At 71.2% G+C, this 55,459-nt stretch carries 51 protein-coding genes and 3 pseudogenes (2 of these 54 cut by a window edge); 26 read left to right on the top strand and 28 right to left on the bottom strand.

The window, feature by feature from the left end:
- Positions 1-39: pseudogene (locus M6G65_RS24805) on the top strand (amidohydrolase/deacetylase family metallohydrolase) (it extends 1,102 nt beyond the left edge of the window).
- A 24-nt stretch (positions 40-63) separates the two neighbouring features.
- Here M6G65_RS24805 and M6G65_RS24800 read toward each other — a convergent pair.
- A pseudogene (locus tag M6G65_RS24800) lies at positions 64-1,756 on the bottom strand (methyl-accepting chemotaxis protein).
- A gap of 443 nt (positions 1,757-2,199) precedes the next feature.
- Here M6G65_RS24800 and M6G65_RS24795 point away from each other — a divergent pair.
- The 4 genes from M6G65_RS24795 (at position 2,200) to M6G65_RS24780 (ending at position 6,137) form a co-directional block, all read left to right on the top strand.
- Positions 2,200-2,970, top strand: a complete 771-nt coding sequence (locus M6G65_RS24795) for an ABC transporter ATP-binding protein (protein ID WP_238195900.1) — start codon at positions 2,200-2,202, stop codon at positions 2,968-2,970.
- Complete coding sequence (locus tag M6G65_RS24790) at positions 2,963-3,883, top strand: ABC transporter permease (protein WP_250103016.1); 921 nt, start codon at positions 2,963-2,965, stop codon at positions 3,881-3,883. Before M6G65_RS24795 ends, M6G65_RS24790 begins: the two co-directional genes overlap by 8 nt.
- 447 nt (positions 3,884-4,330) lie before the next feature.
- Positions 4,331-5,419 (top strand): YeiH family protein, encoded by a 1,089-nt coding sequence (locus M6G65_RS24785; protein ID WP_238195898.1) that lies wholly within the window; start codon positions 4,331-4,333, stop codon positions 5,417-5,419.
- A gap of 268 nt (positions 5,420-5,687) precedes the next feature.
- Positions 5,688-6,137: a Ros/MucR family transcriptional regulator gene (locus tag M6G65_RS24780; protein WP_238195897.1), complete on the top strand. Its 450-nt coding sequence runs from the start codon at positions 5,688-5,690 to the stop codon at positions 6,135-6,137.
- Here the strand turns inward: M6G65_RS24780 and M6G65_RS24775 are convergent.
- From M6G65_RS24775 to M6G65_RS24750, 6 genes are all read right to left on the bottom strand, one after another.
- Positions 6,110-6,451: a hypothetical protein gene (locus tag M6G65_RS24775; protein ID WP_238195896.1), complete on the bottom strand. Its 342-nt coding sequence runs from the start codon at positions 6,449-6,451 to the stop codon at positions 6,110-6,112. The two genes, M6G65_RS24780 and M6G65_RS24775, sit on opposite strands and share 28 nt — an antisense overlap.
- Before the next feature lie 193 nt (positions 6,452-6,644).
- Entirely contained in the window at positions 6,645-8,249 is a 1,605-nt protein-coding gene (locus M6G65_RS24770; RefSeq protein WP_238195895.1) for an ABC transporter ATP-binding protein, read from the bottom strand.
- A 4-nt stretch (positions 8,250-8,253) separates the two neighbouring features.
- Entirely contained in the window at positions 8,254-9,675 is a 1,422-nt protein-coding gene (locus M6G65_RS24765) for a M20 family metallopeptidase (RefSeq protein ID WP_238195894.1), read from the bottom strand.
- Between the two features lie 216 nt (positions 9,676-9,891).
- Positions 9,892-10,785, bottom strand: coding sequence for an ABC transporter permease (locus M6G65_RS24760; protein ID WP_250104283.1), 894 nt, complete (start codon positions 10,783-10,785; stop codon positions 9,892-9,894).
- Between the two features lie 54 nt (positions 10,786-10,839).
- Entirely contained in the window at positions 10,840-11,757 is a 918-nt protein-coding gene (locus M6G65_RS24755) for an ABC transporter permease (protein WP_238195892.1), read from the bottom strand.
- A gap of 185 nt (positions 11,758-11,942) precedes the next feature.
- Entirely contained in the window at positions 11,943-13,475 is a 1,533-nt protein-coding gene (locus M6G65_RS24750; protein ID WP_250103015.1) for an ABC transporter substrate-binding protein, read from the bottom strand.
- Positions 13,476-13,645: 170 nt separating this feature from the next.
- Between M6G65_RS24750 and M6G65_RS24745 the strand changes: the two genes are divergently transcribed.
- A complete protein-coding gene (locus M6G65_RS24745; RefSeq protein WP_238195890.1) occupies positions 13,646-14,548 on the top strand; it encodes a LysR family transcriptional regulator in 903 nt (300 codons plus the stop codon).
- A 129-nt stretch (positions 14,549-14,677) separates the two neighbouring features.
- Positions 14,678-15,220, top strand: a complete 543-nt coding sequence (locus M6G65_RS24740; protein ID WP_238195889.1) for a P-loop NTPase family protein — start codon at positions 14,678-14,680, stop codon at positions 15,218-15,220.
- A gap of 4 nt (positions 15,221-15,224) precedes the next feature.
- On the opposite strand, the gene M6G65_RS24735 is transcribed toward M6G65_RS24740, so the two are convergent.
- Entirely contained in the window at positions 15,225-15,974 is a 750-nt protein-coding gene (locus M6G65_RS24735; protein WP_238195888.1) for a CDP-diacylglycerol diphosphatase, read from the bottom strand.
- 148 nt (positions 15,975-16,122) lie between these two features.
- Between M6G65_RS24735 and M6G65_RS24730 the strand changes: the two genes are divergently transcribed.
- The gene (locus tag M6G65_RS24730) at positions 16,123-17,127 is read left to right on the top strand and encodes a DUF2891 domain-containing protein (protein ID WP_238195887.1); all 1,005 of its coding nucleotides are present in this window, start codon (positions 16,123-16,125) and stop codon (positions 17,125-17,127) included.
- 233 nt (positions 17,128-17,360) lie between these two features.
- On the opposite strand, the gene M6G65_RS24725 is transcribed toward M6G65_RS24730, so the two are convergent.
- Positions 17,361-17,633, bottom strand: coding sequence for a hypothetical protein (locus tag M6G65_RS24725; RefSeq protein WP_238195886.1), 273 nt, complete (start codon positions 17,631-17,633; stop codon positions 17,361-17,363).
- A 100-nt stretch (positions 17,634-17,733) separates the two neighbouring features.
- Positions 17,734-20,568 carry a PAS domain-containing protein gene (locus M6G65_RS24720; protein ID WP_238196014.1) on the bottom strand — a complete coding sequence of 945 codons (2,835 nt, stop codon included), beginning with the start codon at positions 20,566-20,568 and terminating at the stop codon, positions 17,734-17,736.
- 419 nt (positions 20,569-20,987) lie between these two features.
- Between M6G65_RS24720 and M6G65_RS24715 the strand changes: the two genes are divergently transcribed.
- Positions 20,988-24,281, top strand: coding sequence for a DEAD/DEAH box helicase (locus M6G65_RS24715; protein WP_250103014.1), 3,294 nt, complete (start codon positions 20,988-20,990; stop codon positions 24,279-24,281).
- 64 nt (positions 24,282-24,345) lie between these two features.
- Complete coding sequence (locus M6G65_RS24710; protein ID WP_192710660.1) at positions 24,346-24,780, top strand: GlcG/HbpS family heme-binding protein; 435 nt, start codon at positions 24,346-24,348, stop codon at positions 24,778-24,780.
- 12 nt (positions 24,781-24,792) lie between these two features.
- Here the strand turns inward: M6G65_RS24710 and M6G65_RS24705 are convergent, their stop codons facing one another.
- Complete coding sequence (locus M6G65_RS24705; RefSeq protein WP_238195884.1) at positions 24,793-25,356, bottom strand: PAS domain-containing protein; 564 nt, start codon at positions 25,354-25,356, stop codon at positions 24,793-24,795.
- A gap of 447 nt (positions 25,357-25,803) precedes the next feature.
- Between M6G65_RS24705 and M6G65_RS24700 the strand changes: the two genes are divergently transcribed.
- The 3 genes from M6G65_RS24700 (at position 25,804) to M6G65_RS24690 (ending at position 27,996) form a co-directional block, all read left to right on the top strand.
- On the top strand, positions 25,804-27,075 hold the full coding sequence (locus tag M6G65_RS24700) for a Zn-dependent hydrolase (RefSeq protein WP_238195883.1): 1,272 nt from the start codon (positions 25,804-25,806) through the stop codon (positions 27,073-27,075).
- A gap of 20 nt (positions 27,076-27,095) precedes the next feature.
- A complete protein-coding gene (locus tag M6G65_RS24695) occupies positions 27,096-27,437 on the top strand; it encodes a hypothetical protein (protein WP_238195882.1) in 342 nt (113 codons plus the stop codon).
- Positions 27,438-27,537: 100 nt separating this feature from the next.
- Positions 27,538-27,996, top strand: a complete 459-nt coding sequence (locus M6G65_RS24690; protein ID WP_238195881.1) for an SRPBCC domain-containing protein — start codon at positions 27,538-27,540, stop codon at positions 27,994-27,996.
- A gap of 21 nt (positions 27,997-28,017) precedes the next feature.
- Here the strand turns inward: M6G65_RS24690 and M6G65_RS24685 are convergent, their stop codons facing one another.
- Entirely contained in the window at positions 28,018-28,269 is a 252-nt protein-coding gene (locus tag M6G65_RS24685; RefSeq protein ID WP_192710665.1) for a hypothetical protein, read from the bottom strand.
- Between the two features lie 172 nt (positions 28,270-28,441).
- Between M6G65_RS24685 and M6G65_RS24680 the strand changes: the two genes are divergently transcribed.
- The 3 genes from M6G65_RS24680 (at position 28,442) to M6G65_RS24670 (ending at position 30,253) form a co-directional block, all read left to right on the top strand.
- Entirely contained in the window at positions 28,442-29,176 is a 735-nt protein-coding gene (locus M6G65_RS24680) for a spermidine synthase (protein WP_238195880.1), read from the top strand.
- Between the two features lie 63 nt (positions 29,177-29,239).
- Complete coding sequence (locus tag M6G65_RS24675; RefSeq protein ID WP_238195879.1) at positions 29,240-29,446, top strand: hypothetical protein; 207 nt, start codon at positions 29,240-29,242, stop codon at positions 29,444-29,446.
- Positions 29,447-29,713: 267 nt separating this feature from the next.
- Positions 29,714-30,253, top strand: coding sequence for a hypothetical protein (locus M6G65_RS24670; protein ID WP_238195878.1), 540 nt, complete (start codon positions 29,714-29,716; stop codon positions 30,251-30,253).
- 34 nt (positions 30,254-30,287) lie between these two features.
- On the opposite strand, the gene M6G65_RS24665 is transcribed toward M6G65_RS24670, so the two are convergent.
- Together M6G65_RS24665 and M6G65_RS24660 are read right to left on the bottom strand one after the other, a co-directional pair.
- Positions 30,288-30,650 carry a cupredoxin domain-containing protein gene (locus M6G65_RS24665; RefSeq protein ID WP_192710669.1) on the bottom strand — a complete coding sequence of 121 codons (363 nt, stop codon included), beginning with the start codon at positions 30,648-30,650 and terminating at the stop codon, positions 30,288-30,290.
- A 176-nt stretch (positions 30,651-30,826) separates the two neighbouring features.
- Positions 30,827-31,783 (bottom strand): LysR family transcriptional regulator, encoded by a 957-nt coding sequence (locus M6G65_RS24660; RefSeq protein ID WP_238195877.1) that lies wholly within the window; start codon positions 31,781-31,783, stop codon positions 30,827-30,829.
- A 101-nt stretch (positions 31,784-31,884) separates the two neighbouring features.
- On the opposite strand from M6G65_RS24660, the gene M6G65_RS24655 reads away from it, so the two are divergent.
- From M6G65_RS24655 to M6G65_RS24645, 3 genes are read left to right on the top strand one after another with little or no spacing between them, the layout of a single operon-like run.
- The gene (locus M6G65_RS24655) at positions 31,885-32,499 is read left to right on the top strand and encodes a YceI family protein (RefSeq protein WP_250103013.1); all 615 of its coding nucleotides are present in this window, start codon (positions 31,885-31,887) and stop codon (positions 32,497-32,499) included.
- An 11-nt stretch (positions 32,500-32,510) separates the two neighbouring features.
- Positions 32,511-33,119: a cytochrome b gene (locus M6G65_RS24650; protein WP_238195875.1), complete on the top strand. Its 609-nt coding sequence runs from the start codon at positions 32,511-32,513 to the stop codon at positions 33,117-33,119.
- Entirely contained in the window at positions 33,116-33,688 is a 573-nt protein-coding gene (locus tag M6G65_RS24645) for a YceI family protein (RefSeq protein WP_238195874.1), read from the top strand. Before M6G65_RS24650 ends, M6G65_RS24645 begins: the two co-directional genes overlap by 4 nt.
- 145 nt (positions 33,689-33,833) lie before the next feature.
- Here M6G65_RS24645 and M6G65_RS24640 read toward each other — a convergent pair whose 3' ends face one another.
- From M6G65_RS24640 to M6G65_RS24615, 6 genes are all read right to left on the bottom strand, one after another.
- Complete coding sequence (locus M6G65_RS24640; protein WP_238195873.1) at positions 33,834-34,412, bottom strand: GNAT family N-acetyltransferase; 579 nt, start codon at positions 34,410-34,412, stop codon at positions 33,834-33,836.
- Positions 34,412-36,757, bottom strand: coding sequence for an Orn/Lys/Arg family decarboxylase (locus tag M6G65_RS24635; RefSeq protein ID WP_250103012.1), 2,346 nt, complete (start codon positions 36,755-36,757; stop codon positions 34,412-34,414). Before M6G65_RS24635 ends, M6G65_RS24640 begins: the two co-directional genes overlap by 1 nt.
- A gap of 425 nt (positions 36,758-37,182) precedes the next feature.
- The gene (locus M6G65_RS24630) at positions 37,183-37,956 is read right to left on the bottom strand and encodes a LamB/YcsF family protein (protein ID WP_238195871.1); all 774 of its coding nucleotides are present in this window, start codon (positions 37,954-37,956) and stop codon (positions 37,183-37,185) included.
- Between the two features lie 19 nt (positions 37,957-37,975).
- Positions 37,976-38,956: a hydroxyacid dehydrogenase gene (locus M6G65_RS24625; RefSeq protein WP_250103011.1), complete on the bottom strand. Its 981-nt coding sequence runs from the start codon at positions 38,954-38,956 to the stop codon at positions 37,976-37,978.
- 135 nt (positions 38,957-39,091) lie between these two features.
- Positions 39,092-39,349, bottom strand: coding sequence for a DUF6894 family protein (locus tag M6G65_RS24620; protein WP_238195869.1), 258 nt, complete (start codon positions 39,347-39,349; stop codon positions 39,092-39,094).
- Positions 39,349-40,062: a Crp/Fnr family transcriptional regulator gene (locus M6G65_RS24615; protein WP_308445194.1), complete on the bottom strand. Its 714-nt coding sequence runs from the start codon at positions 40,060-40,062 to the stop codon at positions 39,349-39,351. The genes M6G65_RS24620 and M6G65_RS24615 overlap by 1 nt, the downstream gene beginning before the upstream one ends.
- A 255-nt stretch (positions 40,063-40,317) precedes the next feature.
- Between M6G65_RS24615 and M6G65_RS24610 the strand changes: the two genes are divergently transcribed.
- The gene (locus M6G65_RS24610; RefSeq protein WP_238195868.1) at positions 40,318-40,698 is read left to right on the top strand and encodes a response regulator; all 381 of its coding nucleotides are present in this window, start codon (positions 40,318-40,320) and stop codon (positions 40,696-40,698) included.
- Positions 40,698-41,435 carry a Crp/Fnr family transcriptional regulator gene (locus M6G65_RS24605; RefSeq protein ID WP_238195867.1) on the top strand — a complete coding sequence of 246 codons (738 nt, stop codon included), beginning with the start codon at positions 40,698-40,700 and terminating at the stop codon, positions 41,433-41,435. The genes M6G65_RS24610 and M6G65_RS24605 overlap by 1 nt, the downstream gene beginning before the upstream one ends.
- Before the next feature lie 23 nt (positions 41,436-41,458).
- Here the strand turns inward: M6G65_RS24605 and M6G65_RS24600 are convergent, their stop codons facing one another.
- Positions 41,459-42,499 (bottom strand): phytanoyl-CoA dioxygenase family protein, encoded by a 1,041-nt coding sequence (locus tag M6G65_RS24600; protein ID WP_250103010.1) that lies wholly within the window; start codon positions 42,497-42,499, stop codon positions 41,459-41,461.
- A gap of 611 nt (positions 42,500-43,110) precedes the next feature.
- On the opposite strand from M6G65_RS24600, the gene M6G65_RS24595 reads away from it, so the two are divergent.
- The 4 genes from M6G65_RS24595 to M6G65_RS24580 all read left to right on the top strand — a co-directional run bounded on the left by M6G65_RS24595 (position 43,111) and on the right by M6G65_RS24580 (position 47,851).
- The gene (locus tag M6G65_RS24595) at positions 43,111-43,782 is read left to right on the top strand and encodes a TadE/TadG family type IV pilus assembly protein (protein WP_238195865.1); all 672 of its coding nucleotides are present in this window, start codon (positions 43,111-43,113) and stop codon (positions 43,780-43,782) included.
- A 76-nt stretch (positions 43,783-43,858) separates the two neighbouring features.
- Positions 43,859-44,416, top strand: coding sequence for a TadE/TadG family type IV pilus assembly protein (locus M6G65_RS24590; protein WP_238195864.1), 558 nt, complete (start codon positions 43,859-43,861; stop codon positions 44,414-44,416).
- Positions 44,417-44,495: 79 nt separating this feature from the next.
- Positions 44,496-45,716, top strand: a complete 1,221-nt coding sequence (locus M6G65_RS24585; RefSeq protein ID WP_250103009.1) for a TadE/TadG family type IV pilus assembly protein — start codon at positions 44,496-44,498, stop codon at positions 45,714-45,716.
- 437 nt (positions 45,717-46,153) lie between these two features.
- Positions 46,154-47,851, top strand: coding sequence for a methyl-accepting chemotaxis protein (locus tag M6G65_RS24580; protein ID WP_250103008.1), 1,698 nt, complete (start codon positions 46,154-46,156; stop codon positions 47,849-47,851).
- Between the two features lie 301 nt (positions 47,852-48,152).
- On the opposite strand, the gene M6G65_RS24575 is transcribed toward M6G65_RS24580, so the two are convergent.
- Positions 48,153-48,953 (bottom strand): nucleotidyltransferase family protein, encoded by an 801-nt coding sequence (locus M6G65_RS24575; protein WP_238195861.1) that lies wholly within the window; start codon positions 48,951-48,953, stop codon positions 48,153-48,155.
- A 1-nt stretch (position 48,954) separates the two neighbouring features.
- A complete protein-coding gene (locus M6G65_RS24570) occupies positions 48,955-50,043 on the bottom strand; it encodes a CgeB family protein (protein WP_250103007.1) in 1,089 nt (362 codons plus the stop codon).
- Between the two features lie 154 nt (positions 50,044-50,197).
- On the opposite strand from M6G65_RS24570, the gene M6G65_RS24565 reads away from it, so the two are divergent.
- Positions 50,198-50,953, top strand: a complete 756-nt coding sequence (locus M6G65_RS24565) for a hypothetical protein (RefSeq protein WP_238195859.1) — start codon at positions 50,198-50,200, stop codon at positions 50,951-50,953.
- A gap of 10 nt (positions 50,954-50,963) precedes the next feature.
- Here the strand turns inward: M6G65_RS24565 and metB are convergent, their stop codons facing one another.
- From metB to M6G65_RS24540, 5 genes and pseudogenes are all read right to left on the bottom strand, one after another.
- Positions 50,964-52,124: a cystathionine gamma-synthase gene (gene metB / locus M6G65_RS24560; RefSeq protein ID WP_250103006.1), complete on the bottom strand. Its 1,161-nt coding sequence runs from the start codon at positions 52,122-52,124 to the stop codon at positions 50,964-50,966.
- Positions 52,125-52,201: 77 nt separating this feature from the next.
- A pseudogene (locus tag M6G65_RS24555) lies at positions 52,202-52,764 on the bottom strand (cytochrome b).
- Complete coding sequence (locus tag M6G65_RS24550) at positions 52,761-53,873, bottom strand: catalase family peroxidase (RefSeq protein WP_238195856.1); 1,113 nt, start codon at positions 53,871-53,873, stop codon at positions 52,761-52,763. Before M6G65_RS24550 ends, M6G65_RS24555 begins: the two are co-directional and overlap by 4 nt.
- Positions 53,874-54,007: 134 nt before the next feature.
- The gene (locus M6G65_RS24545; protein WP_238195855.1) at positions 54,008-54,913 is read right to left on the bottom strand and encodes a BLUF domain-containing protein; all 906 of its coding nucleotides are present in this window, start codon (positions 54,911-54,913) and stop codon (positions 54,008-54,010) included.
- A 25-nt stretch (positions 54,914-54,938) separates the two neighbouring features.
- Positions 54,939-55,459, bottom strand: partial view of a putative bifunctional diguanylate cyclase/phosphodiesterase gene (locus M6G65_RS24540; protein WP_238195854.1) — the 3' end only. The gene runs 1,207 nt beyond the window's last position; only the last 521 of its 1,728 coding nucleotides appear in the window; its start codon lies beyond the right edge, outside the window; its stop codon occupies positions 54,939-54,941.

The raw sequence follows: 55,459 nt of genomic DNA, 5'->3' as shown, positions 1-55,459 counted from the left end.
GGCGTGGTGCTGAAGGGCCGGTGGTGGCACCCGGCCTGAGCCGGGGGCCAGAAGGCCGGAGCCTCACGCGGCCCGGACCGTCGCCAGGAAGCGGCCGACCTCGGCGGACAGGTGCTCGGACTGGCGCGACAGCTCGGAGGCCGCGCCCAGAACCACGGCTCGCCGCAGCCCCGGTCTCCTCGGCCGCGCCCGCCACCCCAGTGATGGTGCTGGTCACCGCGCCGGTGCCCTGCGCCGCCTGGGTGACGTTGCGGACGATCTCCTGGGTCGCCGCGCCCTGCTCCTCCACGGCCGCGGCGATCGTGGTCGCCACGCCGCTGATCTCCTGGATCCGCCCGGTGATCGCGCCGATCGCCGTGACCGTCTGACCGGTCGAATCCTGAACCCGCGCGATCTGCCCGGAGATCTCCTCGGTCGCCTTGGCGGTCTGCTCGGCCAGGGCCTTCACCTCGGACGCCACCACGGCGAAACCCCGCCCCGCAGCACCCGCGCGGGCCGCCTCGATCGTGGCGTTGAGCGCCAGAAGGTTCGTCTGCCCGGCAATGGACGAGATCAGGCCGACCACGTCGCCGATGCGGGTGACGGCCGTGCTCAGCTCCTGCACCAGCGCGCCGGTCCGGTCGACCTCGCCCACGGCCCGCCGGGCGAGCTCCGCCGAGCCGTCCACCTGCCGGCCGATCTCCTGCACGGAACTTCCCAATTCCTCGGCGGCGGCCGCGACCGTGTTGACGTTCGAGGCCGCCTCCTCGGCCGCGGCCGCCACGGTCGTGGACTGGGCCGAGGTCTGGGCCGCCATGGCCGACATCGACCCGGCGGTGGCCTGCAGCTCGGTGGCCGAGGACGAGACCAGGCCGATGATGCCGCCGACCGCCCGCTCGAAGCTGTCGGCCATCTGGCGCATGCCGCTCCTGCGCTGCTCCTCCGCGGCGAGGCGCGCCTCGGCGGTCTCGGCCTCGAGCTGCCGGGTGCGGATCAGGTTGTCCTTGAACACCTGAACGGCGGCGGCCATCGCGCCGATCTCGTCCCGGCGGTCCCGGTACGGCACCGCGGCGGCCGCGTCGCCGCGAGCCAGGACCGCCATGGCCTGGGTGATGACCGTGATCGGGCGGGACACCCGCAACATCCCGAACAGGGAAGCCGCGAGCGCCGCCGCCACCGCGAACGCCACCGCCACGTAGGCGGCGATCATGGCGGCATCGGCCTGCGCCAGGGCGGAGCTGGATTCCTGGTGCGCGCTGCGGTTGTTCAGTTCCGCGTCCGCCGCCAGGGCCTCGCGCATGCGGTTGTACATATCGAGCTGATCGCGGCCGCCGATGAGCGCCAGCGCCTCCGCCGGCTGGCCCTGCTCAAGGAGCTGGGTCATCGTGCGGTTGGAGGCCTCGTACTGCGTCCACAGCGCGCCGAACGTCGCCCACAGGGCCCGCTCCTCGGGCGAGGCGATCATCGGCTCGTAGAGGGCCCGGTCCGCCGCGAGCTTGGCCATGGCCGTTGCCTGAAGCTTCTGGTTGTCGGCCCGCTGCTCCGGCGTGGCGTTGTATGTGAGCATGCGAAATTGTTTGACGCGAATATCGGCAACGTCGTTCTGTATCGTCCCCAATATCAATACTGATGGTAGCCAATTCTTTGTGACCTCGTTCACAGAGAAACGGATACCGGAAAGCTTGATCAGGGAGAGTGTGCCCTGTCCTGCCGCGATGAGGGCAAGGCACCCGAAAGCTCCGATCAGGGCCGCCTTGATGGACAACTGAAATCGCATTGAGAGACCCCGAAAATTGCTCTCGGTCTAGACCGGTAAGGCCGCGTTTAGACCTAGCGGGGTCAGAAGTGCGAGATATTAATTAAGGAACCCCTGCGTGTCGACGTTGCCGGACAGGCCACGTTGCGGCCGAACACTGCGCGGATCTGTTCTGCTGGGCCTCCGGATCTTGCGCGCGGGCTGGTTCGGGCAAGTCGTCTCAGCCAAGTCGTCTCGGCCAAGACATCATGGTGCGCGGCTCGGCCGACCGGCCCGGCGTTCCCGGCCGTACAGGAGCATCGGATTCCCGCCGCGCGGCCTGACACACGGGCCGTCCGCTCCGGATTCCGGAGCGGGTCCGCCTTTACAGGCTCGGATGACGACCGATACACGTTTTTGTGAGGGCCGGACCATCTCCGGCCGTCAGCGACACGCGGCCCAAGCCGCGGCGCCAGGGAGGATGGATGGACACGGGTCAGCCCCTGCTGGAAGTCGACGGCGTCACGCTCCGCTACAAGACGCCCGATCACCTCGTCACGGCCACCTACCGGGTGAGCTTCCGGGTCTGGCCCGGAGACCGGTTCGTGCTGCTCGGGCCTTCGGGCTGCGGGAAGTCGACCCTGCTCAAGGCGGTGGGCGGCTACATGGCCCCCACCGAGGGCGAGATCCGGCTCAAGGGCCGGCCCGTGACCGAGCCCGGCCCCGACCGGATGATGGTGTTTCAGGAATTCGACCAGCTCCTGCCCTGGAAGACGGTCCGGCAGAACGTGGTCTTCGCCCTCGAAGCCTCCGGCCGGCTGAAAGGCCGCGAGGCCCTGGAGCGGGCGAACCTCTACATCGACAAGGTCAATCTCACGAAGTTCGCCGACAGCTACCCGCACACCCTCTCGGGCGGCATGAAGCAGCGCGTCGCCATCGCCCGCGGCATGGCGATGGAGCCCGACATCCTGCTGATGGACGAGCCCTTCGCGGCGCTCGACGCCCTGACCCGGCGGCGCATGCAGGACGAGCTGCTGATGCTGTGGGAGGGCACGCGCTTCACCGTGCTGTTCGTCACCCACTCCATCCCGGAGGCGATCAAGGTCGGCTCGCGCATCCTGCTGCTCTCGCCCCATCCCGGCGAGGTGAAGGCGGAGCTCAACAGCGCGGACTCGCCGGAGGCCGCGATGGGGCTGGAGAACCGGATCCAGCAGATGCTGTTCTCGGAAGAGATCGAGGAGGCGGAGAATGTCTAGCGCGCCCGTCCTGACCGGCCTGCCGCGCGCCGCACCCGCGCGCCCGTCCGCCGCGGAGTCGAGCCGTCCCGAGATCGTGCGCGAGACCGGCCACGCCCACGGCGCCACGGTGGTGGAGAAGCCCCTGTCGGTCGCCGAGCGGCTCTACAACCAGGCGTGGCTGCGCAAGATCGTGATCCTGCTCGTCCTGGCCGGGATCTGGGAGGCCTACGGGCGCTACCTCGACAACGATCTCCTGTTCCCGACCTTCTCGGCCACCGTGGAGGCGTTTGTCCGCGGCATCGCGGACGGCACGCTGCCGGCCCGCGCCTGGACCTCGCTCAAGGTCCTGCTGATGGGCTACGCCGCGGGCGTCGCGCTCGCGACCGCGCTCACCGGCATCGCCATCGCGTCGCGGATCGGGACCGACTTCCTCGAGACGCTGACCTCGATGTTCAATCCGCTGCCGGCGATCGCGCTGCTGCCGCTGGCGCTGATCTGGTTCGGCCTGGGCAACGGCAGCCTGATCTTCGTTCTCGTCCACTCGGTGACCTGGGCGATCGCGCTGAACACCCATTCGGGCTTCCTGTCGGTGAGCCGGACGCTGAAGATGGTCGGCCGCAATTACGGGCTGTCCGGTCCGCGGCTGATCGGCAAGATCCTGATCCCGGCGGCCTTCCCGTCGATCCTCACCGGCCTGAAGGTCGGCTGGGCGTTCGCGTGGCGCACCTTGATCGCGGCCGAGCTGGTCTTCGGTGTCTCTTCGGGAGCGGGCGGGCTCGGCTGGTTCATCTTCGAGAACAAGAACATGCTCGACATCCCGAACGTGTTCGCCGGGCTGCTCACCGTCATCCTGATCGGCCTCGTCGCCGAGAACCTGATCTTCCAGACGATCGAGCGGCGCACGGTTCAGCGCTGGGGCATGCAGGCGTGAGGGAAAGCGGTCCGGGGCGCGACACGCGCCCTCCCTCTTCCGCAGAGGCTCAGGACTGCACGGTCTGGAACATTCCCCTGCGTCTTGACGGTCGACGCCGTCATTCCGGGGCGCCGCAGGCGAGCCCGGAAACCAGACCCCCTGGCCGTGCCGGACCTTGGCGCGTCGGCGGGTCTGGATTCCGGGCTCCGCTGGGCGGCCCCGGAATGACAGGATTGAAGCGGCTCCGTTGTGTCTCCACAGAGGGGATCGAGCGATCTGCCCGAACGAGAGACGAAAGCGGTTCGCCAACGGAGACACCCGGGCATCAAGTCTCGCCGACGTTCAGGGGGTTTAGAGTGACATTGCCTATAAAATACCTGCATTAGAGATAAAATATCTCCCATTGTCGCGTGCGGCAGACGTTTTCTTCCTATACCCTCTGGGACGACCCCGGAGCTCTGTCCTGTGAGTCCTGACGCCCCCTCCCGCAACGCCCCGCCTGTCGCCCTCTCCGGCGGGGGCAGCCAGTCGAGTCCTGCCGCCTCGGTCCTGCCGGGAATCGGCCTGTGCGCGGCGATCACCGCCGTGGCGATGGCCGCGCAGGCCTTGGAGGAGCGCGTCGCGGGCCATCCCTATGTCGAGGCCCTGGTCCTGGCGATCCTGATCGGCATCGCAGTGCGGACCGCCTGGACGCCCCATGCCCGGTTCCGGACCGGCATCGCCTTCTCGGCCAAGCAGCTCCTCGAGGCCGCCGTCGTCCTGCTCGGCGCCTCCCTGAGCCTCGGGGCGATCCTCGCCTCCGGCCCGGCCCTGCTCGCCGGCATCGTCGCCACCGTGGTGCTCGGCATCGCCGCCAGCGTGGCGATCTGCCGGGCGCTCGGCCTGCCGGCCCGGATGGCGATCTTGGTGGCCTGCGGCAACGCCATCTGCGGCAACTCGGCCATCGCCGCGGTGGCGCCCGTCATCGGCGCGGAGCCGAAGGACATCGCCGCCGCTATCGCGTTCACGGCGGTGCTCGGCGTCCTGATGGTGCTCGGGCTTCCGCTGTTCGTCCCGCTCGCCGGCATGAACGACAGCCAGTACGGGGTGCTGGCAGGGCTGACCGTCTACGCCGTGCCGCAGGTGCTGGCCGCCACCGTACCGGTGAGCCTGCTGTCGACGCAGATCGGCACCCTGGTGAAGCTCGTGCGCGTCCTGATGCTCGGCCCGGTGGTGGTGGCATTCTCGCTGATCGCGCCCCGCCTGCCGCGGGTGGCAGGCGCCCCACCGGCCCCGAGCCGGCCCGGGCTCACCAAGCTGGTCCCGTGGTTCATCCTCGGCTTCCTGGCCCTGGCGACCCTGCGCTCGTCGGGCCTCATCCCGGATGCGGCGGTGAAGCCCCTGACGCAGCTCGCCGGAGTGCTCACGGTCCTGTCGATGGCCGCGCTCGGCCTCGGCGTCGACGTGCGCATCCTCGCCCGGGTCGGCGGCCGGGTCACCCTGGCGGTGACCGCCTCGCTGGCGGTGCTCGTCGTCCTCAGCCTTGCGCTGATCCGCGGCCTCGGCATCGGATGACCCCGCTGGGTCTCCGGACCGACCGGGGCCCGCCGCTCATGCCGCGATGCCGTATTCCCGTCCGGCCGCGCAGATCCCGGCTGTAAACGCCCGGGGATCGCCGCTCCTGTGCAGGTGACCGGCTCCGTCCGGGGGCAGGCGTTGGTCGTCCTGCACCAAAATGCGCCTCCCGCCGCTGGCAAACTGCCGCGACCATCTTGACACTTCAGGGGTTTCTGCTTTTGGAACCCGCGGCGTCATCGTCGAAACCTTCAAGTGGACTCGCGCAGTGCCCGAAAAAAATCCCGAGCGCTCCATCAAGCTCGTCACGCTGGTCGGTGAGATCGTTGCGGCTTACGTCTCGAACAATTCCGTTCCGCCGGCCGCGCTGCCCGAGCTGATGGCGAGCGTGCACGGGACCCTGGCGGCCCTCACCGGAACGCCGCACGCCGAAGCGCTTCCCGCCGTCGAGCAGCCGACGCCCGCGCAGATCCGCAAGTCGGTCCAGGAGGACGGGATCGTCAGCTTCATCGACGGCCGATCCTACAAGACGCTGAAGCGTCACCTCAACGCCCACGGCCTGACCCCGGAGCGCTACCGCGAGCGCTACGGTCTGCCGGAGGATTACCCGATGACCGCGCCGGGCTACGCCGCCCAGCGTTCAGCGCTCGCGAAGGCCATCGGTCTCGGTGTGCCCGGCGGCCGGGCCAGTCAGCGCGGGACCGGCACGAACGGCTGATCGGCGGCACCGCGCCGCGTCCGGTCGCTCCGGTCCGCGGGGCTCTGGAACGGCAGCACCTGTGCGGAGACCGGAGCGGGCCGGCCCCACTTGGCGGGATCGGGACGCGCCGGCCGGCCGAACGTATCGGCCCAGCGCAATTTGATGACGCGGCCGCTCAGGGCTTCAGCGGCGCTGTCGTCGGCCCTGTTCGCGGCGGGCGACTTGCGCTGACCGGAACCGATCCAGCGCTCGGCCCGCTTCCCGCGCCGGAGCAGCGGCTCCAGGCGCTGGCAGGCCGGCTGGACGTCATCGGGCTTGTCTGAGGTCGACACGCTGAAAAACCCCCGTCCGCGTTCGAGGCGCGAGCGGGGGACGGGCAGCGGGTTTGGCCGTGGATCCGCCGGGGTGCTCAACCCTCGACAATGCCCCCTCATCCTACCCGGTTGTGCGCAACCGGGTAGGGCGACTCCGTCCAAAAAACTTGTCTCTGCGTCCCAGATCGGCCCCGATCCGGGCCGCGGCGGCTCAGGATGCGCGCGCGCCCGGCACGGCGGCCAGCAGGCTGCGCGTGTAGGCGTGCTCCGGTGCCGCGAACAGGTCGGCGGTCCCGCGCATCTCCACGACGGCACCCCGGTGCATCACGGCGATCCGGTCGCAGATCGTGGCGGCCACCCGCAGGTCATGGGTGATGAACAGCATCGCCAGCGACAGGCGCTGCTTCAGGTCCTCCAGCAGGTCCAGCACCTGCCGCTGGACCGAGACGTCCAGCGCCGAGACCGCTTCGTCCGCCACCAGCACGTCCGGCTCCATGGCGAGCGCCCGGGCGATGCCGATGCGCTGGCGCTGCCCGCCCGAGAAGGCGTTCGGGTAGCGGGCGGCGGCCTTCGGATCGAGGCCGACGAGGTCGAGGAGGCTGCGCGCCCGAGCCCGCGCCTCGGCGGCCGGGACCCCGTGGGCGATCGGCCCCGCCGTGATGATCTGCTCCACGGTGCGCCGCGGGTTGAGCGACGCGAACGGGTCCTGGAAGATCATCTGGATGCGGCTGCGTTTGTCGCGCAGCTCGGCCTTCCCGAGAGCCGTGTAGTCGAGATCCCCCAGCCGGACCGTTCCGCCGTCGGGCTCGATCAGGCGGATCGCCAGCCGCGCGGTGGTCGATTTGCCGGAGCCGGATTCGCCCACGATCCCCAATGTCTCGCCGCGGCGGACGTCGAAGGAGACTTGCCTGACCGCCGCCACGACCCGAGGCTTGCCGAACAGGCCGGAGCGCCCGGAATAGGTCTTGGACAGCCCGGTCACCGAGAGGGCGACCGGGGCCGCTTCCACGGGCGCGCGCGGTGGCGGCGTCAGGCTCGGGACGGCGGCGAGCAAGGCTTTGGTGTAGGGCGCCTGCGGGTTGCGCAGGACGGCCTCGGCGGTACCGGATTCCACGAGCCGCCCGCGCTGGAGCACCGCCACGTGGTCGGCGATCTCCGCCACCACGCCGAAATCGTGGGTGATGAACAGGACGCTCATCCCGCGCTTCTGCTGCAGGTCGCGGATCAGCCGGAGGATCTGGGCCTGGGTGGTGACGTCGAGGGCCGTGGTCGGCTCGTCGGCGACCAGCACCGAGGGCTCCAGCGCCAGCGCCATGGCGATCATCGCCCGCTGCCGCTGGCCGCCGGAGAGCTGGTGCGGGTAGGCCCGCACCGCCTCCTCGGGGTTCGGCAGGCCGACCTCTGTGGCGAGCGCCACCGCCCGGGCCCAGCGCTCGCTGCGGGTGAGCAGGTTGTGCGCCTCGAACATCTCGGCGATCTGGTCGCCGATCCGCATCACCGGGTTCAGGGCCGTCATCGGCTCTTGGAACACCATGGCGATCCGCCGGCCCCGCAGGCCGCGCCACGCGGGCTCGTCGAGGGTCAGGAGGTCCCGGCCCTCGAACAGGATCGTGCCGGACGTCGGCTTCAGCGCCCGGGGCAGGAGGCCCGTGAGCGCGTAGGCGCTCATCGACTTGCCCGAGCCCGATTCCCCGACCACGCACAGGATCTTCCCGGCCTCGAGGTCGAGGTTCAGGCCCTCGACCGCGTGCGGGCGGTCGGCGCCCTTGGGGAGCGCGATCGTCAGATCGCGGATGCGGACGACCGGCTCGCTCATCGTGTCAGGCCCTCGCTTTGCGGCGGCGGAGGATGTCGGGTCCGGCCTCACCGAGATCCCAGAACAGGCCGGCCATGATCGCCAGGCCCTCGCGGGTGCCGGAGGCGAGCATGTGCTCGTCGGGCCCGTGCTGGCGGCAGGCCGGGTAGGAATGCGGCACCCAGAGGGTCGGCAGGCCTAAGATCTCCGAGAAGGCGTCGTTCGGCAGCGAGCCGCCGAGATTGGGCAGCAGCGCCGGCTTCTTGCCGGAGCTCGCCTCGATCGACTCGAGGGCCCACTCGACCCACGGATCCTCCACGGGCAGCCGTGTCGCCTGAAACACCTCCGCGGCGCGGGCCGGCCGGACCTCGATCATCGGGAAGCCGTGCGCGTCGAGATGGGCGCGGACGTTCCGGATGAGGTTCTGCCAGTCGGTGCCGACCACGAAGCGCAGCTGCAGGGTTGCCTTGGCGTGGGGTGGCACGGCGTTGAGCGGCCCGTCCGGGTCGCCGGTCTTGAAGGCCAGGACCTCGAGCGTGTTCCAGGCGAAGACCCGCTCGGCCGGCGTCAGGCCCGGCTCGCCCCAGTCGGAATCGATCGTCGGCGCGGTCGGGTCCTCGCCGACGCGGATGTCGGCGAGCGCCGCGCGCACGCCGTCGGGGATCGGCGGTGGCCGCAGGGCGTCCACCAGGATGCTGCCGCGCGCGTCAACCATCGAGGCAATCGCCGAGGCCAGCACCGTGCCGGGGTTGCGCAGCAGCCCGCCCCAGTTGCCGGAATGGTGCGGACCCTCCCGCAGGTTCAGGCTGAGCTCGAAATTGTAGGCGCCGCGGGAGCCCAGGAAGAGGGTCGGGCGCTCGCCGTTGAGGCGGGGGCCGTCCGAGGCGATCAGCACGTCGGAGCGCAGGGCCTCGGCCTGCTCCCGGCAGAACGGCCGCAGGCCCGGGGAGCCCGATTCCTCACCCATCTCGATCAGCAGCTTCACGTTGAAGCCGAGACGGCCCCCGCGGGCCGCGATCACCTGCTCCAGGGCGGCGAGGTTGAGGACGTGCTGGCCCTTGTTGTCGGCGGTGCCGCGCCCGTACCAACGGTCGCCCTCGACCACGATCTCCCAGGGCCCGAGTCCTTCCCGCCACTGCTCGGGATAGCCCCGCACCGTGTCGCCGTGGCCGTAGATCAGCACGGTCGGCAGGTCCGCGCCCTCGTGACGCTCGGCGATCAGGAACGGGCCGTGCACCCCATCGGGGTTCGGGAAGATCTTCGGCGCGTCGAAGCCGAGGCGGGCGACCAGCGGCGCGATGAAGGCGTCGAGATAGGCGCGGAGCGCCGCCTCCTGGCCGGGGGCTTGGCTCTCGGTGGGCATCGCCACGGCCTCCCGCAGGAGCGCGAGGAACGCGCCCGAGTCGAAGGCCTCTGTGGCGCGCGCGATGGCGGCGTCTCGCGTCATGGTGTGATCTCGGTGGACGGGTGTTTCGTGAGGACGGGCATCAGGGGCGGCAGCTCCAATCCCGTCATCCCGGGGCCGCGCAGCGGAGCCCGGGATCCAGAGCCGCGGAGGCAACAGGATGACGCGGAGCCGGATCGCCTGTCCGATCGGCCGGGGCGGCTCTGGATTCCGGGCTCTCGCCTCCGGCGAGCCCCGGAATGACGGAGTGGAGCGACATCAGTGGCGCGCCTCGGGCGCCGTGATATCGCGCAGGCCGTCGCCTAAGAGGTTGATCGCCAGCACGAGCAGGAGGAGCGCCACGCCCGGGATGGTGATCACCCAGGGCTGGAAGAACATGTACTGCTTGCCCTCGGCGATCATCAGGCCCCAGGAGGGCAGGGGCGGCTGCACGCCGAGGCCAAGGAACGACAGGGCGGCTTCCAGCAGGATCGCGTGGGCCATCTCCAGGGTCGCCACGACGATCAGCGCATTCATGATGTTGGGCAGGATCTCCTGGCGGATGATCCGCAGGTCGGTCAGCCCGGCGGCGCGGGCGGCCGAGACGAAATCCTGGTTGCGGATCTGCTGGGTCGCGGCCCGGGTCACCACGGCGAAGCGGTCCCAGAGCAGGAAGCCCAGCACCAGCACCACCACTTTGAGCGAACCGCCGACCAGCGCCGCCATGGCGAGCGCCACCAGCACCACCGGCATGGCGAGCCGTGTGGTCACGATGTAGCTCACCACCGAGTCGACCCAGCCGCCGAAATAGCCGGCGCAGAGGCCCAGCGTCGTGCCGATCAGCCCGGAGATCAGCGCCGCCGAGATCCCGATCAGCAGCGAGATCTGGCCGCCATAGAGCAGGCGGCTCAGGTAGTCGCGGCCGAGCTTGTCGGTGCCGAGCACGTGGTCCCAGGTGCCCTTGGTCTGCCAGACCGGCGGGATCAGGCGGCGGGACACGTCCTGCGCGTAGGGGTCGTGCGGGGCGATGAGCGGGGCGGCGAGCGCTGCCAGCACGATCAGCCCGAGGATCCCGGCGCCGATCAGGAAGCCGGTATGGCGCAGGCCCCGCCGCAGGATCGAGCGGGTGGGGGAGGGAACCGGCGCCAGCGCGATCGGCGCGTCCGGGGGCAGGGCGGGGGCGGCGAGCGCCGCCGTGTCGGGGGAGGCTCATGGCAGGCTCCATCCTCACGATTGGCGCAGGCGCGGATCGAGGAGGGCGTTCAGCAGGTCGGCCGCCAGCGTCAGGCCGATGTAGATCATGGCGAGCACCAGCACGATCGCCTGGACGACCGGGAAGTCGTTGCGGGCGATGGATTCCCAGGCGAGCTGCCCGAGGCCCTGGAGCGAGAACACCGCCTCGATCACGATCGAGCCGCCGAGCATGAAGCCGAACTGCACCGCCGAGAGGGCGATCACCGGGATCACGGCGTTGCGCAGGGCGTGCCGCACCAGGATCTTCCGGGGCGGCAGGCCCTTGGCGCGGGCGGTGCGGACGTAGTCGGAGGCCAGCACCTCCAGCATGCCGTTGCGGGTGAGCCGCATTACGGCGGGCATCGCGTAGTAGCCGAGCGCGACCGCGGGCAGGACGAAGTTCTTCCACGTGGCGTTGCCGGAGACCGGCAGCCAGCGGAGGTTGACGGAGAAGATCAGGATCAGCGTCAGGCCGAACCAGAAGCTCGGCATCGCCTGGCCGAGAACCGAGACGGCGAGCGCCGTCCGGTCGATCCACGTGTCCCGCTTCACGGCGGCGACGACGCCGAGCGGGATGGCCACGAACAGGGCCACGGCCAGCGCGATGATGCCGAGATAGAGGGTGATCGGCAGGCGGGCGGCGAGCAGGTCGATCACGCTCTCGCGGAAGTAGAAGGAGTTGCCGAAATCGAGGTGCAGAGCCCGCCAGCCCCAGGTGAGGAACTGGGTCAGCAGCGGCTGGTCCAGGCCGTAATCCTGGCGGATCTGCGCGATCTGCGGCCCGGTGGCCTCCGGGCCGGCGATGGCGGTCGCGAGGTCGCCCGAGAGGTGGAGGAGCAGGAAGCTCGCCACCGAGACCGTAAAGGCCACCGCCAGGGCGACCAGCACGCGCCGGACCGTGAAGGCCAGCATGGCTCAGGCTCCTTTCTGGCGATGACGATCGCGCCCGATCAGGACGAAGCGTCCTCTCCTCCCCCCTGTGGGGAGGAGCCGGAGGTGGGGGTGGTGCCGGATGGATCGGTGCGGTGCCGTCTGCACCACCCCCACCCCTGACCCCTCCCCACAAGGGGGAGGGGAAGAGCGTTGAGCCACCGCCGTCACTTCCACGACGCCGCGTAGAAGCGCGCCACCTCGTCGGGCTGGGCGGTGAAGTTCAGGTCCGACGTGAAGGCGTAATTGGTCGAGTAGGAGAACATCGGCAGGGCGTAAGCCTCCGCGGCGATCCGCTGGAGCGCCTTCGCGTAGGCGGCCTTGCGCGTCTCCGGATCGGTCGAGCTGTCGCCCTTCTGAAGATCGGCGATCACCTGCGGATCCCGGGTCAGATCCTCCTCGCCGCCGCGGAAATACACCCCGTCGAAGGCCGAGACGTCCAGGACCGAGAACGACCCCCAGGTCTGGTAGCCGATCGAGACCTTGCCGGCGCGCAGCGAATCCCGGAACGCCGCGTAGCGCAGGTAGTTCAGCCGGACCTTGATGCCGACGGCGCCCAGATAGCCGATCACCGCCTCGGCGTAGTCCCGCTCGCGATAGGCGCCGAGATCGATCTCGAAGCCCTTCTCGTAGCCAGCTTCCTTGAGCAGCGCCTTGGCCTTGGCGGGGTCGTAGGCATAACGCGGCACGCCCTGGTCGGTGCAGCCGAACTGGTCGGCGAAGCACAGCGCGTTCATCACCCGCGAGGCGCCGCGCACGAGGTTGTCGACCATCGCCTTGCGGTCGATGGCGTAGGAGATCGCCTGCCGGACGCGCACGTCCTTGAGCGGCGAGTTCTCCTTCGCCCGGCCCAGCGTGTCGAATTGCAGGAAGCCGACCCGCATCGTCTCGGAATTGAGCACCGTGATGTTCGGCGCGGCGCGCAGCTGCTCGGCCTGGTCGCTCGGCACCCGCCAGATCCAGTCGACGCCGCCGGTCATCAGCTCGGCCATCCGGCTCTCGCCGTCCGGGATGACCCGGAACTGCAGCTTGCCGATCTTCGGTTTCCCGAGCGGGCTCTCCGCCCAGTACTTGTCGAAGCGTTCCATGCTGACGCCGCGGCCGCTGTCGACCTTGGTGATCCGGTAGGGTCCGCTGCCGACCGGCGCCTTGGCGAAGCCGTCGAGGCCGACCTTCTTGAAGTAGTTGGCCGGGAAGATCGGGGTCGGGCCGGCGAGGTATTCGAGCGCCGCCGGGAACGGCGCCTTGAGGTGGATCCGGACCGTATGCGGGCCGGTCACCTCCACCGACTTCATCCAGTCGACGTTCTGGCGGGTGACGGTGCGCGCCTCCGGCGTCAGCACGTAGTTGAACGTGAAGGCCACGTCCTCCGGCCCGAGCGGGTCGCCGTTGTGGAAGACCACGCCCTCGCGGATCGTGAGATCGAGGGTCGTGTCGTCCGCCCAGGTCCAGGCGGTCGCCAGAAACGGCTTGTAGGTCCCGTCCTTGGGATCCCGGTACAGCAGCGTGTCCCAGCAGTTCCGGGCCAGGATGACGCCCTCGCGGGCGCTGTTGTGATACGGGCTGACGTTCTCGGGCTCGCTGTCCGACGCGTAGACCAGCGTGTCGTTGGCCTTGCCGGCGAGCGCCGGGTGCGCGGCGATCAGAGCGGCGAATGAGGCGGCGAAGGTCGCGGCCCGGGTGAGAGTCCGTAGCGGCATGCAGGCTCCGACGGCGCGGCGAACAGGTCCGGCGGATGGTTCCGCGGCTGCCGCGTTTTTCACCCTGCCATGGTGTTGTGCATCTGGGATCGCAACAAGTAGAATTTGGCGAGTGCTGCGTTGCCGTTTCGGCAACGAACCTGACGAAATAGCTCCTTTGGGGCAGGATAATGCAGACGACCGGGCTGCGCTACTTCCTGGCCGTGGCCCGGACGGGCTCGATCGCCGCCGCCTCGGACCAGCTCAACGTGGCGGCCTCGGCGATCAGCCGGCAGATCGCCAACCTGGAGGCCGAGCTCGACTGCGTGCTGTTCGAGCGGCGCCCGCGCGGCATGGTACCGAGCCCGGCCGGGGAGCTGCTGGCGCAGCACGCCCATCAGGTGCTGATCCGCTCCGAGCAGGTGGTCACCGAGATCCGTGAGCTCGAAGGGCTCGCCCGCGGCCTGATCCGGGTGGCGAGTTCCGAGGGCTTCGCCCTCGACATCGTGCCGAACGCCATCGCAGCCTTCCACACGGCCCATCCCGGCATCCGCTTCGAGGTGACGGTGCTGCCGCCCGCGCAGGTGACCCAGACAGTGGCGGTGGGCGATGCCGATCTCGGCATCACCTTCGCGCTCACGCCCAGCCCGCAGGTGGAGGTGCTCTATGACGGGCAGGTGGACATGCTGGCGCTCGCCGCACCCGATCATCCCCTGGCGCGGGCGCCGGCCCTGCGCCTCGCCGACCTGTCGAACTACCCGCTGGCCCTGCCGACCCGGGACACGACCCTGCGCCAGGTCTTCGATGCCGCCTGCGCCCTCGAAGGCCTCGCGGTCGAGCCGGTTCTGACCGCCAACAAGCTCTCGGCGCTGCTGCCCTTCGTCCGGCGCTCCCGCGGGCTGGCGCTGATGTCGGCGCTCTCGGTGACGACGCCGCTGCGCCTGAACGAGCTGGTCAGCCTGCCGATCCACGCCCGGGCGAGCCTCGCCCGCGGGATCCAGGTCCAGGCCATGCGCGACCGGCGGCTCCCGAAGGCGGTGCGGGCCTTCCTGCGCCAGCTCACCGATGCGCTGCCGCCGCCAGTCGCGTCCTGATCGAGTCCTGTCGAGACGCAGTGGCGCCGCGCGAAGCTCTGACGAAGAACAGATTGGCCCGGCGGCCCGGATGTGCTTGACCGGATCGATCGGATTCGTACCCTCGACCTACGACATCGCGCCATCGACATGAGACTCGACGCGCTCGGCCCGCGCATCTGCATCATCGGGCCGTCGAACAGCGGAAAATCCACCCTGGCGACGGCGATCGGCCGGGCGCGCGACCTGCCGCCGATCCATCTCGATCAGCTCTACCATCGGCCGAACACCGATTGGGAGCCCTGCCCGGCCGCGGAGTTCCAGGCGCTGCACGACGCCGCCATCCTGGGCCCGCACTGGGTCATGGACGGCAACTACTCCCGCTGCCTGCCGCAGCGTCTGGAGCGGGCGACGGGCGTCATCGTGCTCGATGTCCCGACCGCCCTCAGCCTCGTCCGCTACCTGCGCCGGACGTGGTTCGAGCGCGACCGCCACGGCACCCTCGAGGGCGGCCGAGACAGCATGAAATGGTCCATGATCCGCCACATCGTCGTCACCACGCCGGCGAACCGGAAACGCTACGCGCGGATGTTCGAGGAGACCGGCCTCCCGACGCTGCAGCTCGACACGCCGCAGGCTCTGGCCCGGTTCTACCGGCGGGAAGGTCTGAGTCGGAGGCCGGGCAGCCGATGAGGGGTCAGGCGCCCCGATTTGCAACCGTGCAGCTGTGATCCATCACGTCCTCGGCGCTGGCGCTGGGCACCCGGTAGGCCAGCAGGAGGAGGCCCGGCTCGGGGTCGCCCGGCAGGGTCGCCACGGCCGCGAAGCTCGTCCGGTGCAGGTTCGGCCGCCCGCCCGGCAGGGTGTACAGGACCGCGAACGGGTTGAAGCGCGCCACCTCCGCCTCCGGCACGCGCAGCGCGAAATAGCGGTCGCCGGCCAGCGGCACCGGGAAGCGGGACCAAGTCGTGCGGATCTGGCGGCCATGCGCCTTGAGGGCGGCCAGCACGCTGGGCCTCAGGCAGTCGAGATGGATGTGAAGCTGGTCCTGGCTGCGGCCCCGGGCCGAGTTGACCGCAAGTCCCACCGCCTCGGGCGTCAGCCGCCCCTTCAGCACGTCGGACACGAACGGCCGCGCGGCGAGCGCCGCCCGCCAGTAGGCGATTCCGGACGGGCCGCGCAGGACCGGGGCCTCGAGGCCCGCGACGGTGTCGGTGGGCATGACGACGATATGGGTCGGCTCGCCCGGCGCGCGCAGCACCGCCGAGCCGGGCCGATCCGTGTCGCCCAGGTCGACCGAGAGGCACGGAAAGGTCCGGTTGGCGATCCGCTTGGCGAGCACGCAGGTCTTCAGGGCGGCCCACAGGACGTCGCGGCTCGGATCCGGCGCGGCCGAGGCCGGCATCGAGACCGCGACGACGAGGGCGACGAGCAGCGCGCGGCGCATGGGAGCTCCCGGAGACGCCGGTCGGGACTGCCCCGCTCGGCCAGGTTCCGCGATAGCCGATCCGGGCCCGTGCCGGCAAAGCGTCCGGATGCCCTGACGCCGGGCCGGAAACCCGCTATCCCGGCCCGTCCCGAACCCGGAGCCCCCGATGGCGCGTGCGCTCACCCCGGAGATCGGCGCCCGCTTCGCCGCGGTCGCGCTCGGCCATGTCAGCCGCGAATACCCGTACAAGCCGGGCCATGTCCTGGCGGGTCCGGCGGATGCGCGCACGCCCGCCGACCTGCACCCGATCTTCCACGGCAGCTACGACTGGCATTCCTGCGTCCACGGGTACTGGCTGCTCGCGCGGGTGCTGCGGCGGTTCCCGGACGGCGCGCAGGCCGGCGCGATCCGCGCGCAGTTCGACGCGCGGCTGACCCCCGACCGGGTGGCGGGCGAATGCGCCTCCTTCGCCGCCCCGCATGCGCGCGGCTTCGAGCGGCCCTACGGCTGGGCGTGGCTCCTGAAGCTCGCCGACGAACTCGCCCGCCTGCCAGAAACCCGCTGGTCCGAGGCCCTCGCGCCGCTCGCCGCGCTCATCGTCCGGCGGTTCGGGGACTTCCTGCCGATCGCGCCCTATCCGGTCCGGGTCGGGACCCATTTCAACACCGCCTTCGCGCTGCGCCTCGCGGCCGATTACGCCGAGGGGGCGGGGGAGGCGGCGCTCGGCGCCCTGCTGCTGGAGACCGCCGAGCGCTGGTACGGCGCGGACGCGGGCTGCCCCGCCTGGGGCGAGCCGGGCGGGGACGATTTCCTGTCCTCCGCGCTGATCGAGGCCGAGTGCATGCGCCGGCTCCTGCCGCCGGTGCGGTTCCGGCCCTGGTTCGACCGCTTCCTCCCCGATCTGGCGGCGGGCCGGCCGGCCACGCTGTTCCAGCCGGCCGACGTGACCGACCGCAGCGACGGGAAGATCGCCCATCTCGACGGCCTGAATCTCAGCCGCGCCTGGTGCTTCCGGGCGCTCGCCGCCGCGCTGGATCCCGCCGATCCCCGGTGTCCGCCGCTCGCCGCGGCGGCCGAGGCCCACCTCGGGGCGGCGCTCCCGCACGTGACCGGCGACTACATGGGTGAGCACTGGCTCGCGAGCTTCGCGCTGCTGGCGCTCGAGGCCTGACGCGGTCCCGCTCCGGGCGCTGCCGCGGCGCCGGATCAAACCTGAGACATTTCTGAGAACTTTTTGTCGCAGGCCGCGTTGACCCCCGCCGACCAAAAAAAGGACCGTCCCCGAAAGAGGCGGTCCGAAGTCTAGGGAGGAAACGCCCACGAGGGGCTGCAGGACAGCGACGCCATCGCTGTGCTGCACTGCGTCAACCCGAGACCCATGGCCTTGTTCCGAGATTCGCCGTCTCACACGGAGCCGGCGCTGCGCGGCGGCGTGAGGGTAGCCGGGACACCGTGCGGACGGCGTGCCTCCCCGGGGCCGAACGCGGGCCGGTAGGTCCGCTCCAGGGTCATCAGGCCGCGCAAGGGCGCCTCCGCGAGATCGAGCAGCTTGGCGTCGCGCCAGCGCAGCTTGCTGCCGCGGCGTCGGCGAAACCAGCGCCCGCGCTCCTCCTCGACCAGCAGGATCAGCTTGCCGGTCCAGGTCCGGCGGAACCAGAAACGTCCGGTCAGGGGCATGGCTGTGTCGAGCCTCGATCTTCGAGGCTCCTGGACTACATCTGTCTCGAGCGACCGGAAACAGTCCAGGTTAAGACGCTCCCAAGATCAGTCAAAACCGTTAATCTTGCGTGATGTCTTCCGCCTCGGCGTAGCGGGCGACGGCGGACGGCCGCCCGCGCCGCTTCGCCGACTCGTAGAGAACCTGGGCGAGCTGCTCGGCCGAATAGGGTTTGCGCACGAGGGCGAAGCCGTGCGCGTCGTCCTTGGCCAGGACGTGGCTGTAGCCCGAGGTCAGCACCACCGGCAGGTCGGGGCGGCTGGCCTGCAACTGCCGGGCGAGGGCGAAGCCGCCCATGCCGGGCATGACCACGTCCGAGAAGACCACGTCGAAGCGGTCCGGTGTCCGGTCGAGTTCGGTGAGCGCCTCCTCGGCGGATTTCGCCCAGATCGGCGCGTGGCCGAGATCCTCCAGGATCTGGGTGCAGAACCGCCCGACCCCGAGATTGTCCTCCACGACGAGGATGCACAGGCCCCGTTGCGGCTCCGCCTCCCGCCGGTCGTCGCCGGCGGCCTCGGCGGCCCCCGAGGGCGCCTCGACCTGCGGCAGGTAGAGGCTGAAGGTGGTGCCGCGGCCGACCGCGCTCTCCACGTCGATGTCGCCGCCGGACTGCTTGGCGAAGCCGATCACCTGGCTGAGGCCGAGCCCGGTCCCCTTGCCGATCTCCTTGGTGGTGAAGAACGGCTCGAAGATCCGCCCGAGATCCGGGGCGGGGATGCCCGCCCCGGTATCGGTGACCCGCACGGCCACGAACGGCCCCGGGGCACCGGCATGCCCGCGGATCGGCGGCATCGGGTGATCGCCATCGAGGTGCAGGGTCAGGATGCCTTCCCCGTCCATCGCGTCCCGGGCGTTGACCGCCATGTTGATCAGCGCCGTCTCGAACTGGCTCTCGTCCGCGCGCACGAAGCGGGGCGCCTCCGGCAGGTCGATGGCGACGCGGATGCGCGCCCCGGTCACCGAATCGAGCATGTCGGCGATGCTGCGCAGGCGCGTGCAGATGTCGAAGACCTGCGGCTTGAGGGCCTGCCGCCGGGCGAAGGCGAGGAGCTGTCCCGTGAGCTTGGCGGCGCGATCGACGGTGTCGGAGACCGCGTCGAGGTAGCGGCGCCGCCGCTCCTCCGCGAGGTCGGGCCGGCGCAGGAACTCCACGGAGGAGCGGATGATGGTCAGCAGGTTGTTGAAGTCGTGCGCCACGCCGCCGGTCAGCTGGCCGATCGCCTCGAGCTTCTGCGACTGCCGCAGCGCCTCCTCGGCCTGGCGCTGCTCGGTGATGTCGCGGCCGAAGCCGTAGAACAGCCCGTCTTCCGGGACCACGGTCCAGAGCACCCGCCGCGGCTCGCCGGCGCGGGTCAGGCAGGCCAGTTCGACATCCTCGACCCGGCGATCCTCGCAGAGCGGCCGCAGGGCCGCCTGGGCGGCCTCGCGCTCCGGAGGCGCGATGAAATCCAGGGCGGTGCGGCCCAGGGTCTCCTCCTCGGACCAGCCGAGCGCCCGGCTCCAGGACGGGTTCACCGACTGGACCTGCCCCGCCCGGTCCGAGACGAGCTTCAGCACCGGCGAGAGGGTCCAGACCCGGTCGCGGTCGCGAGTCTGCGCGGCCACCTGGGCCTCCAGGCGCTCCGCCCGGGACTGGAGCAGGATCTCGCTCCGCTTCCGCTCGGAGACGTCGTGGGCGAAGACGTAGAAGCCGTCGACCGCACCGTCCGGCCCCCGCCGCGGGAGGTAGCGGGTATCGGCGATCCGGGCCTCGCCGTTGGGGAAGGTCCAGGCCCACTCGTGCCGGATCTCGCGGCCGGCCAGCACCTGCTCGATGGCGGGGCGCCGCGCCTCGAAGGCTTCCGCGCCGAGGAGGCCGCGCACCGTCTTCCCGACGACCGCCAAGGCGGCATGGCCCGTCCAGGTCTCGTAGGCGGCGTTGGCGAACTGGTAGACGAGGTTGCGGTCGATGAAGGCGATCAGCACCGGCATCGCATCCGCGACCAGCCGGAGCTCGGCCTCCCGCGCCTGGAGCGCCAGCTCGCTCCGGCGGCGCTCCGTGATGTCGTTGAACAGGACGGCGACGTGGTTCCGCACCGGCCCGTCGACCCGGTAGGCATGCACGTCGTACCAGCGGCCGAGGGCCGCGGCCGCCTGCTCGAAGCGGACCGGCTCTCCGGTGCGCGCGACCCGGCCGTAGAGGTCGAACCAGTGCTGCTCGTGATCCGGGGCGAGATCCCGCATCCAGCGGCCGACCACGTCCGTCAGGCCGGTCTGCTGCGCGAAGGCGGGGTTGACCTCCAGGAAGCGGTAATCGACCGGGCGGTCGCCGTCCGCGAACTTCATCTCGATCAGGCAGAAGCCGGCATCGATGGACTCGAACAGCGAGCGGTAACGCTCCTCGCTCCGGCGCAGGGCGGCCTCGGCGCAGCGGGTCTCCAGCTGCGTCATCACCGTCCGGGCGAGCGCCTTGAGGATGAAGATCTGCTGGTCGGACAGCGTGCGCGGCTCGCGGTCAAGGACGCAGAGCGTCCCGAGCGCCCACCCGTCCGGTGTCACGAGGGGCACGCCGGCGTAGAAGCGCAGGTGCGGCTCGCCGGTCACGAGGGGATTGGCGGCGCTCTCCGGCTCCGCCGTCAGATCCGGCAGCACCAGGATGCCGTCCTCGCGCATCGCCTCGGTGCAGAAGCCGAAATCGAGGGGCATCGACCGCGCCGCGTGGCCGAACGCGGCCTTGATCCACTGCCGGTCGGCGTCGATGAAATTGATGTGCGCCATCGGCGTGCCGCAGGCCTGGGCGGCCATCTCGGCGATCTCGTCGAAGGCCCGCTCGGGGGGCGTGTCCAGGATGGCGTAGGCGCGCAGAGCGGCGAGCCGCTGGGGATGCTGGGGCTCGAAACCCGACGAGCGGGGCATTGGCTTGTTCTGCGACACGGGAGCGTCATAGCTCACGTCCCTGACCCTCCCAAGTGAGTCCCTGCAACGCAGCGCCGGGGCGTGGCGCCCTGGCCGGTTCCACGACGGTAAGCTTCTGATGAGCCGCGCTGGATCCCGTCGCGGCCCTGGCTTTTCGGATTGTCCGATAGTCGAGCGCGGCGGCGATGGATACCAGTATCTGCAATTCCTGATTGCATATCGGGGCCATGGGCCGAACCGGCCGAGGCAGTCGGCAGCGGCCCGCGCCGCCTCGGTCACGTTTGCGTGTTCCCAGTGTCGCACCGGCGGTTTCGGCAGCGCTGGGCGGACGGTGCCGTCTGTGGATCGGATCGCCGCGGCCGGGAGCCCCGGCGGCGGGTGCGGCGTTGCCGGCTCAAAGGGGAAGGTTCGGATCGGGCATGGCCAAGCGCAGGACGAAGGCGGGCGCGCAGCAGGCGCTGGAGGAGGCACCGCTGATGCCCACCGGGGCGCTCGCGGTGGCGCTCCTCGGATTCGCCGAGACGGCCCGCCCGGTCGTGCACGTCGCCCGGGACGCGCGGCGCCTGGAGGATCTCGCCGCGACCCTTCGCGCACTCGATCCCGACGCGCAGGTCGCGGTCTATCCCGAATGGGACTGCCTGCCCTTCGACCATGCCTCGCCGTCGCGGGCCACGATGGGCGCCCGGGCGGCCGTGATGCGCTGGCTGACCGACCGGGACGCGCTGCCGGACTTCGTGCTGACCACGGCCCCGGCCCTCGTCCAGCGCGTGCCGCCGCCGGAGACCTGGGCCACGGCCCGCGTGACCCTTCGGGTCGGCGATCCCCTCGACGTCGCCGCGGTGACGGCCGACCTGAAGCGCCTCGGCTACATCCTCGACGAGCGGGTCGGCGAGCCCGGCGAGATCGCCGTGCGCGGGCGGACCGTGGAGGTCTTCCCGGCGGCCGCGCCGCGCCCCTGCCGGATCGAGCACGCGGAGGGCCGGGTCACCGCGATCCGCTCCTACGATCCGATCTCGCAGCGCTCGGTGGCGGAGGCGGACACGCTGGTGATCGACCCGGCCACCGAGATCATCCTGCAGCCCGGCTCCAACCAGAGCTTCGAGCCCTTCACCGGCCAGGAGCATCGCCTGGACCGCTACTACCCGCGCCTCGTCACCCTGCTGGATTACGTGCCCGAGGCCAGCCTCGTGGTCGAGGACGGCACGCAGGCCCGGATCGACGCCTTCTTCGAGCAGATGGACGAGGCCCGGGCGCGGCTGAAGGCCCGCGACGACCGCGGGCAGGCCGGCGCGGGCCTCTACCTCGCGCCCGACGCGTGGCGGGACCTCGTGGCGGCGCATGCCCGGCTCGCCGCCACCGAGGCGGCCGGCGAGTCCCGCGCGATGCCGATCTTCACCGGGGAGCGTCGGCCGGGAACGGCCTTCGCCAAGATCCTGCGCGAGCGGCTGAAGGCCGGCGACGTCGTCGTGCTCGCCGGCACGGTCCGCCCGCTCCGCCGCCTCGTGCGCCAGGTCAGCCGGATCGCCGAGCGCCCGATCCGCCTGATCGACGGCTGGGTCGATGTCGCCGGGGCGGCGCCGGGCGACGTCCTCGCCCTGGAGGCGCCGCTGGGCGCGGGCTTCCGGGTCCCCGAGCAGGGTGCCACCGTGATCGCCGCCGCCGACCTGTTCGGTCCGGATGCCGCCGTCACGGGCGGCGCGCGGGCGATGCTGCCGATGGGCGAGGTCGATCTGCGCCCCGGCGACGTCGCCGTCGACCGCGACCACGGCCTGTGCGTGTTCGACGGGCTGGAGCCGGTGGCGACGCAGGGCGAGGCGCCGTCCGAGGCCCTGCGCCTGCGCTTTGCCGGCGACGCGATCCTGATGGTGCCGGTGTCTCAGGCGGACCGGATCTGGCGCTACGGCCCGGAGCCCGACGCCGTCACCCTCGACAAGCTCGACGGCGGCACCTGGCCCCGCCGCCGCCTGGAGGCAGAGGCCACCATGGCGCGGACCGCCCGGCTGATGCTGGAGGCCGCCCGCGCCCGCCGGGAGACCGCGGCGCCGGTCCTGGCGCCGCCGGCCCGCGACCTGGAGCGCTTCGCCGCCGGTTTCGGCTTCGCCCCGACCCCCGACCAGGCCGCCGCGGTCGACGCGCTGATGGCCGACCTCGCCTCCGGCAGGCCGATGGACCGGCTGGTCTGCGGCGATGTCGGCTTCGGCAAGACCGAGGTGGCGTTGCGGGCGCTCGCGGCCGCGGTCTTCTCGGGCAAGCAGGCGGCATTGATCGCCCCGACCACCGTGCTGGCGCGCCAGCATGCCGAGACCCTGCGCCGCCGCTTCGGCCGGTTCGGCGTCGAGGTCGCGCAGCTCTCGCGCCTCGTGGCGCCGGCCGAGGCCAAGCGCGTCAAGGCGGGGCTGGCCGACGGCACGATCCGGCTGGTGGTCGGCACCCACGCGCTCGCCGGCAGCGGCGTGCGCTTCGCCGATCTCGGCCTGACGGTGATCGACGAGGAGCAGCGCTTCGGCGCCAAGATGAAGGCCGACCTGCGCCGCCTCGCCGAAGGCGGCCACGTGCTGACGCTCACCGCGACCCCGATCCCGCGCACGCTCCAGGCGGCGCTGGTCGGCCTCCAGAGCCTCAGCGTGCTCGCCACGCCCCCGGCTTTGCGCCAGCCGGTCCGCACCGTGGTGGCGCCCTTCGACGCGGACGCGGTCCGCGAGGCGCTGATCCGCGAGCACCGCCGGAGCGGCCAGAGCTTCGTGGTCTGCCCGCGGATCGAGGACATCGCCCCGATGGCCGAGCGCCTGCGCGCCCTCGTGCCGGGCCTCGACATCCTGGTGGCGCACGGCGACCTGAAGCCGTCGGCCATGGACGAGGTCATGGTCCGCTTCGCCGAGGGCGACGGCGACGTGCTGCTCGCCACCGCCATCGTCGAGAGCGGGCTCGACGTGCCCCGGGCCAACACCATGCTGGTCTGGGACGCCGCCCGGTTCGGGCTGGCGCAGCTCCACCAGCTCCGAGGCCGCGTCGGCCGCGGCCAGCGCCGCGGCACGGTCCACCTGCTGAGCGACCCGGCCTCGCCCCCGCCGGCGGCGGCCCTGCAGCGCCTGCGCGCCCTGGAGGCCCTCGACCGGCTCGGCGCCGGCTTCGCGGTGAGCGCCCGCGACCTCGACCTGCGCGGCGCCGGCGACCTCGTCGGCGAGGACCAGGCGGGGCACGCCAAGCTCGTCGGTCTCGGCCTCTACCAGCACCTGCTGCAGTTGGCGATCACCGCCGCCAAGGGCGAGCGCGCCGAGGATTGGAGCCCGGAGATCGAGCTCGGGCTGCCGAGCCGGATCCCCGAGGATTACGTCCCCGAGCCGGAGATCCGCCTGAGCCTGTACACGCGGCTGCTGCGCCTGCGCGAGGCCGAGGCGATCGAGGCGCTGGCCGGCGAGGTCGAGGACCGGTTCGGCGCGGCCCCGGCCCCGGTTCTCGCGCTGTTCGACCTCGCGCGGCTGCGCGCCGCCTGCTGCGAGCTGGGCGTGGCCCGGCTCCGGGGCGGTCCGCAGGGCGTCGCGGCCGATCTCAGGCCCGACCGGCCGCTCCCCGCCCTGGCGGTGGAGGACGGGATCGTCCTGCGCGAGGGCCGCGTGGTCTGGAAGCGGCCCTGTCCCGACGCCGCCGCCTGCGCGACGCTGGCGGCCGATCTCCTCGACCGCATCCGCGCCGCCCGGGACAGCGCCGGCTGAGCTTGCGCGAGGCTGGACAAACCGTCACAGGCTGTCCCGGGAGAAACGCGAACGGGAGTGTCCCATGCACGTCACCATTGAGCAGGCCGAGAAGGCTATCGCCGCCGCCCGGGCGAAGGCGACCGAGCTCGGCACCCAGATGTGCATCGCGGTGGTCGATTCCGGCGGCAACCTGAAGGCGTTCCACCGCATGGACGACGCCTGGGTCGGGTCGATCGACATCGCCCACAAGAAGGCCAAGACGTCGGTGTTCTTCGGCATGATGACCGGCCAGATCGGCCAGCTGTCTCAGCCCGGCGGCCCGCTCTACGGGATCGAGCACTCGAATGACGGCCTGATCACCTTCCCGGGCGGAATCCCGATCGTCGACGCCGACGGCGTCATGTCGGGGGCGATCGGCGTCAGCGGCTCGACGGTGGAGAACGACCATGCCGTCGCGGAGGCCGGCGCCAAGGCGATCGGACGCACGGAGCTGCCGGCCCATCCCTGGCGGACCTGAGCCGAACGGCGCTCAGGGGGCGCGCCGCGCGATCGCGCGGCCGATCCCCAGGAGCAGCATGCCGGAGATCATCCGCAGATAGGTGTCGCCGTGGTGCTCCAGGGCGGTGTGAACCCGGAGGCAGTGATCGGCCGCCGCGTCCAGATGTTCCGCCTCCGAGGGCTCGGGCGCACCGCTGCCATCCGGCAGCGCCGCCGACCGGCTGTGGAGGTCCGTGATGTCGATATAGGCGCCGCGCCCGCGCAGGGTGCCGGCCGCGTCGGGGGTCAGGCAGCCCCGGTTGAGGATCCACCGGGTCTCGCCGGTCCCGGTCACGATGCGGAACTCGAGGGAGACCGGCCCGCCTTCCTGCCGGACGCGCCGGATCTTCCCGAAGACCCAGTCGCGATCCTCCGGATGGACGCGCCCGAGGGCGACGTCGAGGGGCAGGGGCCGGCCGGCGAGGCTCAGGTCGCCCGCCAGCATCGTGGCGGCGCCGGCGTCGAGCACGGACCGGCCGGCGGGCACATCCGTATCCCAGGTGCCGACGAACCCTGCGGCCTGCAGGGCAGGGGCTGCCGTGGAAGCCAGAAGCATCAAACCTCCCTGACCGGCATGACCGGCGATCGTATGGTTGGAGACGGACCCGCGGCGAGACAGGCACCCAGCCGCCGGGATGTCCAGCGGGCATAGGCGCGTTGGTCATGGCGCGGCCCCGGACATGTCGTCGCGGCCGTCCGGACAGTCCCATACGAGGCTTCAAGAACGTCGGCAACTTGAAGAAGCCATATCGAGCAGTCGTCGGCGGCACGACGGCAGGCGAATGCCGCGGTTTGCGTTGGCGGATACTTGTCGAGCTTGGGGGAGAGGACGGCCGGGTGGCGCCGCAACGCCTCCGCGCCGCGCCGTGATCTCCTGGATCGGCCGCGCCGCAGGATCGTGACGGCGCCCGGACTTCCGGAAGGTCCGCCCCGGCGGTCCCTGGTGCCGGCCCGGTTGGCGTCCTAACCTTGCAACTTCCGATACGTGTCGGGCAGAGGCATCATGAATCACGGTTCGCAGCGCACCAACCTCCCGCTCTCGCAGGACCGGCTCTGGGACAGCCTGATGGAACTCGCGCGGATCGGCGCGCTGCCCAACGGCGGCAACGACCGCCAGACCCTGACCGATCGCGACGCCGAGGGGCGGGCTCTGTTCCAGCGCTGGGGCGAGGCGGTGGGGCTGACGCTCACCGTGGATCGGATCGGCAACATGATCTTCCGCCGCCCCGGGCGGGATCCGAGCCTGAAGCCCGTGGCGATCGGCAGCCACCTCGACACCCAGCCCACCGGGGGCAAGTTCGACGGGCCGCTCGGCGTGCTCGCGGGGCTGGAGATCATGCGCGCCCTGCACGAGGCCGGGATCGAGACCGAGGCGCCGCTCCTGCTGATCAACTGGTGCAACGAAGAGGGCGCACGCTTCGCCCCGCCGATGAGCGGCAGCGGCGTCGCCATGGGCATCGTTCCCGAGGCCGACATCCTGGCGACCCGAGACCTGGCCGGCCACGTCTTCGGCGACGAGCTGCGGCGCATCGGCTGGCAGGGCGCGGCCGATCCAGCCGGCCTGCGGGAGATCGGCGCCTATTTCGAATTGCATATCGAGCAGGGCAAGCGCCTGGAGGATGCCGGCCTGACCATCGGGGTGGTCGACCGGGCGCTCGCCCAGATCTGGTACGAGATCACCGTGCAGGGCGAGGAGGCCCATGCCGGCAGCCCCATGGCCGGCCGCCGGGACGCGATGATGGCCGCGGCGGCGCTGATCGCGTCCCTGGAGGACATCGCCCGCGAGGCGGTCGGCGCCGGCGACGAGCGCGGCCGCGCCACCGTCGGCGTCCTGACCGCCGAGCCGTCGAGCCGCAACATCACGCCGGGCCGGGTCTGGTTCAGCCTCGACACCCGTCACGGCGACACCGCCCAGCTGGAGGCGATGCGGGCGCGGATCCTGGCCCGGGCCGACGCGCTGGCGGCCGAGCGCGACGTCACGATCCGCGTCGCGGAGTTCTGGCGCGCGCCGCCGACCCCGTTCGACCCGGTGCTGGTGGACCGGGTCCAGGACGCGGCCGAAGCGCGCGGCCATGCCTGGACGCGGATGCCGACCGCGATCTACCACGACGCGGTTTACTGCGCCCGCGCGGTGCCGGCGGCCCTGGTGTTCTGCCCCTGCCACGGGGGCATCAGCCACAACGAGGCTGAGAGCATCACGCCCGAATGGGCGCGGGCCGGCATGGAGGTCCTGGCCGACGCGGTTCTCGCGACGGCCGGGATCGCGCGGCGCTGACAGGCGGGAGGGAGCCCGGCATGCCCGACGACAACGTGATCCGTCCGGCCTTCGGGGTCCCGCGCACGGCCGCGCCGGCCTCGGGGCCCGAACCCGCGCAGGAGCATCTCCAAGATTCCCTGGACGCTTCCTTGCAGAATGCCCTGCGCATCCTCGGGGCGGGGGCCGGCCACCGGGTCGGCCTGATCCGCGACCCGTCGGCGGCGGAGGGCGACGTGGTCCGCGTCGTCGTGGGGCCGGAGGATGCGCCCGTCGTCGAGACCGTGGCGCTGCTGCCCGCGACCGCCGACGCGGAGGCCGAGGCGGAGCGGATCGGCTTCGCGATCCTGCGGGCGCTGGAGGTGGTCGAGGGCGCGCCTTGAACCGCACCGGCTCCCGCGGAGCGTGTTCTCCAGGAGGCGCCGCGCGCGGGAGGCCGCGAGCCCGAACGGGCGGCGGTTCGTTGGGAGGAAGGCGGGAGGAATGACGGTCGGCAGGGTCAGCAGCACCGAGCTTCCGATCCCGGCCCGGGCCGGGATGGTCTGGTCCGTGCTGACGGACCTCGAATCCTACCCGGCGTGGAACCCGTTCATCCGCAAGGCGGAGGGCCCCCGGCGCGCGGGCGCGCGCTGGCGCCTGGAGCTGACCCTGAACGGCCGCGCCTACCTGACCCTGCGCGTGCAGGTGACCTGCTGGGAGCCCGGCCGGCGGCTGACCTGGCGCGGCGGCATTCCGGCGATGCCCCACCTGCTCACGGGCACGCACGACGTCCGGATCACCGAGACCCGCCAGGGGGTCAGCCTCGTCCAGGCGGTGGCCGTCACGGGCCTGCTCGCGCCCGGCCTGTTCCCCTGGCTGCGGACCCGCACGCAGGCCCGGTTCGCCGCGATGAACGAGGCGGTGCGCGACGAGGTCGCCCGCCGGATGGCCGAGACCGCCTAGGCGGTCTCGGCCATGCTCGGTTCAGACGACCGGCTTCGGCTTGACGATGGGGGAGCGCGACAGGCTCTCGATCTCGCGACCGGGCCGCCCCGACTTGCGGGCGATCTCCTCCTCCTGCTCGGCGATGAGCTGCCGGGCGGGCTCGTCGCCGTCCAGGCCGCCGAGGATCTCGACCGGGACGCGCCGGTTCGAGGCTCGGGAGCCGTCCGTGTAGACGATATCGAACAGGACGAAGCCCCGCTCCTGCGGTCTCGACTTGATGCGCTTGGCCATGGGTGCTGATACGCCGCCGGAATCGCTCGCGGCAAGGCGCGGCGACGGTCGCAGGGTTGCACGGCGCGCACGTGCCGCACACAAGCCGCACTCGGCGCCGCTCCGCGGGCCGCGACCGACCCTGCTGCCCGTCCCGGACGGGCGGCCCTGTCACCAACCGAGGACGGCTCCCGTGATACCCTGGGTTCATCTCGATACCGGGTCGGTGCCCGGCGGCGGCACGGATCTGCGCCTGATGCGGCGCGGCGACGAGTTCGCGATCCTCGCCGACACGATCGAGCTGATGAACAACCGCCGCAGCGGCTCCGAGGTCGCGCTCGCGGCGCTGACCTGCGCGCGGCTCAAGGATCGGCCCCGGGCCCGGATCCTGATCGGCGGCCTCGGGATGGGCTTCACCCTGCGGGCGGCGCTCGAGAATCTCGGTCCGGACGCGCGGGTCGTGGTGGCCGAGCTGGTGCCGGCCGTGATCGCCTGGGCCCGCGGCCCGCTGGCGCACGTCTTTGCCGGCTGCCTGGACGACCCGCGCGTCGACCTGCAGGAAGCCGACGTGAACCGCCTGATCCAGGCGGGGCCGGAGCGCTACGACGCGATCCTCCTCGATGTCGACAACGGCCCGGAGGGGCTGATGCGCCGGTCGAACGACCGGCTCTACGACAATTGGGGGCTCAAGCGCGCCCGGTGGGCGCTCCGGCCGGGCGGCATCCTGGGCGTCTGGTCGGGCGCGCCGGACCGGAAGTTCAAGAGCCGGATGCAGCGTTCCGGCTTCGCGGTCGACGAGCAGCGGGTCCATGCCAGCGGTCGCGGCAGCGGGCCCAAGCACGTGGTCTGGCTCGGGACCCGGACCGACGGGCCCGCCGAGACCGTTCGTCCACGCTCCAATCAGCCGCGGGCGGCCCGGTCCGTCTAGGATCGGTGCCGCTCACGGTCGCACCCCCTAGGCCGGCACCGCGATGTTCCGCACATTCTACGGATGGGTGCGAATGGCGGGCATCTCTACACGGTCGAGGTCAGGCCGAGCCGGCATGATCCGGGCCGTTTCACCTGGGCGATCCGCGACCGGGGCAAGCTGGTGCGGGGTTCGTACCGTCCGCACGCGTCCGAGCATGCCGCCCGCGCCGTGGCGCTGGCCGAGGTCGAGCGCATGATCGGCCATGATGGACAGTCGGGCGAGACCTAGACGCGTCGTTCCATGCTTTTCGCGCATACAGATGCGGTGCGATCGCGTCGCTTATGCATACCTTCCGGACCGCCGGGCCATTGCCTGCCGCAATGCACTATCCTATCTGTGCAGTGCGGGATGGCGATGGCGTCGCCCTCCCGCTGCCCTTCTTGGGCGTTTCCTCCCTAGACTTCGGGCCGCTCCTTCGGGAGTGGCCTTTTTTGTTTCCGCAGATTCGGCCTGGATCACGCGGAACCAGGAGCTTGGCGGTTCGTTTTTCCCGCCATGGAACACTATCGCTCCACCCTGGCGACCACCGCCATTGCCGTATTCGGGCTGGTTGTGGCGGCGCATACTCTGCATCCGAGCAATTACGAGGTGCAGACGCGCCCAGCGCGTCCGATCTCTGCTCCGGTCGCGGCTCCGGTTGCCTGGACCGATCCGCCGGCCCGGATCGCCGGGCCCGAGACGACCGGCGCGATCCGGCGCGCCGCTGAGGCCCCGAGCGCGCTCCCGTCCGCCGTCCCGGCTCCGCAATTGGCTGCGGTGACCCCGCCGGTTGCCGCGCCGGCCCTGCCGCTCCCGCGCGAGATGGCGAATTCGGCCGAGTCGCTTCCCAAGGCGTCTGTCGTCCATCGTGTCCGCGGATCCGAGCGCGCGGTGCGCCGCGTGGCCCGCCTGCGTCACGCCCGGACCGCTCAGGTCGATCGGGCTGCCATCGCGCCGCCGGCCGCCCGCCCCGCGCAGGCCGCGCCGGATTCGGCCACGCGGATCGACCCGATCGGCGACATCATCCGCGGCCTCGGCTTCGGCCGCGACAGCTGACCACAGTCGGCCTCGGTCGCCAAAACCGGGGCGCCTAATCGACGTGGATGGTCAGCTTCATCTTCGGGTGAATGCCGCACTGGATCACGAAATCGCCGGGCTCCTTGAGCGTCAGGCGCGTCTCGGTGCCGGGCTCCTGGTCGCCGGCATCGAACGAGAACCGGTCCGCCTCGATGAAGGCATGATGGGTCAGGCTCTCGTCGCCGTTGCGCAGGGTGATCGTGTCGCCGCGGCGCAGGTAGAGGTCGGTCGGCGTGTAATGGCGCCCCTTCTGCAGGACGATCCGGACCGTGTCCGAAAGCATCGCCCAGGCCGACCCGCCGGCGTAGCCCGAAGCGGCCAGCGCGAGTGTCCCGATGATGAGCGTGGGGCGCAGGCACCTGCTGCAAAGGGGCATGACGGGTGTCCGCGCGAAATCCGAGGCGTCCCGGGACGGAGGGGTCGATCGTCGAGCGGTCCGGGATCCGCTGCCCTGCATCCTGCCCGGCACCCCTCAACATCCCGATACGCGACGCGATAAAATTTTAGCGATCTCACGGGCTGCTCGCGACGTATATTGAAATACTAATCTGTTTAACTGTATTCGTTTACAGGATCAGAGTGTTCACGGCGGCAATCGCGGGCGGCGAGCGCCGCGCGCACATGCTCCCGGAACACGTTGACCCGGGCCGGCAGCTCGCGTCCCGCCAGGGTCACGGCCCGCAGCGCCGCCCCGCGGGTCGCCCAGGGCGCCAGGACACGCACGAGCGCGCCCGATTCCACCGCCCGGGCGGCGACCAGGGTCGGCAGATGACCGATCCCGGCGCCCGCCAGGGTCAGGCGGTGCGCGCTGGCGAAGTCGCTGACCCGGATCGCTGGGCTCACGGAGAGCGGCTCCGTGCGGCCCTGCCCGTCGGAGAGGGGCAGCCCCGCCGTGCCGAACCGCTCGCGCGCGAGGATCAGGTCGTGGTCGCGCAGGCCGGCGAGATCGGCCGGGGCCGGGCGGCGCGCGAGGTAGGCGGGGGCGGCGTAGAGGCCGACCGCCAGGGTCGCCAGGACCAGCGCGCGGTAGCCGGTCTCCTCGGCGCCGCCGAGCCGCAGGGCGAGGTCGATCCGGTTGGCTGCGAGGTCGAGGCGCGCGTCGGTGTTCAGCATCTCCACGGTGATCTGCGGGTAGGCGTCCCGGAAGCTCGCGACGATCTCGGGCATCACTTCGATCCCGAAATCGATCGAGGTGGTGAATCGCAGATGCCCGGCCGGCACCGTGCGGGCGTCGCGCGCGGTCTCGGCCGCCTCGTCGAGGAGCGTCAGGCTCTCCTGGGCCTTGGCGTAGAAGGCCAGTCCCTCGGCCGTCGGCGAGACCGCCCGTGAGGTCCGCGCCATCAGCCGGGCACCGAGCGCCCGCTCCAGCCGGGAGATCCGCCGGCTGACGCTGCCTTTGGTCTCGCGCAGGCTGGCCGCCGCGGCCGTGACCGTGCCGAGATCGACCACCGTGCAGAAGGCCCGCACATCGTCCAGCCCGCCCCGGAAGGTTTCCGTTCTCGCAACCATGGGGTTCCGGATAGCAGGCTCAACCGGGGCCGTGAACGGGGCTACACGGCTGCTGCGGCGCAACGAATCGCGCTCGACCGTCTGCTCTGCAGGAGACACCCTTGAAGTCGATTCTCGCCTCCGGCCTTCTGGCCCTGCTGGTCGCCACCCCGGTGCTGGCCCAGACCCCGCCGACCCGCGACCCCGCGCAGATCCAGGCCGGAACCTACGCGGTCGATCCCGGCCACACCCAGGTCGGCTGGCGGGTCTCCCATATGGGCTTCTCGAACTACGCGGGCGGCTTCTCGGACGTGTCCGGCACGCTGGAGCTGCAGCCGAAGAACCCGGCCGCCGCCAAGCTGTCGGTGAAGATCCCGGTCGCCTCGGTGACGACCACCAGCGCCAAGCTCACCGACGAGCTCAAGGGCGACCAGTGGCTCGACGCCGCCAAGTTCCCCGACATGACCTTCGTGTCCACCAAGGTCGCGCCCGCCGGCAAGGACCACGCGAAGGTGACGGGTGACCTGACGCTCCACGGCGTGACCAAGCCGGTGACGCTCGACGTCACCCTGGTCGGCGCGGGCGTGAACCCGCTGAGCAAGAAATACACGGTCGGCTTCGAGGCCACCGGCACGCTCAAGCGCTCCGAGTTCGGCGTGAAGACCTACGTGCCGCTGATCGGCGACGAGCTGCACCTCACCATCGCGGGCGCCTTCGAGAAGCAGGACCTGACCTGAGAGGATCCGCCATGGCGAGAGGAGTTTCCGCGCGGCGGTACTCCGCCGTGGCGATCCTGCTGCACTGGGCGAGCGCGCTGGGCGTGCTCGTCCTGATCGGCCTCGGCCTGACCATGACTCATGCGGGGTTGGCGCCGCTGCGCCAGTTCCAGCTCTACCAGTGGCACAAGTCCGTCGGGATCACCGTGCTGGCGCTGACGGCCCTGCGCGTCCTCTGGCGCCTGACCCACCGGCCGCCGCCGCACCCGGCCGGGATGCCGGCGCGGGAGCGCCGGGCCGCCGCGGCGGCCCATCACCTCCTGTACCTGCTCCTCGTCGGGCTGCCGCTCACCGGCTGGGCCGTGGTGTCGCTGTCGCCGTTCAACATCCCGACGGTGCTGTACGGGCTCGTGCCCTGGCCGCACCTGCCGCTGGCGGACCTCGTCCCCGACCCGGGCGCCGCCGAGGGTCTCCTCAAGCGGCTCCACGCCCTGGGGGCGTGGTTCCTGGCGGCTTTGCTCGCCGTTCACGTGGCGGCGGCCCTGCGCCACCACCTCCTCCTGCGCGACGACGTGCTGCGCCGCATGCTGCCGGGGCGCCGGACCTTGACCGCTTCCCCGACCGTGGAGCCGACCCGATGAACGCGCGTCACCTCTGCCTGCTCGCGGCTCTCCAGGCCGCCACCCTGCCGGCCGCCGCCGCCGAGTGGGCGGTGGATCCGGCCAAGAGCGCGATCCGGTTCTCCGGTGTTCAGGTCGGCGTGCCGTTCACCGGACGGTTCGAGCGGTTCAAGGCCACGGTCGATTTCGACCCCGCCAAGCCCGAGGCGGGGCACGCGGTCGTGCTGGTCGACCTCGCCAGCGCGCGGACCGGGGACGTCCAGCGCGACCAAGCCCTGCCGCAGAAGGACTGGTTCGACGTCAAGGCGGGGAGCGAGGCGCGCTTCGAGGCGACCCGCTTCGTCGACAAGGGGCAGGGCGACTACGCGGCGGTCGGGACGCTGACGATCCGCGGCACGAGCCGGCCCGTGACGCTGCCGTTCCACCTGACCCGCGACGGAGAGGCGGCGCACGCCGTGGGGCGCGTCGGCCTCGTCCGCACCGAGTTCGGCGTCGGGCAGGGGGCCTGGGCCTCGGGCCAGTGGGTGGCGCTCGACGTCGGGGTCGAAATCGACATCGTCGCGACGGCGCAGCCGGCGGCCGGCCACTGAGACCGGCCCCGTCATCGCGAGCGCGGCGAAGCGACCCAGGGCAACGCGACTTCGGGGAGCCCGGCGCTGCTGGATTGCTTCGCTCCGCTCGCAACGACGGCCGCGCGTCGGGACGCGCCGTCGGAGGCCGCCTGGTCCCGGCCCGCTACCCCGGCCGGTCCTCCGACCCCGTCCCCAGCGCCCGCTGGACCATGACGCTGTCCGACCAGTGGCCGTACTTGAAGCCCACCGCCCGCAGGTAGCCGACCCGCTCGAACCCGCAGGCTTCGTGGAGCCGCAGGGAGGCCGCGTTCTCGGCGTCGATGTAGCCGATCATCTGGCGGTAGCCGCCCGCCGCGCAGGCCTCGATCAGGGCCGGCAGCAGCCGCCGGCCGATCCCGGCATGGAGATGGTCGGGATGCACGTAGATCGAGTGCTTGAGCGTGTAGCGGTAGGCCGGCCGCTTCCGGAACGGCACCGCGTAGGCGTAGCCCGCCACCGCGCCGTCCCGCTCGGCCACGAGGTGCGGCAGGCGCTTCTTGCGCATGGTCTTGCGCCGCCGCTTCAGGTCGTCGGGGAGCAGCCGGTCCTCCTCGCCGACGCCGACATCGCTGACGCCCCGGCTGATGTGGTGCTCGTAGATCGCCACCATCGCCTCGACATCGGCGTCCGAGGAGGCGCGGATGACGATGTCGGGGCAGGCACGGGCCGGGATTAGGCCGGGCGTCTCGACCTCGATCTCCATCAGGCCCCCTCTCGCGCCACGTAGGTGTGGAAGCGGATCCGCCCATCCGGGTCGACCTCGCGGTAGACGCCCTGGATCTCGGCCTCGAAGCCCGGGAACAGGTTGGCGGAGGCCTCGAACATCTTGAAATAATCGAGCATGGGCTTGGCCCGCTCGTCCAGGCGCTCGCCCGGCAGCACCGTGCCGATGCCCGGCGGGTAGACCAGCATCAGCGTGGTGGCGATCCGCCCCTCGGCCTCGGCGATCGGCACGTAATCGACCTTGTTGCGGGTCAGCAGCTGGGCGGCGCGCTTGGGCGGGATCACCATCTCGGGCAGGTGCTCGGGGGCGAATTGCCGCCGTTGCAGCGTCGAGGTGCCGGCCTCCCGGTGGAAGGCGTGGAGCTCGTTGCAGAGGTCGCGCAGGCGCACGCCGCGGTAGCGGTTCGGCCGGCGGTTGACGAATTCCGGCATGGCCTCCTCCAGCGCGACGTTGTCGTCGTGGAGCCGCTTGAAGGCGACGAGGCCCGAGATCAGCGTGCCGGCCTTGGAGGATTCGACCCCCGGGGTCAGCAGGAAGAGCAGCGAGTTCAGGTCGTTCTTCTCGGCGACGATCCGGTTCTCACGCAGGTACTGGGCCACGATCGGCGCCGGCACGCCGTGCTGGGCGTAGGCGCCCGTGTGGCGGTCGAAGCCGGGGGTCAGCACGGTGAGCTTGTTCGGGTCGGTGATGGCGTAGCCCGGCGCCACGTGGCTGAAGCCGTGCCAGCGCGCGCCCGGCTTCAGCTCCCAGTGGCGCGGCGTGGCGGCGAGCTCGTCGGTCGGCACGCTCTCCCACGGCACCTCGGCGCCGTCGGCGTTCACCGTCACGTCCGGCACGAAGGGGTCGAAGAACCAGCGCCGCGCCGGGTCGCGCTCGTTCTCCTCGAACTCGCGCCGGATCGCCCGGACCTTCTTGCGCCACTCGATCCCGAGCCGGATCGTGTCGTCCCACAGGATCATGCCGGAGCGCCCCTTCATCATCTGGGCGCCGACGTCGAGGGAGGCGAACAGGGGATAGAAGGGTGACGTGGAGGCGTGGACCAGAAAGCTCTCGTTGAGCCGCTTGTGCTCGACCCGCCGGGTCTGGCCGCGGATATGCCCGTCCCGGGTGTGGATCTGCGAGGCCTGACTGAAGCTCGCGAGCTGCTTGTGGGTTGATTGCGTGGCGACGATGCCGGGCGAGGTCTCGTCGAGCCCGGTCAGCCCCATGGCGAAGCGCCGCGCGTAGAGCGGGTGGAACTTCATGAAGCCCGCCCAGGCCTCGTCGAACAGGATGTAGTCGCAGAGGTGGCCGATCTTCTCCAGGACCTCCTGGGCGTCGTAGATCGTGCCGTCGTAGGTGCACTGCTCGATCACCGCGACGCGGAACGGCCGCTCCCGGCGCCACGCCTCCGGGTCGGTCACCAGCGGGTTGCGGCGGATCTTCTCCCGGATCCGGGTCTCGTCCAGGGCCTCGTGGAAGATCGGCCCGATCAGCCCGTAGGCGTTGCGGTCGGTCTCCAGGAAGATCGGGATGCCGCCGCCCAGGAACAGGGCGCCGTGGTGGGCCGCCTTGTGGTTGTTGCGGTCGAACAGGACGAGGTCGTCCTCCGCCACCAGGGAGGACAGGACGATCTTGTTGGAGGCCGAGGTGCCGTTGAGGACGAAGTAGGTCTTCTCCGCCCCGAAGATCTTGGCGGCCTCCTTCTGGGCCTTCAGCGCCGGGCCCTCGTGGGTCAGCAGGTCGCCGAGGTCGAGGACCGAGTTGTCGAGGTCGTCGCGGAAGATCGCCTCGCCCAGATGCTCGGCGAAGATCCGGCCGATCGGCGAGCGGTTGTAGAAGATGCCGCCGTTGTGGCCCGGGCAGGTCCAGAGCTGGTTGCCCTTCTCGGCGTAGTCGACCAGCGCGCCGAAGAACGGCGTCTTGAGGGTCTCGGCGTATTGCGTGACCCGGCTGACGAGGCCGCGGGCGATGAATTCGGGCGTCTCCTCGGCGAGGAAGATGTAGCCGTCGATGAAGTCGAGGAGCTCGACCGGGATGTCCTCCAGCCGCTTGCGGCGGACCATGATGACGATCGGCATCTCCAGGCCGCGCCGGCGCATCATGTCGATGAGGGCGGCGGCCTTGCCGTCGAGGCCGCGCTTGCCCCAGTCGACCACGAGGCAGCCGACCGCCGCGTCGGTCTGGACCGCGATGGCCGCGTCCTCGACGCGCCGGGCGCGCACCACCTCGAAGCCGCGCTGCTCCACGGCCGCCACGATCTGGTTGACGCGCGCGCCCTCGAGATCGTCCGGGTCGAAGGCCGGGGCGCACATCAGGACCGTGAAGCGGCGGTGGAAGTCCATGGAGCCCTCTCTGGCCTCGGATGCAGCGCGTGGCTTTCCGGCCCGTCTGCGACGATTGCATGACACGCGACCGTGGTGGCGGCCGGCCCGGGACGAAAGGTCGTGATCCGGATGCGCATCGGCCGGCTTCGGCGCGGCCGCGATTGCGGAAGCGTCGCCGCGCGGGCTGCTGACGTCGCGCGCCTGGGCTCGGCAACGCAGCCGGAGGATGGCGCGTGGGGTCCCCTCAGCTGCGCCGGCTAAAGGTCACGCGCGTCGGACATTTCCTCTGCCACGATCGGGATACGCCTGGCTGATGGTCCTCACTGTCTTTCCGGGGCGCCGCAGGCGAATCCCTCCGGGTCCGGGCTCCGCTGCGCGGGCCCGGTTTGACGGTGGTGATGCGGCTTCGGTCGCGGGGCTCCGGAGGACGCGATCGCTTCCCCTCAGGCGCCGATCACCGCGGCCATGGGCCTGAGCGCGATGCCCTGTGCGGCGAGCGCGTCGCGCAGCCGCGCGGCCATCGCCACGGCGCCCGGCGTGTCGCCGTGGACGCAGACGCTGTCGATCCGGGTCGGGATCCGCGCGCCGGACGCGCAGGTGATCGCCCCGTCGCCGAGCATCCGCACGACGCGCTCGGCCACCGCGTCGGGCGCATGCAGCACCGCCCCGGGCAGCTTGCGCGAGACGAGGTTGCCGTTATCCGCGTAAGCCCGGTCGGCGTAGACCTCGCGGACCAGGGGCAGGCCTAGCCGCTCGCCGGCGCGCTCGGTCTCCAGGCCGGGCATCACCACGAAGATCAGGTCGCGGTCCAGCGTCCGGATCGCCCGGGCCACCGCCAGGGCGAGATCGGCGTCCTCGTTGGCGATGTTGCCGAGCGCCCCGTGGGTCTTCACGTGCCGCACCGGGCAGCCCGCATCCTGCGCCAGCGCCAGCAGGGCGCCGACTTGGTAGAGCACGGCCTTCTCGACATCCGCCGGCCGCTCGCCGTGGATCGGGCGCCGGCCGAAGCCCCAGAGATCGAGGAAGCCCGGATGCGCTCCGGCCTGGACGCCGTTCGCGGCGGCGCGCCGCAGGGTCTCGTGCATGACGAGCGGGTCGCCGGCGTGGAAGCCGCAGGCGATGTTGGCCGAGGTGGCGATGGTCAGCATCTCGGCATCGTCGCCCAGGCGGTAGACGCCGAAGCCCTCGCCCATGTCGCAGTTCAGGTCGACGATCATCGCGGGGCTCCGGGCGGCGTCACAGGGCGCGCCGGTGCGGCCAGACATCCGGGTTGACCAGCCCGGCGGGTCGCCGGCCGGCGAGGACGTCGACCACCCGGCCCGCCGCAGTCTCGGCGGTGCGGATCAGTGCCGCCTCGGTGGAGCCGCCGACATGGGGCGTCAGGATCGCCCGCGCCTGGCGGGCGAGGGGATGGTCGGCGGGCAGGGGCTCCTGCGCGAACACGTCGAGCCCGGCGCCCGCGATCGTGCCGGCCTCCAGCGCCTCGATCAGGGCCGCCTCGTCGATCAGGCCGCCGCGGCTGGTGTTGATCAGGAACGCGTCCCGCTTCATCCGGGCGAGCTGCGCCCGGCCGATCAGGCCGCGTGTCTCCGGGGTCAGCGGCACGTGCAGCGAGACGATGTCGGCCTCAGCGAGGAGCGCGTCGATCGAGGCGGCCCGCACCGCGCCGGCATTGGCGAAATCGGCGTCGGGGCGGCTCGGTCCGTAGGCCAGCACCCGCAGGCCCAGGGCGGCGCCGAGCCGCGCGGTCGCCTGCCCGATCGCCCCGAAGCCGACGAGACCGAGCGTCAGCCCGGCGAGCTCGGCGAGGCGGGTGGTGAACTTGAAGCTGTCGTCGCCGGCCCGGACCGAGCGGTCGGCGCCGGGCAGGGCCTTGGCCAGGGCGAAGATCAGCGCCAGCGTCTGCTCGGCCACCGAGACGGCGTTGGCGCCCGGCGTGTTGACCACCACGATCCCGGCCTCGGTCGCCGCCGCCTTGGCGACGTGGTCGGTGCCGGTCCCGTGGACGCCGATCACCCGCAGGTCCGGCGCCGCCGCGATGGCGCCGGCCGGGAAGCCGGTGTTGCGGGTGATGACGGCGACGCAGCCGGCGACCTCGCGCGCCAGGGTCTCGGCGTCGGTGCCGCTGGCCGGGCGCGGCTCCAGCCCGGCCGCGCGCAGCCGGTCGAGGCCCGCCGCGTGGATCGGCTGGACGATGAGGCACGGACCGGTGATCACGGAAGGGCAGCCCCTGATGGGAAAGCGGTGGCGGAACGCAAGTCCAGCGCGGGGATCGTCTAGGCGCAGCGCGCCATCCTGACAACGGGCGGACCCATCGGTCCCCGCCCGCGCAGGCGCCGACGGGAGAATGCCCTATGCGTCCGCCGCGTCCGGGACGGTCTCGCTGAACGGCACCGTCAGGACCGGCTCGCCGGCCGCGTCGACGATCTCGAACGCGCAGGCGAACCAGTCCCGCTCGGCGTCCGAGCGGCCGCAGCGGACCAGGTCTCGGGCCGCCTGCAGCGCGTAGGCCCGCGCCGCCGCGGCGTCCGGCAGGACGCTGCCCTCCTTGTCGATGGCGATCCGGCCGGTGCCGGCCCCGTAGTGGAGATTGAAGAAGTATCGACCCATCAGGCGCCCACGATCAGCCGCGCGTATTCCGCTTCCGCCGCCCCGTAGCTGGCATCCGCCACCTGCCTGAGCGGCTCCCGGTCCAGGATCTGGACGCGGCCCCGCCGGCCGCGGATGCCGCCGCCGCCCTCCAGGGCCTGCAGCGCCAGCGTGACGCCCGAGCGCTGCACGCCGAGCATCACCGACAGGAACTCGTGCTTGAGCGGCAGGTCGTCCCCGTCGACGCGGTCGTGGCACATCAGCAGCCAGCGCGCGAGGCGGGGCTCGAGCGTGAAGGTCGCGTTGACGTAGGCCGTGTGCCGCGCCTGCACGAGCTCGGTCTGCACGTAGCGCAGGAGCAGGCGGCGCAGGCTTGGGCTGGCTTCGGCCGCCGCCGACAGGGCGGCGGCCGGGATGCGCCACGCCGCGCCCGGGATCTGGATGAAGCAGTCGCTCGCCACGCGGTCGGAGCCGAGCAGGACCGGCACGGCCCCGATCAGCCCCTCCCGGCCGGTCATGCCGACCTCGACCCGGCCCTGGCTGGCCTCGGCGGTGATCGAGACGACGCCGCTGTCCGGGAAATACAGGTCCTCGACCGGCCGGTGGCTCCGGATCAGCGGCTCCCCGAGCGGCAGGTCCGCGTAGCGCAGATGCGGCCGGAGCGCGGCGAGATCCTCGGCCCGCATCGCCTGCAAGAGCTGGTTGCGCGTGTCGCGCTGTACCGTGTGGTCCACGGGTCCTCTGAATCGGAAGGACGGGCCCGGCCGTATCCCCGGCCTGTGGCCGTCAGCGATCAGGATAGAGCGAACGCATTCGGATGAAACTAACCGACGTTATAATTTGTCTCTATCCCGAAATCATCCTCGTTTAAGGTTCATTATCGCACCATAGGAGGATGATAACCTACCTTGTTGACCATCAATACTTGGAGGGCGGATCAGGTTCGGAGCGATCGGTGCACACCGAACCCTGAATGGTCAAGGAGAGCCATGGATCCGACCCCGCAGCGCCTCGTCCTCGTCGCCGAGACGGATCCGGTCCTCGGCCTCGATCTGGCGGACGCGTTGGAGACGGCCGGCTACCACGTCGTCGGACCGCTCCGGACGGCCGCCGCGGTCGAGGCGTGGCTCGCCGGCTGGACGCCGGCCGTGGCGGTGCTCGACGTCCAGCTCGCCGGCCGGTCCAGCGCGACGGCGGCTCAGGTGCTGCGCCGCCGGCAGATCCCCTTCGTGGTCCACACGGCTTCCGCAATCCACGAGACCCTGCCGGACGCCTTCGCGGGCGCGCCGCGCCTCTGCAAGCCCGCCTGGACGCGCGACATCGTCGATCTGCTCGCGCAGCTGCCGCACCCCGCCGGAACGCCACGCTGATGCGGCCGCTCCTGGCCGCCGCCGATCCCGTCCTCGCCAAGCTCGACCGCTTCGGCCCGCTGCCGGAGGCGGACCGCGCGCTGCTGCGCGCGATCACGGCAGATTCGCGCTGGGTCACCGCGACGAGCGACCTGATCCGGCAGGACGAGCCGGCCGACGGCGCCTTCCTGGTGCTCGACGGGTTCGCCTGCCGCTACAAGCTGCGCAAGACCGGCATGCGCCAGATCACCGCCTATCTCATCCCCGGGGACATCTGCGGCCTCGACGCGGCCGCCCTGGCCTGGTCGGATCACGCCGTCGGCACCCTCTCCGCCTGCCGGGTGGCCCGGCTCGCCCCGGAGGCGATCGAGCTACTGCTGGCGTCCCGGAGTCTTGCCGCCGCCCTGCAGATGAGCCGCCGGATCGATGCGGCGGTCGCCCGCGCGTGGCTGGTCAGCGTCGGCCGCCGCTCGGCGATCGAGCGTCTGGCGCACCTGTTCTGCGAGCTGCACGTGCGGCTGCGGGCGGTGGGCCTCGTCAGCGAGGACGGCTTTTCCCTGCCGATCACCCAGATCGATCTGGCCGACACGACCGGCCTGACCAGTGTCCACGTCAACCGCTCGCTCCAGGACATGCGGCGCGAGGGCCTGATCGAGCTGCGCAAGCGCCGCCTGCGCATCCTCGACCTGCCCCGGCTGCGCGCGCTCGCCGAGTTCGACCCGGCCTATCTGCAGCTGATCGGGCGGGATGCCGCGTAGGGGAGGGCGCGCCCTCCCGCGCCTCAGACGATCCGGGGCGGCGCATCTGCGGTGAGGGGCCCGACCGGGCGCCAGACGTTCTTGCGAAGCCCCAGTTGCTCAAGCCGGTCGAGGACCCACCACCCGATCCGGGTGCGCCACCGGGCGAGGCCGGTGAGCGACCAGACATCGAAGCCGGCGAGCGGCAGGAACGGGTTGTGCCGGTCATAGGCCCAGACCTCGATCCGCACCGCCGGCCGCAGCGACGGGCCGCGGGCGTGGAAGCCCACCGTATCGCCCACCACCAGCGTGTTGCCCGGCACCGCGAAGGCCACCGGGTCGGCATAGCCCATCCGCTTCAGCTCCGCCGGGCTCGCCCGGAACGAGCCGCGGCCGCTCAGCCGGTCGAGACCGCTCGCCGCGTTGATGGCGGTGCGCCGCTCCCAGGCGAGCCGCCGCTTCGTCAGGCGGTGCGAGCCCGGCACGTAGGTGAACGGCCCCTCGTCGGCGGCGACGTCGGTGAGGAACAGCCAAGCCTTCATGGTCGGGTGGAACGTATCGATGTGGAAGTTGGTCTGCGGGTCCGGCGGCGCGTCGGTGACGTGCGACAGGATCGTCTGCACGGTCAGGATCGGCTCGCAGTTGAAGCTGGCCACGTAGCGCAGCAGGTTGTTCCACTCCGGCAGTGCGAGGAGCTGGCGCATGGCCGGCATCCGCTTGAGCGTCTCGGGATCGAGGGGGATGCGGCGGGTGACGGTGTCACCCTGAACCTGCTCGCGCCCCTCGGCGGTGACGCTGGTGACCTCGGCGTAGACGGCCCTGTGCAGGTCGGCTGGCATGAAGTCGGCGCGCCGTATGAAGCCGTCGCGGGCGAAGTCGGCCTGATCTTGCGCGCTCACGAGATGCGCGAGCTGGCGGCGCCGGAAACCCGCCATGGCGTGGGCGAGGCGCACCCGGAGCGTGTGCAGCCCGGCCCGGTTGAGCCGCTCCGAGCCGAGAATCGGATTGTCGGCGAAGGATTTGGCGCCCGTCATGAGCTGGGCGATCCAGAGCGGTGCTGCCGCCACACGCGCGAGGGATCTCATGCAGGTCTCCACCAGAATTGATCGGCTCGACAGCCAAGCGATGCTGAAAATAACAGATGTTAGTTAGCTGGATACTGAAGCTCCAAGGTCACGCCACATTGAGGCAGATTTGGGAACGGCCTGTGAGGCGGGCGCAACGCCGCTCGGCGGAGACAGCTGCGATCTCGGGATGCTCGCCGCCAGGCGCCACGCCCGAGGCTTGGCCGGGGAGGGCTCCGCCGGCCCCGCGGCAGCCGGTGAGCCGCCTGCCCCCGCCAAGTCGCGCCTCGACCGGTCGGCGCCCTGACACGCGACCTGGAATCCTGCCCGCAGGCGGCCCCGACCCGGCTGCGGGTTCCTGCCCAAGGAACGCCGATCCCGCCGCTGCGCGGCTCGCCCCGGGGCCGTTCGAGCCGGTCTCGGGGCCACGCGGACTGCGCAGAACATCTTCGGATCATCTGATACTGGCGTGCCGATCTGTCGGGTCAGCCGCAGGATTCCAGCCCCACTGGCAACGAATTGGCAAGGTCTGGCCGCCATCGTTGCGCGGCGGCAGGGGGCATGCCGGCGGGGATCCCGGACGGCCGCGCGACACACCAGCGATGTGGATCGGTCTCAAGACGGCAGCCATCATGAGCCGTGCGACGCCTTCGGAGACGACCGGGGCGGATCGCCTTCCGGGACCTAGCCCCCTGGGACCTGGGCCCCTGGGGCCTCGCATCCTGCTGGCCTTTTCCCGCAGCCGGGACGGCGCCTCGGCGGTCGAGTTCGCGATCGTGGCGTTGCCGTTCCTGGCGCTGGTCGGAGCCACCCTGGAGGCCGGCATCACCTATTTCGCGCAGGAGATCCTGCAGCAGGCGGTGACCGATGCCGGCCGCCAGATCTACACGGGCCAGTTCCAGGCGAACAATGCCGGCGTCACCAATTCCACGACGCTGCTCAACAACTTCCGCACCGCCATGTGCTCCCCCGGCGGCAAGCCGCGGGTCACGCTCTTCCCCTGCGCCAACGTGCGCATCAGCATCACGAAGGCCGCGAGCTTCGACACGGCCGCACCCGTGCAGGCGACGGCGATCAATCCGAACACCGGGGTCTCGGACTGGAATGCGGGCTTCGCGTCGTACACCTGCGCGCGGGCGAGTGACGTCATTGTCGTCCAGGCGGCGGTCGACATGCCGGTCTTCTTCCCGCTGCTCGGTGCGGCCAAGGCCACGCTGCCCAATGGGCGTCGCGTCCTCCAGGCCGCCGCCGTCTTCCAGGTCGAGCCGTTCACCTCGACCAACGCCTGCCCATCCAGCTCGTGACCGGGCCTGTCTTGCACGCCCTGTCTTGCCGAGCCTCGCCGGGCGGCCGACTCGGTTTCGGGCTGACGCGCGCGGCGTGGCGGCCATCGAGTTCGCGCTCGTCCTGCCGGTGCTCGTCGCGCTCTACTTCGGCATGACCGAGCTCGTGCGGGCCGTCGACACCAGCCGCAAGGCCACGCTCTACGCACGCACCATCGCCGACCTGTCCGGGCGCGCCACCAACGGCAGCCCGACGGTGAGCGACATGGCTGCGATCCTGAACGCGTCCGGCGCGATCATGCGGCCCTACCCGACGACGGACCTGCAGGTCGCCATTCACGCCATGGGCGTCGAGAACGTCTCCGGGAACCTGCTCGGCGGCGTCTGCTCCAGCTATCCGCAGAATGCCCGCCCCGTCCTCACCCTCAACGGCAGCAACGGATTGCCGGCGACACCCGCGACCTTCCAGTACGACGGCGCCCGGTACATCCTGGCCGAGGTCTCCCTCTCCTACACGCCGGTCATCGGCTCGACCCTGTTCCGCTCGATCTTCGGCGGGCGGGGACTGGTGTTCAGCCGCCAGGTCTCGTGGGCCCAGCGCCTCGACAAGGGCGAGGTGATCATGCCGGGAGGCGCGAAGTGCCCGAACTTCTGATCCGTCTCTCGGCCTGGCTTGCCGCCCGGGCGCGCCGGCCCGAGTCCGAAGCCGGCTTCGGGCAGGCGCGAAGCGGCAGGTGGCGATCCTCTTCGCCGTCATGGCCATCCCGATGCTGTTCGCGTCCGGGGCGGCCATCGACCTCGGCCGGCGCAACGCCGCCAAGACCCAGCTCGATGTCGCGGTCGACGCCGCCGTCCTGGGGGTGATCACCCAGAAGACCAACACGCTCACCGACGTCATGCTCACCAACGCCCGCACGCAGTTCCTGGCGGATGCCGCGAAGGTCCCGGGCGTGACGATCACCTCGTTCGTCCTGACCCCGGCGCCGGGCGCCACGCAGGTCGGCCTGACCGCCACCTACACCGCCACCGTGCGGACGACGCTCGGCAGCATGATGAACGTCGTGACGATGAAAATCGCCGGCCAGTCGGCCAGCGTGCGCAACGTCGCGCAATACATCGATTTCTACCTGCTCCTGGACAACTCGCCGTCGATGGGGCTCGCCGCCACCACCGCCGACATCGCCAACATGAAGCGCGTGACCTCGCCGGCCTGCGCCTTCGCGTGCCATCTTCTCAACAGCAACGGTACCGAGAACACCAAGGACAATTACAACATCGCCAAGAAAAACAACATCAAGCTCCGGATCCAGGTCCTGCGTGACGCCGTCGCCAACCTGGTGACCTCCGCAAAGTCGAGCATGAGCCTGACACAGCAGTTCCGGATGGAAATGTGGACCTTCAGCGACATCCAGACCCGGCTGATCCAGCTGACGTCGTCGCTGGATCAGGTCGGCACCGCGGCCGCCCAGATCGATCTGGCGTATTCCTACCAGGATCAGCGCGACAGCCAGACCGCCTACGAGCGGGCAATGGCGAAGATGACCAGCGTGATCCCGGCCAGCGGTACCGGCGTGACCACCGCCGATCCGATCCGGTTCCTGTTCTTCGTCACAGACGGTGTCCAGGACACGCCCATCGACGGCACGATGAGCAATGCGAGTTCCGGCTTCAAGATCAACAGCAACCGGTTCATCAGCCCGATCAGCCCCTCGACCTGCCAGGCGATGAAGAACAGCAACATCCGGATCGGTATCATCTACACGCAATATCTGCCGCTGTATGACAATGACTTCTATAATACGAACGTCAAGCCTTTCGAGAATAACATCGGGCCCCTGCTGAAGAGCTGCGCGAGCGACGGCCTGTATTTCCCGGTCTCGACGGATGGCGACATCAACCAGGCGATGCAGCAGCTGTTCAGCGCAGCCCTGGCGTCGGTGCGCATCACCAATTGAGGCCGGCCGGTCGCGGTCACCCGCGACGTGTCGTGCGGTCCGGAAGCGGACGTTCGCTCACGAGGGTCGGCGCATCGCCACCCAGGCGGCCGCACATTGCGGCGGACCCGAGCCTTGCCTCCGGCGGTTCAGCCGTGACCAATGCGAGCACGGCTCGCGATCATTCAGCCGTTGATCCACGCCGCGCCTTCGCTCTCCCTCTCGGTTCTCCCGTCCTGAGAGGCGGCGACGGGTCACGCGTACATTTTGGTGATCACGGCATCGACGGGCGGATTAAAGAGCCGTTCCGTGCGTGCTGCCGGGAATGTCACTATTCTGCGCGTTTGTTTCCGCGTAGTTTCTGAATTCGCAATTCATTAATTAATGCGCATCAGGTTTTAGATGTCACTTAACGAGTCTGCGGGTTGTTGCTGCAACCCCCGGCGGGGGCTGGGATCATGTCTTTATTCCGCAACCTCAGGATCATCGTAAAACTCGCAATACCGGCTTCGATATTGGCGATTGTTGCCGGAAGCGTCGTGCTCATTGCGCGCGTAAATCTCAGTGCTCTGGAGGACAATACGCGCGAGATCGTCGACGTGCAGGCGATGCGCGCCATCATTGCGCTGCGCCTTGAGACTGCCGTGGACGAGGCGATCATTCGTGAGAAGAACGTCATCATCGAGACGGATGCCGTCGTGATGGCGGACCATCTCGAGCACTTCAAGGCCGCCAAGGAACGGGCCGTGACGGCGATCGATCGGCTCATCGCGATGGCCGACACCGAGACGCGCCGGACGACCAACGCGGGCATCAAGGCGGGCCTGCTCGACTTCTTCGCCGTGGCCGAGCGCTCCATCGCCCTCGGGCTCAAGAACCAGAACGAGGCCGCCGCGACGGTGTCGAACACCGAGGTCCGTCCGGCGCGGATGAAGATCGCCGAGGCGGTGACCAAGCGGGTCGAGGCCAATATCCGGGATCTGGAGGCTGCGAAGGTCAAGGCGGGGGAGACCGCCGAGGCCGCGCGCCGGACCCTGACGCTGGGCGCGGCACTCGGCTTGCTGATCGCGTTCGGCCTGCTCGGTGCGATCGTCATCCAGGGCATCACCCGTCCCCTCGCCAATCTGGTCGCCGTGCTGCAACGCATGGCGCAGGGCGAGATCGACTCGGAGATCAAGGAGGCCGCGCGCGGCGACGAGATCGGCGCGGTCGGCCGGGCGGTCGAGGGCATCAAGGCGATGGTCGCCCGCAAGGCCGCCGAGGAGGCGGAGATCAAGCGCCGCGCCGACGCCGCGGCCGCGGCTGAGCGGCGGCGCACGATGGTCGAGCTGGCCGACGGCTTCGAGCGCGCGGTGGGCGGCATCGTCGGCACCGTGTCGTCGTCGGCCACCGAGCTGCAGGCGACCGCCAGCACCATGACCGCCACCGCGACCGAGACGGCGACCCAGTCGACCACCGTGGCGGCGGCGGCGGAAGAGGCGGCCTCGAACGTCAACACCGTGGCGGCCGCCGCCGAGGAATTGGGGAGCTCCGTTCAGGAGATCGGCCGGCAGGTCAGCGGCTCGGCGCGCCTGGCACAGCAGGCGGTTCTGGCGGCGGATCAGACGGCCGCCCTCGTCCAGGCGCTCAGCCAGACCTCGGCCCGGATCGGCGACATGGTCGGGATGATCTCGGGCATCGCCGGGCAGACGAACCTTCTGGCGCTCAACGCCACGATCGAGGCGGCGCGGGCCGGCGCGGCCGGTCGCGGCTTCGCCGTCGTCGCCTCCGAGGTGAAGGCGCTCGCCGAGCAGACCGGCAAGGCCACCGAGGAGATCGCCCGGCAGATCGGCGAGGTTCAGGGGGTCACGCACCAGGCGGTTTCGGCCATCGGCGGCATCACCGGCCAGATCCGTGAGATCGACGCGGTCGCCACCAGCATCGCGGCGGCGGTGGAGCAGCAGGGGGCGGCGACGCAGGAGATCGTCCGGAACGTCAGCCAGGCGGCGATGGGCGCCGGAGAGGTGACGAGCAACATCGTCGGCGTGGCCCGGGCCTCGGAGGAGACGGGGGCGGCCGCCAGTCAGGTTCTGTCGGCGGCGTCCGAGCTCTCGCGCCAGTCCGAGCACCTCGGGGCGGAGGTCACGCGCTTCCTCGCCACGGTGCGGGCCGCCTGAGGGCTCACACCGTGCCCACCCGGTAATTGCGGCCCGCGTCTCTGCGAGCGGAGCGAAGCACTCCAGGGCAGCGCCAGGATCACCAGCCTCGCGCTTCCCCGGGTTGCTTCGCTTCGTGCGCGGCAAGGCGTCTAAAACGCCGGCTGGAAACCCAAACGGAACGACGGCATCGGAACCTCGTCGCGGGTCCGCGTCCTGATCAGGACGCGCAGGGCACCGGGACCGCGCCGCGAGGGCCGGAACGGTGGCCCAAGCGCACACCAAAATGTTTCACATGAAACATTAACCAAGCCCGCCGCGCTCACCCCCCAGGTCTCAGAGCGGCCGGAGCCTGCGCGGCCGGCGTGCCCAGAGTCAGCCGCGCCTGCGCGGCGGCCTCGTCCGGGCCGGTCAGGAGCGTCATGGCCGCGCGATAGCCGTCCAGCGTCCCGACATCGACATAGGCCGAGCCCGCGCGCACGCCCAGCGCCCGGCCCCCCGCCGCCAGATAGGCGTTGACCAGGGTGCCGATATACTCGTCGGCGCAGAGCCGGGCGCGCCAGAGCGCGTGCAGCTCGATCAGCACGCGACCCGGCATCTTGAACGCGCCCCAGATCCAGTTGGTGGCGGCGTCCGGCTGCTTGACCTGGATCTCGCGCACCGCGCCGCTCCGGTCCGTCACCACCGCGTCGAAATTCTCCGGCCGCTCGACGGGGAAGAGCAGGAACGACAGGGTGTCGTCGGGCAGCTGGATCAGCGCGTCCTGAGGCAGCCAGATCGTGTCCGGCAGGCCGACGATCACCGGCTCGTCCGGGGCGATCAGCGGCAGGGCGGAGAAGATCGCGTCGCACAGGCCGCTCGGCCGCGGCTGCACCACGTAGGCGATCGGGGTCTCGCCGTAGCCGGCGCCGAAATACTCGACGATGTCCGACTTGCCCGGGGAGATCACAAAGCAGATCTTGCGCGCGCCGCCGCGGATCATCCGCTCGACCAAGTGCTCGCTGACCGCGCAGGGCCGCTCAACCCCGTCGCGCAGGCGACTGCCCACCGGGAGCAGCTCCTTCGAGAAGGCGAGGGGCTGGATTCGGCTCCCCCGCCCGGCTGCCGGTACGATCCCCCACATGTCAGGCGCACTCCGCGGGTTCGGGACAATCGCGTTCCGCCAGCGCGCGCTCGAAATCGCCGAGGCGCCGCTCCGCGGTGTGGTCCGCCAGGGTGCGGGCTCGGCCCGCCTCGGCGATGCGGCGGATCTCGGCCTCGCTTCTGTCGAGCGCCGCCAGCACGTCGGCCCGGTCGCGGGCGATGAGGATCTCCTCGCCGGGCCGGAAGAAGGCGTCGAGACCCGCCCAGGCATCGCTGATCAGCGCGGTGCCGCAGGCGCTCGCCTCGAACAGGCGGCCGGAGGGGCACCAGCCCATGGCGGCCATCGCGGCGCGGGTGACGTTGAGGGTGAGGCGCGAGGCGGAGAAGAAGGCCGGGTGCTCCCTCGGCGGCAGGTGGCGGACGAAGTGGATGTTCTCCGTCCAGGGAAAATCCGCCGGGTATTGCGCGCCGCCGATCAGGAAGCGCTGCTCCGGGCGCTGCCGGGCCGGTTCCACGAAGAGTTCGGTCAGAGCCGCCTGCCGGTCGGCCGCGTAGGTGCCGAGATAGGAGAGGTCGGCGCGGTACTGCGGCTGCGGCGCCGCCGGGCGATGGACCTCCGGGTCGACATGCCCGTAGAGCGGCCGGGCGCACCGGGCGCCGAGATCGTCGCGCAGCGCGTCGAGCGCCGCCCCACCCGTGTAGCTGAGGACGAGGTCGAACCCCGCCAGACCGCCGGGACCGACATAGTCCACCGTCTCGCCGGCCCGCAGGCGCGCCAGGGTCACGGGGGTGTCGAGATCGTAGAAGACGCGCCGGGCCCGGGGCGCCGCCAGCACGATCTCGGTGGCGGCGCTTGCATCCGGGCAATAGGACGTGACCAGGGCCGCATCGGCCGTGGCGACCTCCCGCACGGCGCGGTCGCGGATCTCGGAGAACGCCTCGTACAGCACGAGGTCGCCACCCGGCAGCGCCGTCAGATCGCGGTGTTCGCGGTAGTACGGAACGTCGCGCTCGAAGAACACGACCCGGTGGCCGCGCCGGGCCATGGCCCGGCACAGTCCCCGCCAGAGGGTGGCGTGACCGTTGCCCCAGGACGAGCTCACGGTCAGACCGAAGACGACGATCTTCACCCGCGCTCCTGTTCCATCCGGCCCCAGCCCGTATGGGAAGGCCGAAGGGAGAACCTCACGGAACGGCTCTGGTTCGGTCGCCGGCACGAGAGCCCGGCCCTGTGGCTCCGGCGTCCTCGCCGGTCCGGGCGCGGCGGGCTAGCAACGTCACAGCATGACGACATCGAGCTGGCGCGATCTTCGGAACGAGAAGGCCCGGGCGCGGCTGGAGCGGGCCCTGCCGGCGGTCTTTCCCGCGCCGGTCCTGCAGCACGCCCTGGCGCGGCCCCTGATCCCGCCGACGCCGCGGCTCGCCGTCGAGAGCTACTGGCGCGCCCACATCCTCCGGGCCGACCGGCTGGCGCGCGCCCTGGCGGCCCGGTCGGGGACGCCCGATGGCTGGACGTGGCAGCTCGGCGCAGAGGGCCGCGCCGGCAGCTTCCGGATGCCGCCCGCGCCCTACCGCGATCCGGCCTTCGCCCGGGGGCGGGGCGCCTGCTGCATCTGCGGCCAGCCGGTCTACAAGTTCGGCTGGCACCAAGACCTGTGGAACCGCGGCCAGCCGAACGCCAACGCGGCCTGGCACGCGGCCTGTGTCGCCGCCTGGAAGTTCTGGATCGCCCCGCATGCGCAGGTGCGGGTGCTGAAGCTCCGCCAGCGTCACCGCTGCGCGACCTCCGGCAAGCGGCTGCTGCGCAGTGCCGAGGTCGACCACGCCCTGCCGCTCTACCGGGTCTGGCGCGAGCACCGCACCCGGCCCTGGCCGGAGCTGCTCGCCTATTGGGGCACGCCGAACCTGCAGGTCGTCAACCGGGCGGTCCATGTCGACAAGTGCCGCGACGAGGCGGCCGAGCGCTCCCAGACGCTGCGACAGTCTCGGTTCCGCGTGGTCGAGGACGAGTCGGGCTTCGAGGTAATCGAGGAGGCATGAGCCGACAGGCTCAGCCGCCCACGGCCTCCAGGGCCCGCGACAGGTCGGCCAGGAGGTCGGCCTCGGCCTCTAGTCCCACCGACAGGCGCAGCAGACCGTCGGTGATGCCGGCGATCGTCCGCGCATCCGGATCCATCGCGGCATGCGTCATGGTCGGCGGATGGGCGACCAGGCTCTCGACGCCGCCCAGCGACTCGGCCAGCGTGAACACCCGGAGCGCCGCGACGAAGCTTTTTACCGCGTCGCGCCCGCCCGCCAGCTCGAAGCTCAGCATGGCGCCGAAGCCCGCCTGCTGGGTCTTGGCCAGGGCGTGTCCCGGATGCGTGGGCAGACCCGGATAATGCACGCGGGACACCGCGGGATGTGCGTCGAGGAAGGCGGCCAGGGCCGCGGCGTTCTTCTGCTGCTGCTCCACCCGGACGAACAGGGTGCGCAGGCCCCGCAGGGTCAGATAGGCGTCCAGCGGCGAGCCGGTGACGCCGATCGTGTTCGCCCAGGCGGCCAGCTCCTCGCCCACAGCCTTGTCGGCGGCGATCACCGCCCCGCCGATGACATCGGAATGGCCGTTCAGGAACTTGGTGGTGGAGTGGACGACGAGATCCGCCCCGAGGGCGATCGGCTGCTGCAGGGCCGGCGACAGGAAGGTATTGTCGACCACCGCCAGCGCGCCCACGGCCTTCGCGTCCGCGGTGATGCGGCGGATATCCACGACCCGCATCAGCGGGTTGCTCGGCGTCTCGACGAGCACGACCTTCGGCCGCTCGGCCAGCGCCGCCGCGAGCGCGTCCGGATCGGTCTGGTCGACGAAGGCGACCCGGTAATGGCCCCGGGCGCTGCGGAAGCTGAGCAGGCGATGCGTCCCGCCGTAGCAATCATGCGGGGCGACGAGCAGGTCGCCCGGCCGCAGGCTCGACAGGGCGAGGTCGAGGGCCGCCATGCCGCTGGCGACCATGACGGCCCGGGCGCCGCCCTCGAGCTTGGCGATCGTGTCGGCCAGCGCGTCCCGCGTCGGGTTGCCGAGGCGCGAGTAATCGTAGGGTCCAGGCTGCTCGAAGACCGGGAACTTGAAGGTCGCCGACAGGTGGATCGGCGCGATCACGGCCCCGAAGGCCGCATCCTGGGCCACGCCGTTCGCCGCCGCGACGGTGCGGGCCGCTAATCCCTCGGACATCGATTCTCTCCTCGCCGGATCCGTGGCGCGTTCTTTATGGAGAACGGATCCGGCTTTCAAGAGAACGATCCTGCCGATCAGGTCTTCCCAACGGGCAGGTCGGCCCGGCGCGGTCGCCAGGGTGCCATGCTGGCGAAGACGCCGTCCCGGCGGATCAGCCCGTGCAACAGTGCCGCCCCCAGATGGGCGAGGATCACGCCGAACAGGCCGTAGGCCAGCACGGTGTGGAGCTGCCGCAGGGTCGCGTAGAGCATCGGGTTCCCTGGCAGGATCGGCGGCAACACGACCGGGCCGGCGAGCACGATCGGATAGCGGCCCGCCGACAGCATGGCCCAGCCGACCAGCGGCATCGCCAGCATCAGGGCGTAGAGCAGGAGATGCGAGCCGTGCGCGGCCCGACGCTGCCAGGCCGGCAGGTCCTGCGGCAGGGGCGGGGTGGGCGCCGCCAGCGGTTCGCCAGCCGCAGCACGGCCAGCAGCAGGATCAGGATGCCGAGCGGCCGATGCAGCGCCACCAGCGCGTGGTAGTCGGCCAGCGAGGCGACCATGGCGACGCCGATCAGCAGCATGGCCAGGATCAGCGCCGCCATGCCCCAGTGGAGCAGGCGCGCCGGTCGGTTGAAGCGGGCGGGGGCGGTCATAGGCCGGCTCCCCGGTGCGGTCCGTCCGTGACGGCGCTGGGCGTCTTCGCCTCGCCGGCGCGGCGGGTGAAGGATTGCGCGTAGGCGGCCGAGCGGGCGCTCAGGAGCGGGTCGTCGCTCGGCGCGATGCCGTCCGGCAGCACCAGGGGATCGAAGTTGATGTCGCGGCAATTGCCGGCCGCCTCGGGCGTCGCTTCCGTGAGGGTCAGGGTGCCGAGATCCATGGCCTCGCGCTCCGCGGGCCAGGGCCGGGTCGCGTCGGCGGTCGGATCCTCCGCCTGCGCGAGCGTCACGACGAGATGCCAGCGTTGCGGGCCCTGCCGCAGCTGCGCGGCGAGCGCGTCGAACAGGTAGTTCTTGTCGCCCTGCGCGGCCTGGGCGGCCGTCTCGGGCGCCGAAATGCCGTCCGGGACGAAGGCCCAGCGCACCGCCCGCGTGTTGCCGTCGGCGGCCACGAACCGGAAGGCGTTGAGGCTCCAGTAGGTGCTGTCGGCAAAGCCCGATGTCACCATCCGGGCCTTGATCAGCGCGGCGGCCTTGGCGCTCTCGGGATGCGCGGCGAAGAAGGCCTTCAGGCGCTCCGGGTCCGGCTTGCCGGTGGCGGGATCGGGCTGGGCGGCGCGGAGCTGTTCGTAGAAATCCTCCGGGGTGCGCACGGGGAAGACCGGGATATTGTTCACGCCGGTGCGCCATTCCTCGCCGTCCGGGAGACGGAAGCGCAGGGCGAGGCTGCGTACGGTGGCCCCGGCATCCGCCGCGTAGGGCTGGCCGCCCGCCAGCGCGACCCGCCCCTCGACGGGCGTCACGCGTCCCGCCGGGAACACGCCCGCCCGGGACAGCCGCAATCCGGCGCCGTTGCCGGTGAAGGTGCCCGCCACGCACAGGCCCTTGGCGTGGTTGCGCCGGAAACCGGGATGCGGCCCGTTCACCTGCTCGAAGCGGTCGACGACCCGCGCCGGGGTGAGGCGGCCGGGCGAGAGCCAGCCCCCCGCGGCCGCGAAGGCGCCGGCCGTCGTGCCGACCACAGCGCCGATGGCGGCGAGGCGCAGCAGCAGGGCGCGCGGGCTCATCCCGGGCGGAGCCCCGGTGAGGTCGTTCAGAAGCGTCATCGAGTCCGTCGGCAACAGGCCGCGATGGGGCCTATTCGACCGCGGGACGTGGCGGTTTCACGCGCGGCCCGGTCCGAGCCATGCGCTGGCGGGGGCAGGGGGTTGCGCCCTGCGGGGCGCGCCCGCCGACCCGGTCAGGCGGCGCGGCTCTCGACCTGCGCGGCCGGCGCGCTGTCCTGGGCCTCGGCCCCGTCCTCCAGGCCGGCGGCCTCCTGGGCCATGGCCTGGGCGAGAAGCCGGGCCCGCCCGGCCCAGAGGTCGCGGGCGCCGCGCATGGCGCCGAGCCGGTCCTCGGCCGCGGCCAGGGCGACCTGAAGGGCGTCGATCTCGGCCCGCAGGTCGGTGGTGCGCTGCCGCTCGCTCGCCAGCGCCGCCTTGAGCACCGACAGGGCCGCCTCGGTCGCCCCGCGGGCCCCGGCGGGCCGGGCCGCCTCGCTCCGGGGCCGCGCCTCCGCGGCGGCGGGCGCCGGCGGGATATCGGCGGCCGCCATCCCCGAATCCGGACGGAGCTGGGCAATCTCGGCCCGCACCTGTGCGACGTCGAGCCCGGCCGCACCGCGCGTCTCGGGTGCCGGCGCGGCGGTCGGCGCGGCCAGCTCGGCGGCCGGGATCCCTTCCTCCTCCATGACCAGGCCGTGCAGCATGGCGAAGACCCGGTCGCCGTCGAGACGCGTGAGATCGAACCCGCTCTCGGAGGCGAGGCTGTTAAACCGGGCCTGCCCGTGCGACGACTGGCCCACGAAGGCCATCGACCAGTTGGTGAAGCCGCGGCTCTCGGCCGGTCCGCATTGCAGGACCGTCACGTCGCTGTGGCGGAGATCGCGCTGGATCCGCTCGAACGTCGCCTCGACTCCCCGGCGCGGGCCCTCCAGCACCTGCGCGAAGGCGCCCGCGTTGAACATCAGCGCGCCGGTCACGCCGACCTCCCGGTTGTTCCGCTGCGAGGCGTCCAGGATCTGGCGGACCGCCGCCGTCACCTCGGCTTCCGGTCCCTGGAGCAGGTTCTTGCTGGCGTAGACGAGGCGGTAGAGGTCGCTCATGGCGGTGCGTCCGGGAGAAAGAGGGTCAGGCCTGCGGGTAGCTGGCGAAGACCTGGGCGAGGTCTTCGGTGGGGATGGGCTTGCTGATCAGGTAGCCCTGGACGTCGGTGCAGCCCTCCAGGCGGATGCGCTGCATCTGCTCGGAGGTCTCCACGCCCTCGGCGACCGTGGTCATCCCGAGGCTCTTGCCGAGGCCGGCGATCGCCCGGATGATCGCCTCGCCGTCAGGCTTGCTGGTCAGGTCCTTCACGAAGGAGCGGTCGATCTTGATCTTGTCGAACGGGAACGAGCGCAGGTAGCTCAGCGACGAGTAGCCGGTGCCGAAATCGTCCATGGAGACGCGCACCCCGAGCTCCCGGAGCCGGTGCAGGGTCTGGAGCGTCTTCTCGTTCTCCTGCAGCAGCACGCCCTCGGTGATCTCCACCTCCAGGCGCCGGGCCGGCAGGCCCGAGCTGGCCAGGGCCGAGATGATGGTCTCGACGAGCCGGTCGCTCTTGAACTGCGCGGGCGACACGTTCACCGCCACCGACATGTGGGCCGGCCAGG

Source organism: Methylobacterium tardum (assembly GCF_023546765.1).
GTDB lineage: Bacteria > Pseudomonadota > Alphaproteobacteria > Rhizobiales > Beijerinckiaceae > Methylobacterium > Methylobacterium tardum.
The sequence above is the reverse complement of the archived record's forward strand: the minus strand, read 5'-3'. Positions and strand labels throughout refer to the sequence as shown.

What these genes read in the sequence shown, in the direction of transcription:
- M6G65_RS24645 (WP_238195874.1), top strand. Translation starts at nt 33,116, where the DNA reads ATGAACGCGCGTCACCTCTGCCTGCTCGCGGCTCTCCAGGCCGCCACC.
- M6G65_RS24565 (WP_238195859.1), top strand. Translation starts at nt 50,198, where the DNA reads ATGACGACATCGAGCTGGCGCGATCTTCGGAACGAGAAGGCCCGGGCG.
- M6G65_RS24740 (WP_238195889.1), top strand. Translation starts at nt 14,678, where the DNA reads ATGAGACTCGACGCGCTCGGCCCGCGCATCTGCATCATCGGGCCGTCG.
- M6G65_RS24710 (WP_192710660.1), top strand. Translation starts at nt 24,346, where the DNA reads ATGCACGTCACCATTGAGCAGGCCGAGAAGGCTATCGCCGCCGCCCGG.
- M6G65_RS24580 (WP_250103008.1), top strand. Translation starts at nt 46,154, where the DNA reads ATGTCTTTATTCCGCAACCTCAGGATCATCGTAAAACTCGCAATACCG.
- M6G65_RS24790 (WP_250103016.1), top strand. Translation starts at nt 2,963, where the DNA reads ATGTCTAGCGCGCCCGTCCTGACCGGCCTGCCGCGCGCCGCACCCGCG.
- M6G65_RS24635 (WP_250103012.1), bottom strand. Translation starts at nt 36,757, where the DNA reads ATGGACTTCCACCGCCGCTTCACGGTCCTGATGTGCGCCCCGGCCTTC.
- M6G65_RS24695 (WP_238195882.1), top strand. Translation starts at nt 27,096, where the DNA reads ATGCCCGACGACAACGTGATCCGTCCGGCCTTCGGGGTCCCGCGCACG.
- M6G65_RS24605 (WP_238195867.1), top strand. Translation starts at nt 40,698, where the DNA reads ATGCGGCCGCTCCTGGCCGCCGCCGATCCCGTCCTCGCCAAGCTCGAC.
- M6G65_RS24575 (WP_238195861.1), bottom strand. Translation starts at nt 48,953, where the DNA reads ATGTGGGGGATCGTACCGGCAGCCGGGCGGGGGAGCCGAATCCAGCCC.
- M6G65_RS24715 (WP_250103014.1), top strand. Translation starts at nt 20,988, where the DNA reads ATGGCCAAGCGCAGGACGAAGGCGGGCGCGCAGCAGGCGCTGGAGGAG.
- M6G65_RS24550 (WP_238195856.1), bottom strand. Translation starts at nt 53,873, where the DNA reads ATGACGCTTCTGAACGACCTCACCGGGGCTCCGCCCGGGATGAGCCCG.
- M6G65_RS24620 (WP_238195869.1), bottom strand. Translation starts at nt 39,349, where the DNA reads ATGGGTCGATACTTCTTCAATCTCCACTACGGGGCCGGCACCGGCCGG.
- M6G65_RS24765 (WP_238195894.1), bottom strand. Translation starts at nt 9,675, where the DNA reads ATGACGCGAGACGCCGCCATCGCGCGCGCCACAGAGGCCTTCGACTCG.
- M6G65_RS24650 (WP_238195875.1), top strand. Translation starts at nt 32,511, where the DNA reads ATGGCGAGAGGAGTTTCCGCGCGGCGGTACTCCGCCGTGGCGATCCTG.
- M6G65_RS24750 (WP_250103015.1), bottom strand. Translation starts at nt 13,475, where the DNA reads ATGCCGCTACGGACTCTCACCCGGGCCGCGACCTTCGCCGCCTCATTC.
- M6G65_RS24730 (WP_238195887.1), top strand. Translation starts at nt 16,123, where the DNA reads ATGGCGCGTGCGCTCACCCCGGAGATCGGCGCCCGCTTCGCCGCGGTC.
- M6G65_RS24675 (WP_238195879.1), top strand. Translation starts at nt 29,240, where the DNA reads ATGGGTGCGAATGGCGGGCATCTCTACACGGTCGAGGTCAGGCCGAGC.
- M6G65_RS24595 (WP_238195865.1), top strand. Translation starts at nt 43,111, where the DNA reads ATGAGCCGTGCGACGCCTTCGGAGACGACCGGGGCGGATCGCCTTCCG.
- M6G65_RS24640 (WP_238195873.1), bottom strand. Translation starts at nt 34,412, where the DNA reads ATGGAGATCGAGGTCGAGACGCCCGGCCTAATCCCGGCCCGTGCCTGC.
- M6G65_RS24720 (WP_238196014.1), bottom strand. Translation starts at nt 20,568, where the DNA reads ATGCCCCGCTCGTCGGGTTTCGAGCCCCAGCATCCCCAGCGGCTCGCC.
- M6G65_RS24670 (WP_238195878.1), top strand. Translation starts at nt 29,714, where the DNA reads ATGGAACACTATCGCTCCACCCTGGCGACCACCGCCATTGCCGTATTC.
- metB (WP_250103006.1), bottom strand. Translation starts at nt 52,124, where the DNA reads ATGTCCGAGGGATTAGCGGCCCGCACCGTCGCGGCGGCGAACGGCGTG.
- M6G65_RS24745 (WP_238195890.1), top strand. Translation starts at nt 13,646, where the DNA reads ATGCAGACGACCGGGCTGCGCTACTTCCTGGCCGTGGCCCGGACGGGC.
- M6G65_RS24705 (WP_238195884.1), bottom strand. Translation starts at nt 25,356, where the DNA reads ATGCTTCTGGCTTCCACGGCAGCCCCTGCCCTGCAGGCCGCAGGGTTC.
- M6G65_RS24770 (WP_238195895.1), bottom strand. Translation starts at nt 8,249, where the DNA reads ATGAGCGAGCCGGTCGTCCGCATCCGCGATCTGACGATCGCGCTCCCC.
- M6G65_RS24735 (WP_238195888.1), bottom strand. Translation starts at nt 15,974, where the DNA reads ATGCGCCGCGCGCTGCTCGTCGCCCTCGTCGTCGCGGTCTCGATGCCG.
- M6G65_RS24795 (WP_238195900.1), top strand. Translation starts at nt 2,200, where the DNA reads ATGGACACGGGTCAGCCCCTGCTGGAAGTCGACGGCGTCACGCTCCGC.
- M6G65_RS24755 (WP_238195892.1), bottom strand. Translation starts at nt 11,757, where the DNA reads ATGCTGGCCTTCACGGTCCGGCGCGTGCTGGTCGCCCTGGCGGTGGCC.
- M6G65_RS24665 (WP_192710669.1), bottom strand. Translation starts at nt 30,650, where the DNA reads ATGCCCCTTTGCAGCAGGTGCCTGCGCCCCACGCTCATCATCGGGACA.
- M6G65_RS24600 (WP_250103010.1), bottom strand. Translation starts at nt 42,499, where the DNA reads ATGAGATCCCTCGCGCGTGTGGCGGCAGCACCGCTCTGGATCGCCCAG.
- M6G65_RS24610 (WP_238195868.1), top strand. Translation starts at nt 40,318, where the DNA reads ATGGATCCGACCCCGCAGCGCCTCGTCCTCGTCGCCGAGACGGATCCG.
- M6G65_RS24685 (WP_192710665.1), bottom strand. Translation starts at nt 28,269, where the DNA reads ATGGCCAAGCGCATCAAGTCGAGACCGCAGGAGCGGGGCTTCGTCCTG.
- M6G65_RS24630 (WP_238195871.1), bottom strand. Translation starts at nt 37,956, where the DNA reads ATGATCGTCGACCTGAACTGCGACATGGGCGAGGGCTTCGGCGTCTAC.
- M6G65_RS24660 (WP_238195877.1), bottom strand. Translation starts at nt 31,783, where the DNA reads ATGGTTGCGAGAACGGAAACCTTCCGGGGCGGGCTGGACGATGTGCGG.
- M6G65_RS24700 (WP_238195883.1), top strand. Translation starts at nt 25,804, where the DNA reads ATGAATCACGGTTCGCAGCGCACCAACCTCCCGCTCTCGCAGGACCGG.
- M6G65_RS24545 (WP_238195855.1), bottom strand. Translation starts at nt 54,913, where the DNA reads ATGAGCGACCTCTACCGCCTCGTCTACGCCAGCAAGAACCTGCTCCAG.
- M6G65_RS24725 (WP_238195886.1), bottom strand. Translation starts at nt 17,633, where the DNA reads ATGCCCCTGACCGGACGTTTCTGGTTCCGCCGGACCTGGACCGGCAAG.
- M6G65_RS24690 (WP_238195881.1), top strand. Translation starts at nt 27,538, where the DNA reads ATGACGGTCGGCAGGGTCAGCAGCACCGAGCTTCCGATCCCGGCCCGG.